This is a genomic window from Rathayibacter sp. VKM Ac-2804 (assembly GCF_009866655.1).
Lineage (GTDB): Bacteria > Actinomycetota > Actinomycetes > Actinomycetales > Microbacteriaceae > Rathayibacter.
In genome coordinates, this window is sequence record NZ_CP047420.1 from 168,511 (window position 1) to 225,518 (window position 57,008).

The following is a 57,008-nucleotide window of genomic DNA, read 5'->3' on the forward strand; positions in this document are numbered from 1 at the left end:
GTGCCGAGCTTGGCGGGATCGCGGACGCCGCTCGCCCGCGCGGACTTCAGCAGCGAGTTGCGCTGGCGCAGCACGCGCTCGTAGTCGGCCTGCACGGCGCTCATCCGGGGGGACCGGAGGACGATCAGCTGGTCGAGGAAGCGGCGCCGAGCGGACGGGTCGCCGCGGATCAGGAGGAGGTCCTCCGGTGCGAAGAGGACGCTCGAGAAGAAGCGGGGCAGCTCGCGCGGCTTGATGCCGCCCCGGTTGATCTGCGCGCGGTTGGCGGAGGAGCGGTTGATCTGCACCTCGGCGAGCAGATCGCGGTCGCCGTTGCGGAGGCGGGCCCGGATCACCGCGCTGTCCTGACCCGCGCGGATCAGCGCCTGATCGGTGGACACCCGGTGCGAGCCGAGGGTGGAGAGGTAGCCGAGCGACTCGACCAGGTTCGTCTTGCCCTGGCCGTTGCGGCCCACGAACAGGTTCGGGCCGGGAGCGAGCGCGACGTCGACGGAGGCGTAGTTGCGGAAGTCGCTCAACGCCAGCTGCGTCACCTGCACGCGGTCACCTCCTCCGTCTCCACTCTGCCCTTTGCGGCACCTGCCGACGCGGGGTCTCGATACGCCGCTGCGCGGCTACTCGACCGGCATGGAACGGGGGCCGGCTGCCGAACCATGTTGATCGAGTAGCCCGCGCAGCGGGCGTATCGAGATCCACCCGCGTCGGACGACGCGTCTGCAGATCCGCCGTGGTGACGACGGTGGGTCTCGATACGCCCCTCCGGGGCTACTCGACCAGCATGCGGGGGACCGCCTCTGATCGAGACCCCTGCGCCGTCCGAAGGACGCGCCTCTCCCGCCGAGCACAGCAGAAGCGGCCGACTTCTCCGCGCAAGGTGAAGGCGGCCGGAGGCCCGCCGCGGCCATGACAGCATCCCTGCGTCATGGCTGCGGCGGGCCGCAGGTCGCCGTCCGCGACCGGCTCTGCGGAACGCGACTGCTTCGAGAAGCCGACCGCCGTGAGGACTGCCGCAGGCAGTCCGAACCGGTCGACTCAGTCGACCGCTTTGACGGAGTGCCCGCCGAACTGGTTGCGGAGCGCCGCGACCGCCTTCATCGCGGGGGAGTCCTCCTGGCGGGAGACGAAGCGGGCGAAGATCGAGGCGCTGATCGTGGGGACGGGGACGGCGTTGTTGATGGCCTCCTCGATGGTCCAGCGGCCCTCGCCGGAGTCCTGGACGTAGCCCTCGATGTGCTCGAACTCCGGGTCCTGCTCGAGCGCGCGGACGAGCAGCTCGAGGAGCCAGGAGCGGACGACCGTGCCGCGCTGCCACGCCTTGAAGGTGCCGGTGACGTCCTTGATGATGTCCTTGCGGGTGTCGAGGAGCTCGTAGCCCTCGGCGAACGCCTGCATCAGCGCGTACTCGATGCCGTTGTGCACCATCTTCGCGTAGTGGCCGGCGCCGACCTCGCCGACGTGGACGAAGCCCTCCTCGCGGGGGCCCTCGGGGCGGAGCGCGTCGAAGACGGGCATCGCGTAGTCGACGAGCTCCTTCGGGCCGCCGACCATCAGGCCGTAGCCGTTCTCGAGGCCCCAGACGCCGCCGGAGACGCCGGCGTCGATGTAGTGGATGCCCTTGGGCTTGAGGAGCGCATCGTGCTTGAAGTCCTCGGTGAAGCGGGAGTTGCCGCCGTCGATGACCAGGTCGCCCTCGCTGAGCTTCTCGGACAGGTCGGTGACGACCGCGTCCGTGATGGCACCGGCGGGCACCATGACCCAGACGATGCGCGGCGCCGGGAGGGCGGCGATCATCTCGTCGAGCGAGGCGGCGTCCGAGACGTCCGGGTTGCGGTCGTAGCCGGTGACCTCGACGCCCTTCTCCCGCAGGCGGGAGCGCATGTTGTCGCCCATCTTGCCGAGTCCGACGAGTCCGATGTGCATGGTGAACCTTCCTGGGATTCGATGTCCGGCGGGCGGGCGCTCGTCGGCGGAGAGACGGTCGCGGCGCTGCGATCGGGGAGGAGCGGTCAGCGCAGGAGCAGGTTCGGCTGCAGCAGGTAGCGGTAGCTGTCGCTGCCGGGCTGCTCGCGCGAGGTCTGCGCCGTGATCAGGACCGGTCCGGGCTTGTTGGGGTTCTCGGTCTTCGTGAACGCGATGCGCACGAACTCCGAGTGCACGGCGGCGAGGCCGTCGAGCAGGAACTGCGGCTTGAGCGAGACGACGACGTCGGTGCCGGTGACGATGGCGTCGATGCTCTCGGAGGCCTGCGCCTGCTCCGAGCCGATGGCCTCGAGGGTGAGCCCGTCGCTGCTGAAGCTGAAGCGCAGGGCGGCCTCGCGCTCGAGGACGAGCGAGACGCGGCGGGTGGCCTCGATGAGGTCGCTGGTCGCCATCACGGCGTAGTTCTCGACGGAGGCGGGGAAGAGGCGCTTCACGGGCGGGAAGTTGCCCTTGATCAGGAGCGAGGTGACCGTCTTGCGGTCGGCGGTGAAGGCGATCAGCTCGCGCTCGTCGCGCTGCGTGATCGCGACGGAGACGGTGCCGGAGTGGCTGAAGGTCTTGCCGACCTCCTGCAGGGTGCGCGCGGGCACGAGCGCGGTGAGCGGCTGGCTGGGAGCGGCGTTGTCGCCGTTGTCCCAATCGATCTCGCGGACGGCGACGCGGTAGCGGTCGGTGGCGACGAGGCCGATGGTGTTCTCGGTGATCTCGAGCTGGACTCCCGTGATGACGGGGGTGACGTCGTCGCGGGAGGCGGCGACGGCGACCTGCGAGATCGCGGCGGAGAAGGCGTCCGCGGGGACGAGGCCCGTGGAGGCGTCGATCTCGGGGATGCTCGGGTACTCCTCCACGGGCATCTGCAGCAGCGTGAAGTGCGCCGAGCCGGCCGAGACCGAGACGCGCGACTCCTCCGTCGCGACGCGCACGGGGGCGTTGGGCAGGCGGTTGGCGATGTCGGCGAGCAGTCGGCCCGAGACGAGGACCGTGCCGGTCTCCTCCACGTCGGCGGCGATCTGCGTCTGCGCGGAGACCTCGTAGTCGAACGAGGAGAGCGTGAGGCCCTCGGCGGTCGCCTCGATGAGGATGCCCGAGAGGATCGGCAGGGTCGTGCGCTGCGGCAGCAGCTTGACCGCGAACGACACCGCCTCGCTGAAGACATCGCGGTTGGCTTGGAACCTCACGAGAACACCCCTGACGAGTCGTGGACGAAGACCGACGCCCATCGTACTCGTCAGCTTCGGCGTGCCCGGAAGCACGACGCCCTCCCGGCGCAGCCGAGCCCTGTGGAGAGGTTGCCGGTCCGCCCCTGAATAAAGAGAGAACTGCGTTAACAGTGTTAACACGTGTGGAAACTGTGGAAAACGTCCGGGACCCTTACTGACGACTGCGATGCGGAGGGGGTCGAGCTGTGGACGGAGTGTGAGCGCGGTCGTGGACGGCCTGTGGAGGGATCCGCCCGGGTGGTCGCGAGTGCACAGGCGGGTGCTCGGAGCGCACAGATCGAGGGCGGTTGTCCACAGTTATCCACAGGTTGCTCACACGTGTGGAAATCGACCGGAATCGTTCGATGTGGCGAACGCGGGTGGGCGTGGCGGGGTGGCGGCGGGGCGCTGCGGGGGAGACGGGGGCACCGGGAGGGTGGGTCTCGATACGCCGCTGCGCGGCTACTCGACCAGCATGCAGGGGGCCGCTGCGCAATCGGCGCAGAAGAGGGGAGCGGTGGCCGTCTCATGCTGATCGAGTAGCGGCCGGAGGGCGCGTATCGAGATCCGGGGGCACCGGGAGGGTGGGTCTCGATACGCCGCTGCGGGGCTGCTCGACCGGCATGCAGGGGGCCGCTGTGCGGCTACTCGACCGGCATGCAGGGGGCCGCTGTGCGGCTGCTCGACCGGGGGGAGGGAGCAGCCGGCGGCCGGGCGTCAGCGGTTGGTCTTGATGCGGGTGGTCAGCTCGGTGACCTGGTTGTAGATGCTGCGGCGCTCCTTCATGAGCTCCGAGATCTTCTTGTTGGCGTACATGACGGTGGTGTGGTCGCGGTTGCCGAACAGCTGGCCGATCTTGGGCAGGGAGAGGTTCGTCAGCTCGCGGCAGAGGTACATCGCGATCTGGCGCGCCGTGGCCACCGCCTGGGAGCGCGATGAGCCGTAGAGGTCGTCGACCGTCAGCTTGAAGTAGTCCGCGGTGTGATTGATGATGTCGACCGGCGAGATGACGTTGTCCTCGTCCAGCGTGATCAGGTCCTTCAGGACCGTCTGCACCAGCGCCATGTCGACCGGCGTGCGGTTGAGGCTCGCGAACGCGGTGACGCGGATCAGCGTCCCCTCCAGCTCTCGGATGTTGCTGGACACCTTCGACGCCATGAACTCGAGGATGTCGTCGGGCACGAGCAGCTTCTCGCTGACGGCCTTCTTGCGGAGGATCGCGATGCGGGTCTCGAGGTCGGGCGCCTGCACGTCGGTGATCAGGCCCCACTCGAACCGCGACCGCATGCGGTCCTCGAAGCCGGTCAGCGCCTTGGGCGGCAGGTCCGAGGTGATGACGACCTGCTTGTTGTGGTCGTGCAGCTGGTTGAAGGTGTGGAAGAACGCCTCCTGCGTCTCCGCCTTGCCCTGCAGGAACTGGATGTCGTCGATGAGGAGGATGTCGACGTTGCGATACCGGCCGTGGAACGCGTTGCCCCGGTTGTTCGCGATCGAGTTGATGAAGTCGTTGGTGAACTCCTCGCTCGACACGTAGCGCACGCGGATCCCCGGGTAGAGGCTCATCGCGTAGTGGCCGATGGCGTGCAGGAGGTGGGTCTTGCCGAGGCCCGAGTCGCCGTAGACGAAGAGCGGGTTGTACGCCTTCGCCGGCGCCTCGGCCACGGCGACCGCGGCGGCGTGCGCGAAGCGGTTCGAACCGCCGATGACGAAGTTGTCGAAGCTGTACTTGGGGTTCAGCCGGGTGTCGGTGGCCGGCACCGTCCGCAGCTCCTCGACAACCCGGACCGGCGGCGCGACCGTGGCGGAGGATCCGGTGACGGGCTCGAACGGGTTGAGCGACTCCGAGGACGGCGAGCTCATCGGCTCGTGCTCGATGTCGGGGTTCACCACGAAGGCGAAGGTCGAGACGCCGAAGGAGTCGTCGAGGGCGCCGATCGCACTCAGCAGCGGCACGCGCACGCGGTGCTCGAGCATCCCGCGGGTGAACTCGTTCGGGACCTCCAGGTAGAAGGTGCCCGCCATGATGCCCTTGGGTTCCACCAGGGAGACGAAGCCGTACATCGGCGCGGTGATGCGCTCGTCCCGCGACAGCTCGCCGCGGATCACGTTCCACGCGTCGATCATCGACGTGTCGTCAGGCATCTGTCTCCGGTCCTCGGTCGCTCTCGAAATCCTGGCCGCCGCCCTGGGCTGTCGTCCGTGTCGGCGGGCCCTCGGTTCCAGCGGAGATCCGGGGCCCGATCCCTGCACAGGCGTGTCCACAGGTCTCGGCCGATCCCGGCGATGACGCGGGACGGGACGGTTCGCGCCTGTGGATAACTGCGGCTCAACACCGTAACGAACGGAGCCGATGGGAGACAAATCCACCACAGCGACACCCGCGTGTCAATGCGCGGAACACGCGGTCCCGTGTGCAGAATCGAGGTTTCGCTCGGTGCACATTTGACCGGTGGCGGCGGAGGACGTAGTTTAAGTCAGTTGACGCCTGCCCGGCGTCGGGAGCACGGTCCTCGCGGATCGGGCCGATCGGCACCCGGGCACCCCCTCTTCCCGGACGATCCGGAGCCCTCGCCACCGGCGTGGCGCCCCGCTCGCACCGCGGAACACGTACGTGGAGATCTGACTATGAGCAAGCGAACCTTCCAGCCGAACAACCGTCGTCGCGCCAAGGTGCACGGCTTCCGTCTGCGCATGCGCACGCGCGCCGGTCGCGGCATCCTGAGCGCACGCCGCGCCAAGGGCCGCACCGAGCTCTCGGCGTAGCGCCAAGCGATTCCGTCCAGCGGTGCTGGCCAGAGCCCATCGCATCGTCCTCGGTGGCGAGTACCGGGCAGTCGTCCGTCGCGGTGTGCGGTCCACGGGACCGCACACCGTCACGTATGTCCGGAGGTCCTCCGGTGACGCTCCGGTGCGGTTCGGCTTCATCGTGGCCAAGACCGTCGGGACGGCCGTGAAGCGGAACACCGTGCGGCGCCGGCTCAAGGCCGTCGCCTTCGAGCTCGTGCCGCAGATCGAGTCCGGGACCGACGTGGTCGTCCGGGCGCTGCCCGGCAGCGCCGACGCTCCGTGGTCCGCGCTGCGGCAGGACGTCGTGGCCGCGGTGACGCGTGCGCGCGTCGTCCGCGCGGGCGAGGCGCTCCGGTGACGGCCGCTCCTATCGCCACCGCTCCGGCGGCGACACCCGCGGCCTCCTGGGCCGTCCGGCTGGGCTGGTTCCTCCTCCTGCTGCCGCGCAACATCGGCATCCTGCTGCTCGTCGTGTACCGGGCGGTGATCTCGCCGCTGTACGGCGACGTCTGCCGCTACTACCCGTCGTGCTCCTCCTACGCACTCCAGGCGGTCCAGCTCCACGGGCTCGTCCTCGGGTCCGTCCTCGGCGCCCGCCGACTCCTCCGCTGCCACCCGTGGGCGGCCGGCGGGGTCGACGACGTGCCGACCTCGATCCCCCTGCACCGACCGGCTCCCGGCCGGACCCGCTTCGCCGTGACGCGATCCGGGTTCGTCGCGGGCCCTCGAAAGGACTGACCCCCTCCCATGGACCTCCTCGGCACGATCCTCTGGCCCCTCAAGTGGGTGGTCGAGCTGCTCCTCGTCGCCTTCCATCAGCTGCTGACCTTCACCGGCCTCGATGCGGCGGCCGGCATCACCTGGGTGCTGTCGATCGTGGGCCTGGTCCTCGTCATCCGCGCCGCGCTGATCCCGATCTTCGTCAAGCAGATCAAGAGCCAGCGCCGCATGATGGAGGTGGCACCGCAGCTCAAGAAGATCCAGGACAAGTACAAGGGCAAGCGCGACCAGCTGTCGCGCGAGGCGATGTCCCGCGAGACCATGGAGCTCTACAAGAAGACCGGCACCAACCCGCTGGCCTCCTGCCTCCCGCTGCTCATCCAGATGCCGATCTTCTTCAGCCTGTTCTCGGTGCTGAACTCGGCGCAGCACAGCCAGCGCGGCGTAGGCCCGCTCGACGACGTCCTCGCCCGCCAGTTCGGCGAGGCCAACCTCTTCGGCATCGCCCCGCTGCACCAGTCGATCCAGGGTGCGCTCGCGGAGGGCGGCCAGGAGCTCGTCGTCGTCATCGCCGTCGTCATGGTCGTCCTGATGACCGCCTCGCAGTTCATCACTCAGCTGCAGATCGTCTCGAAGAACATGTCGCCCGAGGCCAAGGCCTCGCCGACGTTCAAGCAGCAGCGGATCCTGCTCTACATCCTCCCGCTCGTCTTCGCCTTCTCCGGCTTCGCCTTCCCGCTCGGCGTGATGTTCTACTGGCTGACCTCGAACATCTGGACGATGGTCCAGCAGTTCATCGTCATCCGGAACATGCCGACCCCCGGCAGCGAGGCTGCCAAGGCCCGCGAGGAGCGCCTGCGCCGCAAGGGCAAGCTCGTCGAGGAGACGACCGAGGCCGGCACCGTGACGCTCGTCGAGAAGAAGGCCGTCCAGCGCGCGCAGCCTGTCAGCAAGAACCGCTCCAAGAAGCAAGCCGGAAAGAAGTAGGCCCCGCCATGACCGATTCGACGCAGATCTTCGCCGGCGCCCCGGTGCCCTCGGACGGAGCGGCCCCCGCGGAGGAGGAGCTCGCTCAGCGCTCCCCGTCGGCGGACGACGGCGCCGCGCCGACGCTGTCGCAGCTCGAGGAGGAGGGCGACGTCGCCGCGGACTACATCGAGGAGTTCCTCGACATCTGCGACCTCGACGGCGACATCGACATCGAGGTCCGCAACGGCCGCGCCTACCTGTCGGTCACCGCGTCGGGCGACACCAACCTGCGCGTGCTCTCGCGCCCGGATGCGGTGCAGGCCCTGCAGGAGCTGACGCGCCTCGCGGTGCAGACGAAGACGGGTGCCTTCTCGCGCCTCATCCTCGACATCGGCGGCTCCCGCGACGCCCGTGAGGCCGAGCTGGCCCAGCTGGTCGACCGCGCGATCGAGCGCATCGAGGAGGGCGCGACGTCCGCGTCGCTGCCCCCGATGTCCTCCTACGAGCGCAAGCTCGTGCACGACATGGTCGGCGAGCGCGGGTTCGTGTCGGAGTCCCGCGGCGAGGCCCGCGAGCGCCACACCGTCATCACCCGCGGCTGAGCGCCGTGGAGCCGACCCTCGAGCCGGAACCCGCTGCCGCCGTCGCGATCGCGGGGGAGCGGCTGCCGCTCCTCCGGCGCTTCACCGAAGCACTCGCCCGGGAGGGTGAGGAGCGCGGTCTGATCGGACCGCTCGAGCTGCCGCGCCTCTGGACGAGGCACGTGCTCAACAGCGCCCTGGTGGCCCCTCTGCTGCGTCCGGGGCTCGTGGGTGATGTCGGCAGTGGTGCCGGCCTTCCGGGCGTCGTCCTGGGCATCGTGCGGCCGGACGTGCGGTTCGTGCTGATCGAGCCGATGGAGCGCCGCGCGCTGTGGCTGCAGGAGCAGGTCGAGGAGCTCAGACTCGAGAATGTCTCGGTTCTTCGGGCTCGCGCGGAGGAGGTCCGGCTCGACGAGCCGCTCGATCAGGTGACGGCCCGGGCGGTGAGTGCGCTGTCGAAGCTCATCCCGCTGACGGCGCCGCTGCTGCGTCGGGGCGGCGAGCTCGTCCTGCTCAAGGGCATCAATGCCGAGAAGGAGATCGAGGCGGCGTCGAAGCAGATCCGCCGGTTCCGACTGTCTCCGCCCGAGGTCGTCGTGCTCGGCGACGGCGTGCTCTCCGAGGTGACGCGGGTCGTCCGAGCTACAGTGGGATGATCGCCACGACGTCGCACGTGATCCCCTGAATCCTCGATCGTCGGTCCCTCGGTGCTGCCCCACTTCCACCCGCTGAGCGAAGGTTTCACGTGAAACGATCCGACCCCGCCGGACTGACCGGAGGATTCGATTCCTCGACTCCCCTCGCCCGCGAGATCGCGGACATGACGCGTCGGCGGGCGCTGCTGAACGCGCAGCCGCTGCCGAAGCCGGAGACGACCCGCGTCATCACCATCTCGAACCAGAAGGGCGGCGTCGGCAAGACGACCACGACCGTCAACCTCGCGGCCGGCCTGGCACGCGGCGACGCGAAGGTCCTCGTCATCGACCTCGACCCGCAGGGGAATGCGTCGACGGCGCTCGGGATCGAGCACCGCGCCGAGACGGCGAGCGTCTACGACGTCATCGTGAACGACACCCCGCTGGCGGACGTCGTGCAGAAGAGCCCGGAGTTCGCCTCGCTGTACGGCGTGCCCGCGACGATCCACCTCGCCGGCGCCGAGATCGAGCTGGTCTCGCTCGTGGCGCGGGAGCAGCGTCTGCGTCGAGCACTGGACCGGATGCTGAAGGGGATGGCGGAGCCGTTCGACTACGTCTTCATCGACTGCCCGCCCTCGCTCGGTCTCCTCACGATCAATGCGTTCGTCGCCGCGCGTGAGGTGCTGATCCCGATCCAGTGCGAGTACTACGCACTCGAGGGGCTCAGCCAGCTGCTGAAGAACATCGACCTCATCGAGCGGCACCTGAATCCGAACCTGGCGGTGTCGACGATCCTGCTGACGATGTTCGACGGCCGGACGAACCTGTCCAACCAGGTGGCGGCCGATGTGCGCGAGCATTTCCCGAAGGAGGTGCTGCGTGCGGTGATCCCGCGCAACGTGCGGATCTCGGAGGCACCGTCGTACGGCCAGAGCGTGATTAGCTACGACCCGCAGTCCTCCGGCTCGCTCGCCTACCTCGAGGCGGCCGCGGAGATCGCGCGCCGAGGCGTTCCCAAGACCGCTGCTGCACCCACCGATGGAGAGGACCGCTGATGGCGACCAAGCGCACAGGACTCGGCCGGGGCATCGGCGCCCTGATCCCGGTCAGCGACGACACCCGCTCGCGGCCCGTCGACGTGTTCTTCCCCGACCAGATCGGTGCGAACGACTCGGACGACGATCTCGTGCAGGTTCCTGGAGCGCGGCTGGCTCAGCTGTCGCTCTCGGAGATCGTGCCGAACGCGGCACAGCCCCGGTCGGTGTTCGATCAGGACGAGCTGGCGGAGCTCGTGCACAGCATCCGCGAGTTCGGCGTGCTGCAGCCGATCGTCGTTCGGCCGGTGTCCGGTCGCAAGGGTGCGAAGTACGAGCTGGTGATGGGGGAGCGGCGGTTCCGGGCCTCGAAGGCGGCGGGGCTGAAGACGATCCCCGCGGTGGTCAAGGACACGGCCGACGAGAACATGCTCCGGGACGCGCTCCTGGAGAACCTGCACCGGGCTGAGCTCAACCCGCTGGAGGAGGCGTCGGCGTACCAGCAGCTGCTGAGCGACTTCGGCATCACGCAGGAGGCGCTGGCGACCCGGCTCGGGCGGTCGCGGCCGCAGATCTCGAACACGCTCCGGCTGCTGCGTCTGCCGGCCGATGTGCAGGCGCGCGTCGCGGCGGGCGTGCTCAGTGCAGGGCACGCGCGTGCGGTGCTGTCGGTGGAGACGCCGGAGCTGATGCGGCGCCTGGCCGACAAGATCGTGAACGAGGACCTGTCGGTCCGTGCGGCCGAGGCTGCCGCGACGCAGATGAAGGCTCCGAAGGCGGCTCCGCGCGAGCCGGAGGAGGAGCAGGGCGGCCACGCCGGGCACCTCACGACGGTGGCGGACCACCTCGGCGACCGCCTGAACACGCGGGTGAAGGTGACGCTGGGGGCTCGCAAGGGCCAGGTCGTCATCGACTTCGCCACGATCCAGGACCTGAACCGGATCCTCGCCGAGATCGGCGAGCCGACCGAGGTGTCGCTGGCGCCGTAGCGGTGTGAGCCGTTTGACGTGAAACGGCAGGGACTGTACGGGGTCTCGATACGCCGCCCACGGCGGCTACTCGACCAACAAGGTGCGGGGCGCCGATCATCTAGTCGTGCGCGTCCTCCTTGCTGCGCGAGTAGGCGCGGAGCGCCGTATCGAGATCGACGCTGTCCGAGGTAGGGCGGTGGGTGGGTCTCGATACGCCGCCGGTAGCGGCTACTCGACCAGCACGGTGTTGTGCCGGCCACAGAAGCGGACATCTCATTCATGCTGGTCGAGTAGGCGCGAAGTGCCGTATCGAGACCGACGCTGTCGGGCGTGGGCTGTCCGAGGGGTCTCGATACGCCGCTGGGGGCGGCTACTCGACCAGCATGATCGCGGACGCGATTGCTGGCGGCGTCGGCGTGGGCCGCGCTCTCGGTGGTCAAGTAGGCGCGGAGCGCCGTATCGAGACCGACGCTCGTGGCGGGTGGGTCTCGATACGCCGCCGGAGGCGGCTACTCGACCAGCGTGTGGGGATGGACGAGTCTCGAAGGCCGGGAACTCGCTCTTGTTGGTCGAGTAGGTGCGGGGCGCCGTTTCGAGACTGGCGCTGGTGGCGGATGGGTCTCGATACGCCGCCGGGGGCGGCTACTCGACCAGCATGAGTCGGGTGGGAAACGGTGATGTTTCACGTGAAACGAAGGCGGGTGGGGCGTCGCAGATGTTTCACGTGAAACGCGATGGGGATCTGTCGGGCCGTTTCACGTGAAACGGCGTCAGGGGAGGAGGGCTCGGCGGGCGAGGGTGGAGTAGACGTCGCCGAGGTAGCGGCCGGAGGCCTCGATGGCCTGGGGAATTAGGGAGGTCTCGGTCATGCCGGGGAGGACGTTCGCGTCGAAGAACCAGGGGAGGCCGTCGGGATCGACGATGACGTCGATGCGGGAGAGGTGGCGGAGGCCGAGCAGTTCGTGGATGGCGACCGCGACGCGGGAGACCTCGGCGAGCGTCTCCTCCGGCAGCCGCGCGGGCGTGTAGAAGCGGGTCTCACCCGCGGTGTAGCGGGCCTCGAAGGTGTAGCGGCCGGCAACCGGCGCGATCTCCACCGGGGGGAGTGCGAAGGGGCCGTCGCCGAGGTCGAGGACACCGACCGAGACCTCTGTGCCGAGGACCTGCTGCTCGATCAGTGCGACCTCGCCGTAGGTGTAGGCATCGACCATCGCCCGGGACAGCAGACCGGGCTCGGTGACGATGCTGACACCCTGTGCGGACCCGCCCTGCGCGGGCTTCACCACGAGCGGTCCGGGGAGGTGCGACTGCACCTGCTCCAGGATGCCCGCGGCGCCGAGCTCGCGGAACGTCTCGCGGGGGAGGGTGATCGAGCGGGGCGTCGAGAAGCCGGCCCGCGCGACCAGTGTCTTCGCCGTCGGCTTGAACCAGGCGAGTCGCGCCGCCTCGGTCTGCGAGCCGACGTACGCGAAGCCCGCCGCCTCGAGCAGCCCGAGCAGCGCGCCGTCCTCACCGCTCGCGCCGTGCACGGCCGGCCACACGACGTCCGGGCGCTGCTTCAGCAGCGCTGCGAGCAGACCGGCGTCCGGCTCGCGGTGCGTGACCCGGTGCCCCATCGCGGACAGGCGGTCGGCGACGCGGCGGCCGGAGCGCAGGGAGACGTCGCGCTCGTGACTGATGCCGCCGCTGATGACGACGATGTCCAGGGGCTCCTCGGAGCTCGAGAGATCGGCGCTGGAGATAGAGGTCATGACCTGGCCTTTTGTGCTCGTGGTTCGTACCGTCAGAGGATCTGCGGCGGCAGGGCGGCGTCACGCTGCTCGACCGGGTCGCTCGTGCGCGCACCCGTGCCGGCGAAGGTGGACAGGAGGTCGAGCTCGCCGTTGATGACGGTCGCGAGGCGCCGGATGCCGTCGCCGATCCGCTCCGGAGTCGGGTAGCAGAACGACAGCCGGATGTTCCGGCGGCCGTCGCCGTTGCCGAAGAACGCCGTCCCGGGCGTGTAGGCGACCAGCTCCTTCACGGCCCGGGGAAGCATCGCCTTCGACTCGAGCTCCTCGGGGAGGGTGACCCAGACGTAGAAGCCGCCGTTCGGATTCGTCCAGGTGAGACCCGGCAGGTGGGTCTCCAGGCCGCGGATCATCGCCTCCTTGCGCTCGCGGTAGACGGCGCGGAAGGTGTCGATCTGACCGCGCCAGTCGGCCGTCGCCAGGTACTGCGAGATGACGAGCTGGCTGAAGGACGACGGGCTCAGAACGGCCGCCTCGTTCGCCAGGATCAGGCGCTCCCGGATGGCGTGGGGTGCGAGCGCCCAGCCGATGCGGAACCCGGGCGCGAGGGTCTTGGAGAAGGTGCCGAGGTAGATCACGCCGTCCTCCTCGAGGGAGCGCATCGCCTTCGGCGGCACGTCCTCGAAGTAGAGCAGGCCGTACGGGTTGTCCTCGAGGACGAGGATTCCCTCGCTCTTGCAGATCTCGAGGATCTCGACGCGGCGCTCCCAGCTCAGCGTGACGCCGGCCGGGTTGTGGAAGGTCGGGATCGTGTAAAGGAACTTGATCCGCTTCCCTGCGGCCCGCACGTGCGCGATGTGCTCGCGCAGCGCCTCGGGGATCAGGCCGTGCTCGTCCATCGCGACGTGCTCGATCTCGGCCTGGTAGGAGCGGAAGATGACCATCGCGGTGACGTAGCTCGGGCCCTCGGACAGGACCACGTCGCCCGGATCGAGGAACAGCTTCGAGACCAGCTCGAGGGCGTGCTGCGAGCCGGTGGTGACGACGACGTCGTCGGCGCTGGCCGAGATGCCCTCGAGCGCCATCACCTCGAGGATCTGCTCGCGCAGCACCGGGACGCCCTGACCGGAGCCGTACTGCAGCGCGACCGGGCCCTGCTCGCGCATGACGGTGGCCATGGCGTCGGTCACGAGGTCCTGGGGGAGGGCGGAGACGAACGGCATGCCACCGGCGAGCGAGACCACCTCGGGGCGGGAGGCGACGGCGAACAGGGCTCGGACCTCGCTGGCCGCGAGGCCGGCCGTGCGCTCCGCGTAGGAGTCGTACCAGGGGTCGAGATTGGTGCCGGCGTTGATCACGGTGGTGTCGCTCCGCTCGATGGACAGGGGCCTCCGGCCGTCGACCGGATCGATCCAGACTACTCGGCGGGATTCCGGCGGACCGGGGGAGGGGAACGCCACTGCGCTGCCCGTGGACTGCCTCCTGCGCCCGTTTCACGTGAAACGGGAGGAGCGACCCAGAACGACGAAGCCCCCGCGCCACAGGGGCGCAGGGGCTTCGTCAGACGGTCGAACCGCCGGAGGTCGAACTCAGAGGAACGCGGCCAGGTCTGCCTCGAGAGCGGGCTTCGGCTTGGCTCCGATGACGGTCTTGACGACCTCGCCCTTCTGGTAGACCTTCATCGCCGGGATCGAGGTGATCTGGTACTTCGCGGCGATCTGCGGGTTCTCGTCGACGTTCAGCTTGACGATCTCGATCTTGTCGCCGTGCTCGGCCGAGATCTGGTCGAGGATCGGGGCGACCATGCGGCAGGGACCGCACCACTCGGCCCAGAAGTCGACCAGGACGGTCTTCTCGGAGTCGAGGACATCGGCCTGGAACGATGCGTCGGTGACGCTCTTCGCGGTGGACATGATGATTTTCTCCTTCGTGAGCCGGCGGCGCCGACTCGAGTGCGAGTGTGGTGGGGAGGACTAGAGGGTGAGGAGCTCGGCCGCCGGGGTTCCCTCGGTGCTGGCGATGCCATCGGTGAGGGCGGCGAGGTAGTGCTCGGCGTCGAGGGCGGCGACGGTGCCCGACGCTGCGGCGGTGACGGCCTGACGGTAGGTCGGGTCGATCACGTCGCCGGCGGCGAACACGCCCGCCACAGAGGTCTGCGACGAGCGGCCGGTGACGGCGATCGTGCCGTCGGTCGTCAGGTCGAGCTTGCCGTGGACGATGTGGGTGCGCGGGTCGTTGCCGATCGCGATGAAGAGGCCGTCGAGCTCGAGCGTCGACTCGGTGCCGTCGACCGTGTCGCGCAGCTTGACGCCGTTCACGTGGTTCTCACCGGTGATGCCGGTGACCTCGGTGTTCCAGACGAACTCGATCTTCTCGTTGTCGCGGGCGCGCTTCTGCATGACCTTGGACGCGCGGAGCGAGTCCTTGCGGTGGATGACGTAGACCTTCTCCGCGAACTTGGTGAGGAAGGTCGCCTCCTCCATCGCGGAGTCGCCGCCGCCGACGACGGCGATGGTCTTGCCCTTGAAGAAGAAGCCGTCGCAGGTGGCGCACCATGAGACACCGTGTCCCGAGAGTCGGTCCTCGTCGTGCAGGCCGAGCTTGCGGTAGGCCGAGCCGGTGGCGATGACGACGGTCTTCGCCTCGATGCTCTCGCCGGAGCCGAGGTGGATCGTCTTGGTCTCGCCCTCGAGGTCGAGCGACAGGACGTCGTCGTAGAACGTCTCCGCACCGAACTTCTCGGCCTGCTTCTGCATCGCCGTCATCAGCTCGGGGCCGAGGACGCCGTCGGGGAAGCCGGGGAAGTTCTCGACGTCGGTGGTGTTCATCAGGTCGCCGCCGATCTCGACGGACGAGGCGACCACGACGGGGTGCAGATCGGCGCGCGCCGCGTAGATGGCGGCCGTCCAGCCTGCAGGGCCGGATCCGATGATGACGATGTCGCGCACGGCAACTCCTCGAGGTCTGTGCTGAGCGGGGGGTGGTTTCACTGGTCTGCGGTGTTCCGCGGAGCCGGACCCGCTCGCTCGATCGTTCCGGGCTCCAGGGGCTACAACACATCCTAGGCGGGGCCTATTCCGCGGCGCCGGGAGCACTCGGCCCGCGGTCAGGGTCGTGGCGCGGACCGGCGAGAAGGGGTTGAGAAAGAGGCGCTGACCGGCTCTTTCGCTCTCGAGCTCTCGAGGTCGCTGCGCTGCCCGATCGACCGGCGCGAGATCAGGACCGTCAGCCAGCCGGCCGAGGCGAAGACCGCGGTCATGGCGGCGACGTAGAAGACCACCGCGATCATCCCGCCGGGGACGATCGGCGGGTCGGCCAGGCGCGGATCGAGGAACGGGTACGGGTACCAGACCTGCTCGTGCTTCATCTGGTCGTAGACGAGCGGTGCCCGGACGCTCGTGTAGACGAACCAGGCGACGGGGAAGGCGAGCAGCGCCGGGACGACGGCCCACGAGAGGCGGCGCCGTCCGGGCGCGAACAGCCAGTCCAGGATCAGCGCGAGCGGCGCCATGACGTGCATGACCTCGTTGGTCCACTCCTGCCCCGCCCCGGCCCCGGTGACCACCGTGCCGCGCAGGAGCAGGTTGTAGACCACTCCGATCACGACCATGTAGGTGACGACCCCGGCGCGCAGCCACGCGAACCAGCGCGGTTCGGGCAGGGCGCCGCGGGCGAGGACCACGGCGCCGATCAGCAGGACGACCACCGCGAGCAGGCAGATCTCGACGGTGATGTAGCTGAAGAAGTTGGCGGTGAGGGTCGCACGGTCGCGGAAGCGGGCCTCGACCCAGAACGCGTGGGAGTCGAGGAAGCTCACCGTGGTCGCGGTGAGGACGGCGGCCGCGACGAGCACGCGGAGCAGGACGAACGTGGAGCGCATCGCGCCTTCCGGGTCGGCGGGAGGGAGGAGGGGGAGGCGGCTCTGCCGGAGGACGCCCCCACCCTTCCACGTCGCGCCCGCCGGCGCACCACCGCTTCGGTGACGTCCCAGTGTCGGGACGGGGGCTCTCAGGGACGCCGTGGGGCCTCAGCCGGTCCCAGCGGGTCTCATCGACGCACAGGGCCCGTCAGTGTGCGTCAGCGGTCGTCAGCGCCCGAGGCGGCGGAGGAACGGCGCGGCCATCGCCCGCAGCTCGGGGACGCGCAGGACCCAGAGGACGCCGAAGTAGACGACCGCCATCACGACGCCGGTGATCACCATCGAGATCAGGGCCTCCAGCACACCCGCGGACGGATAGCCGTCCGCGCGGGAGAGGGCGAGCATCACCAGGACGCCGGCGCCCATGGCCGGCAGGGTGGTGACGGCGTAGATCGCGAACCGGCGGACCACGCGCCTCCCACCCGAGCCGCCCAGTCTCCGGCGGAGCATGACGCAGGCCATCAGCGCCTGCACGGCGACGCCGACCGAGATCGACAGCGCGACGAAGACCGCCGTCGACGAGTTCGGCAGGAGGAAGGCGATCCCGCAGCCGACGACGATGATCGCCGTCTGCACCAGCGTGTACAGGAACGGCGAGCGGCCGTCGTTCAGGGCGTAGAACCCGCGCTGGACGATCGCGAGTGTCGAGAACAGCGGCAGCACGATCACGTAGGCGGTGATGATGAAGGCCATCTGCGCAGCGGCTTCGGGATCCGAGGGGGCGAAGATCGTCGCGAACGACCGGGCGCAGACGACGAGCGCCGCCGCGGCGAAGAAGAGGAACAGCCCCACGACCCGGACGGAGGTCGAGATGTCGCTCCGGAAGTCCTTCATCTCGTTGCGCGAGGCGTGGCCGCTCATCTTCGTGTAGTACGCGGTCGCGATCGAGACGGCGATCACCGAGTGCGGGAGCATGAAGACGAGCCACGCCTTCTGCAGCGCCGTCGCCGACGCGTCCTCGCCGGAGGGGCCGCTGACCGTGTTGTTCTCGATGAAGCCGGCGGCGACGGTCAGGAGCAGGGTCGCGAAGGTCCAGATCGCGATACGCCCGGCGCGACCGAGGCCGACCCCGCGGACGCTGAAGTCGGGACGGTAGCGCAGGCCGACCCGCTTCCAGAAGAAGACGAGCAGGCTCGCCTGCAGTGCCACTCCGAGGGTCGCCGAGCCCGCCAGCACCGCGATCATCTCGGGCGTCCACTGCGTCGCGAGGCGCTCCCCGCGGCCGTCCGAGCCGAAGAGGTTCTGGAAGGCGAGGAGCCCGCCGATGGCGACGACGTTGTTGACGACCGGCGTCCAGGTGAACGGCCCGAAGGAGCCGCGCGCATTGAGCACCTCGCCGAGGATCGTGTACAGCCCGTAGAAGAACACCTGCGGCAGGCACCAGTAGGCGAAGGTGACGGCGAGGCGGGTCTGCTCCGGCCCGTACTGCGAGGCGTTCAGCTGGATCAGCAGGGGTGCGGCGAGCGTCGCGATCACCGCGGCGCCGAGGAGGACGAGCAGCGCGAGGGTCAGCAGCTTGTTGATGTAGCGCTGGCCGCCGTCGGCCTGGAGCCCGGCCCGCACGATCTGCGGCACCAGGACCGCGTTCAGGGCGCCGCCCGCGATGATCGCGTAGATCGTGTTCGGCAGGCCGTTGGCGACCGTGAAGGCGTCGGCGCCCTGGCCGACGAGGCCGATGGTCTGCGTGAAGACCAGGGACATCACGAAGCCGAGGACCCGCGAGACCATCGTGCCGGAGGCGAGGACGGCGCTCGCGCGACCGAGGGAGAAGCTAGCCACGGGGATCCGTTCGGTCGTCGTCGAGGCCCGGCTGGACGGCGAGCGGGGCGTTCGGGTCCTCCTCGTCCTCCTCGGGGGTGTCGCCGCGGCGGCGCCGGCGGATGTTGCGGAGGATGCCCGCGCCGAAGACGAGGACCAGGAGGATGCCGACGCCGAGGGTGCCGACGGTCTCCCAGTCGGCGCGGACGTTGGTGACGATGCCGGTAGGAGCGCCGATGGGCGTGCCGTCCTGGGCCGTCAGCTGCATGCGGAGCTCGGTCTCGCCGTTGCCGACGCGGGCCTTCACCGGGATGAGGACGCGGCCCTGCGAGCGGGCGTCGATCGCCGTGGGCTCGACCGAGGACTCGTCGATGTCGAGGACCGCGTTGGAGGTCGAGGCCTGGATCCGGACCGTCACGGGCCAGGGCAGGTCGTTGCGGACGTAGACCGGGATGCTCGAGTCGCGGGAGAGCTGCGTGACGCTGTCGGAGCTCTCGATCGCGACGGAGGAGAGCGTGGTGTCGGCCTGCTCGCGGCTCGCGGCGACCGCTCCCTGCCAGCCGGTCGGGTCCTCGCGCCAGGTGACGGCGAGCAGGGCGAGGAGGTCGTTGCGGCGCTTGCCGCTGAGCAGCTGCGGGTCGGTGAGGACGGCGGAGAAGGACTCGACGCGGGCGGCCGCGGTGAGGAGGTCCGAGACGCCCTCGAGGCGCTGCTCCGACTCCGGGCTGTCGACGACGGTCGCGTCCTCGGTCGGCGCCGCGGTGAGGGCGGCGGCGAGCGAGGTCCCTTCCGCCCACGGCAGCGCGTCGACGGCCTGAAGGGTCTGCGAGAGCCGGACGCCGTCGATGGCGGCGCCGCGGTCGAGCGCCAGGATCACGGACGGCGACTCGTCCTCGCGCTGGACCTGCGCGAGGTCGGCGGTGAGGTCGGCCATGCGCGCGCGCCACTCGGAGTCGGTGCCGGAGCTGACGGCCGCGTCGAAGGCGGTCGAGAGGGCGCTGTCGGCGACGATCAGGTCGTGGCCGTCGACGGCGGCCCGGGTGGTCGTCGTGACGTCCTCCGGCAGTGCGAGGTTGGCGGAGGACACGACGGTGCGGTTCATGCCGGTCGTGGCATAGACGCCGAGATCCGCGGCGCGGACGGTGCCGTCGTCGGGCCAGGCGATGCTGCCGACCGTCGGCGACCAGTCGAACGCGAGGAGCGACTCGGCCGTCGGGCGGTCGGGGAGGGCGGTCGTGTCGTCGGGAACGGCCGTCGGCGTCGGCGTCGCCGTGCTCGTCGGTGCGAAGAGAGCAGGATCGAGCGCGTACTCGAACGAGGTCGGCGCCAGGAGGGTGGACAGGCCGGACTGGGCCTGGGCGGCCACGTCCGCGTCGGCGTAGGGGAGGGCGAAGACCTCGTTGGGCACCGCCTCGAGGCGCTCGAGCCAGGCGGTCGCCGACTCCGGTGCCGAGTCGCCGAGGACGCGGATCGACGCGAGGATGCGCGGATCCACACCGATGGTCACGGCGCGGCCGTCGACGCTGTCGAGCTGGCGCGAGAGCGTGCCGGTGGTCTGGGTGTAGTCCTGCAGCGTCTCGGCCGAGAGCAGGCCGTCGGCGGTGTCGGGCACGGTGAGCGGCACGAGGACGCTGACACCGGTCTCCTGCTCGCTCGGGAAGCCGGTCGAGAGCTCGACGACGCCGCGGGCCGTCGCGACCGTTCCGCCGGGGCTGGTGACGGTCACCGAGACGGTGTGCGTGCCGAAGGCCTCGGGATCGCGGATCGAGTCGGTCGAGAAGGGGAGGTCGGCCGCGGGCACGGTCACGCCGACCTGGGCCGAGCTGGAGGGCAGCAGTCGCACGTCGGCGCCGTCGCCGGTGCTCGTGCCCTCGTCCTCCGCCTCGCCGTCGAGCCACTCGGCGAGCTCGGCCCGCGAGTCGAGGGTGTCCTCGTCGATCGCGACCTCGACCCGCGCGCCGTCGATGGACTCGGTGGTGCCGTTGCGCACGGAGACCGCCAACTGGAGGTCCTCGCCGGGGAGGAGGACGCCGTCGTTCGCCGCGCCCACCGTGGCGGTGACGGTGGCCTGCCCGGACTCGAGAGCCGTGGGCTCAGCGGCGCTCGCCGCGACGGGGAGCGCACCGCCGAGGAGCGCGATCGAGAGCACAGCTGCACCGGCGGAGCGGAGCAGCTGCGGGACCGCGCGCCGGGGGCGGGGACGATCGGAGGGGGTGAGGTCGCGCCGACGCATCGAACTCACTCGGCCTCCATGCGGGTGATTCTACGGGCAGGCCTCCGGGCGGCCGGCTGCCGGGCCGCGGGATGCACTGCGGAGTCGCTCAGGAGCCGTAACCGGTCGAGGCGGTTGCAGGCCGGCGCTCACCCTGGCGCGCACCCCGCCCCGGCCGCACCTCCCCGGTAGGATCTGCCGGATGCACAGCGTCCAGACCGCACTCGAGACCCTCCGCGCTCTCGCGGCGACGCCGACGGTGGCCCGGCTCGCGGAGGCGTTCGCGGCCCAGGGCCACGAGCTCGCGCTGGTCGGCGGCCCGGTCCGCGACGCCTTCCTCGGGCACGGCGTGCACGACCTCGACTTCACGACCTCGGCGCGGCCGGACGACATCGTGCGGATCGTCGCTCCGATCGCGGAGGCGCACTGGGACATCGGCCGGGCGTTCGGCACGATCGGCGCGCGCATCGCGGGCGAGACGGTCGAGATCACGACCTACCGCAGCGACAGCTACGACGGCGTCAGCCGGAAGCCGGAGGTCGAGTTCGGCAACAGCCTCGAGGGCGACCTCGTGCGCCGCGACTTCACCGTCAACGCGATGGCGCTGCGGCTCCCCGAGATCGTGCTGGTCGACCCCGCCGGGGGAGTGGAGGACCTGCTCGCGGGCCGGCTGCGCACGCCGGCTGCGGCCGATCTCTCCTTCGGCGACGATCCGCTGCGGATGCTGCGCGCCGCGCGGTTCACCTCGCAGCTGGGCTTCCGCACGACCGACGAGGTCGAGTGGGCGATGGCCGAGCTGGCCCCCCGCATCGACGACGTCTCGGCGGAGCGGGTGCAGGAGGAGCTGCGGAAGCTCCTCGCGACCGCCTCGCCGCGGGCGGGACTCGAGCTCCTCGTCGACACCGGTCTGGCGGGTTACTTCCTCCCCGAGCTGCCGGCGCTGCGCCTGGAGCAGGACGAGCACCATCACCACAAGGACGTCTACGTGCACAGCCTCACCGTGCTGGAGCAGGCGATCGCCCTCGAGGGGCAGCGGAACCCCGGCGCGGCACCCGACGTCACCCTCCGCATCGCCGCGCTGCTGCACGACATCGGCAAGCCGGCCACGCGGCGTCTGGAGCCGGGCGGAGCGGTCAGCTTCTACCACCACGACCTCGTCGGCTCGAAGCTCGCGATCAAGCGGCTGCGCTCGCTGAAGTTCGACAAGCAGACGATCAGCGACGTCGCCCGGCTGATCGAGCTGCACCTGCGCTTCTTCGGCTACACCGAGGGCGCCTGGACCGACTCGGCCGTCCGCCGCTACGTGACCGACGCCGGCCCGCTGCTGGAGCGGCTGCACATCCTGACCCGGGCCGACGTGACCACCCGCAACACCCGCAAGGCCGACCGCCTGGCGCACGCCTACGACGACCTGGAGCAGCGGATCGCGGAGCTCGCCGAGAAGGAGGAGCTCGCGTCGAAGCGGCCCGACCTGGACGGCACGCAGATCATGGCGATCCTCGAGCTGCCGCCGGGGCGCGAGGTGGGGCTGGCGTACAGGTTCCTGCTGGAGCTGCGGCTCGAGGAGGGGCCGCTCGGCGAGGAGGAGGCCGCCCGGCGGCTGAAGGAGTGGTGGGCGGCGCGCTGAGGAGCCTCTGGTGGTGCCGGCACTGAGATCGGCCCTGGGCGCGGAGCCGCGCGGATGGTAAGGTCGTCAGGTTGTCCATGACCAGACGCACTCGCGTCCGCGGGAGTGGACAGATGCTACATACCCTCCTGTCACGGAAATACCGTGGCCGTTCAGTCCGAAGGAGGTGGGTTAGTGACGCATCAGTACGAACTCATGGTGATCCTGGATCCCGAGATCGATGAGCGCACCGTCGCTCCGAGTCTCGACAAGTTCCTCAACGTCATCCGCACCGATGGTGGATCCATCGACAAGGTCGACGTCTGGGGCCGCCGTCGTCTGGCGTACGAGATCAACAAGAAGTCCGAGGGCATCTACGCCGTCGTCGACTTCACGTCGACCTCGGCCGCCGCGAACGAGCTCGACCGTCAGCTGAAGCTGTCGGAGGCCGTCATGCGCACCAAGGTGCTCCGCGCCGAAGAGGGCATCGCCCAGGTCGCCGCCGCCAAGAAGCTCGCCGACGAGAAGGCCGCCCGCAAGGCTGCCAAGGCTCCGGCCGCTCCCAAGGCGTAACGCTGATGGCCGGCGAGACGATCATCACCGTGGTGGGGAACCTCACCGCCGACCCCGAGCTGCGCTACACGCAGGGCGGGCTCGCGGTCGCGAACTTCACCATCGCCTCCACGCCGCGCACCTTCGACCGTCAGGCGAACGACTGGAAGGACGGCGAAGCGCTGTTCCTCCGGGCCTCCGTCTGGCGCGAGTTCGCCGAGAACGTCGCGGGGACGCTGACCAAGGGAAGCCGTGTCGTCGCGACCGGCCGCCTGAAGCAGCGCTCCTACGAGACGAAGGAAGGCGAGAAGCGCACCAGCATCGAGCTCGAGATCGACGAGATCGGCCCCTCGCTGCGCTACGCGACCGCTCAGGTCACGCGCGCAGCAGGTGGCGGCGGTGGACGCGGTCAGGTCGGCGGCGGCGGAGGCAACCAGGGCGCGAGCCAGGGCGGCTTCGGCGGCGGCAACGGCGGCAACCAGGGGGGCTCCGGCGGAAACGGCGGCGGCAACCGCGGTGGCGGCCAGGCCGAGGAGCCGTGGGCGCCCAGCGCTCCGGCCGGTGGCGACGTGTGGAGCACGCCGGGCAGCTACAACGACGAGACGCCGTTCTGAGCCTCGGGCTCGAGCGCGCCCTCACCTGAATCACGCGTCCCCGTCCCGAGAGGGGTGCCGACGGACGCGAACCAGAATCTAAGGAAACCACTATGGCTGGAAAGAGCAGCGGCGACCGCCGCAAGCCGATCCGCGGCAAGGGCGCGAAGAACGCGGCCCCCGCGAAGTCGGTCCGCGTGGGCGTCATCGACTACAAGGACGTCCCGACCCTTCGCAAGTTCATCTCGGAGCGCGGGAAGATCCGCGCCCGTCGCATCACCGGCGTCTCCGTCCAGGAGCAGCGCCTCATCGCCCGCGCCGTCAAGAACGCCCGCGAGATGGCACTCCTGCCCTACGCCGGCAGCGGAAGGTAGGTAGAAGATGTCCAAGGTCATCCTGACCCACGAGGTCGACGGTCTCGGCTCCGCCGGTGACGTCGTCGACGTCAAGAACGGGTACGCCCGCAACTACCTCATCCCGCAGGGCTTCGGCGTCGCGTGGACCCGCGGTGGCGAGAAGCAGGTCGAGCAGATCAAGTCGGCGCGAGCCGCTCGTGAGCACAAGACCATCGAAGAGGCTCAGCACACGAAGCAGGTCCTCGAGGCCAACCGCGTGAAGCTGACCGTCAAGGCCGGCAAGGACGGGCGCCTCTTCGGCTCCGTCAAGACCTCCGACATCGCGACCGCGGTGGCGGCGGCCGGCTACGGCGAGCTCGACAAGCGCAAGATCGTGATCTCGAACGCGATCAAGAACATCGGCGAGCACGAGGCCGTGGTGCGTCTGCGCGACGACATCCAGGCCACCGTGAAGCTGCAGGTGGTCGCGGCCAAGTAAGGCCGCGAGAACGCCGCGGAGGGCGGTGCGACGGGACTTCACGGTCCCCTCGCACCGCCCTTCGTCGTTGCGGTTGTCCACAGCTCCATCCACATACACCCTCCCGGAGGGACAACCTTCAATGCGGTCTGGAGACTCTTTTCCCCACACAGCTGTGGAAACAGGGGAAGACCTGGTCAGGCCGCTGAAAAAACTTGCCCGGCAGTCGAGTTCCCACAGGGTTGTCCACACGTTGCCCACAGAGGGCGCGGCGTTTCCCGCTCGTTCTCCACAGTTCTCTCCACAGGGTGGTTTGACCCCGGCGGCGGCCGGTCCGTAGTGTGGCGCAGCGCCCCGCGAGGGGAGCGGGGCAGGCGCCGAGCGTCCGCTGTCGGAGGTCGGGCGTAGACCTGTGTCCGGCACTCGCGACAGACGGCTCGACCGTGTCGCCACCCGTTCCGCGAGGCACCCGACAGGAGGAGGCGAAGGCATGACGATCGCGCACCTGGCGGTTCCCGGCTCGGACGGACGAGACGGACGGGACTCCCGAGGGGACTCCCCGCGCAGCAACGAGCGCACTCCCCCGCACGACCTGCTCGCGGAGCAGTCGGCACTGGGCGGCATGCTGCTCTCCAAGGACGCCGTCGCCGACGTCGTCGAGAGCGTCAAGGCGACCGACTTCTACATCCCCAAGCACGAGATCGTCTTCGAGGCGATCCTCGCGCTCTACTCGCACGGCGAGCCGACCGACGTCATCGCCGTCACCGACGAGCTGACCAAGCAGGGCGAGCTGCAGCGCGCCGGCGGCGCCGACTACCTGCACTCGCTCACCGCGATGGTGCCGACCGCGGCGAACGCGGGCTACTACGCGTCGATCGTGGCCGAGCGCGCGCTGCTGCGCCGGCTGGTCGAGGCGGGCACCCGGATCGCGCAGATGGGCTACCAGGGCGAGGGCGAGGTGCTCGACCTCGTCAACACGGCGCAGGCCGAGATCTACAACGTCACCGGGTCCGAGACGGCGGAGGACTACGTCCCGCTGACGGACGCGGTGACCGTCGCCATCGACGAGATCGAGGCGGCCGCGCACAAGGACGGCGCCTTCACCGGCGTGCCGACCGGCTTCGCCGACCTGGACGACCTCACCAACGGCTTCCACCCGGGCCAGATGATCATCGTCGCCGCGCGACCGGCGCTCGGAAAGTCGACGCTCGCGCTCGACTTCGCCCGCGCCGCCGCGATCAAGCACAACATGGCCACGATCTTCTTCTCGCTCGAGATGGGGCGCAGCGAGATCGCGATGCGCCTGCTCTCGGCCGAGGCGTCGGTGCCGCTGCAGCACATGCGCAAGGGCACGGTCGACCAGCGCGACTGGACGACCATCGCCTCCACCCGCGGCCGCATCAACGACGCGCCGCTCTACATCGACGACTCGCCGAACCTCACCCTCGTCGAGATCCGCGCGAAGTGCCGCCGGCTCAAGCAGCGCATCGGCCTGAAGATGGTCGTCATCGACTACCTCCAGCTGATGACCTCGGGCAAGAAGGTCGAGAGCCGCCAGCAGGAGGTCTCCGAGTTCTCCCGCGCGCTCAAGCTGCTCGCGAAGGAGCTGCAGGTGCCGGTCATCGCGCTGTCGCAGCTGAACCGCGGACCGGAGCAGCGCGCCGACAAGCTGCCCGCGATCTCCGACCTCCGCGAGTCCGGCTCGATCGAGCAGGACGCCGACATGGTGATCCTCCTCCACCGCGAGAGCGCCTACGAGAAGGACAACCCGCGCGCGGGCGAGGCCGACCTCATCGTCGCCAAGCACCGCAATGGCCCGACCCGTACAGTCACCGTCGGCTTCCACGGCCACTTCTCCCGCTTCGCGGACATCCCGGCGGTCTGACGCTCGTGGCTGCACAGGATCCGGTCGAGGAGGTCGCGCTCGACGGGGAGAGCATCCGGCTCGGGCAGTTTCTCAAGTTCGCGGGGATCCTCGAATCCGGGGGCGAGGTGAAGGAGGCCGTCGCGGACGGCTTCGTCAGCGTGAACGGCGAGGTGGACCGGCGGCGCGGGCGGCAGCTCGTGGTCGGCGACGTCGTGGAGTTCGGCGGGCGACGGTTCCGCGTCGGGGCGTAGGACTCGTCCGGACGTCTCCTCTTCCGGGCGCCGCGGGCGCGTGGCTAGCATCGGGGCGTGCGACGCCGGAGTCGCGCAGGTCAGGAGGCTCCGATGGGGTTCGTCAGCTACGGGATGCTCGTGTCGATCGACGGGTTCGTCGCGGCGGTGGACGGCGACATCTCCGGGTTCCCAGCACCTGGGCCGGCGCTGCACCGGGTCTTCAACGACGGGCAGCGGGCCGCCGCCCTGTCGGTCTACGGCAGCCGGATGTGGCGGATGATGGCGTACTGGGGCCGGCCGGATCCGGAGTGGGACGAGGTCTCCGAGGACTTCGCGCGGGCGTGGGTCGAGACTCCGAAGGTCGTCTTCTCGTCGACGGTGACCGAGGTGCCCGAGGGCGTGACGCTGATCGCCTCCGATGCGGTCGACGCCTTCCGCCGGATCCGGGCCGAGACCGACGGCACGATCGAGGTGAGCGGGCCGGCGCTGGCCGCCTCGCTCGGCGCGGCCGGACTGATCGACGAGTACCGGCTCCACACGCAGCCGTTCGTCCTAGGCAGCGGAACGCCGTACTTCGCCGCCGGGTTCCGACCGGAGCTGCGCTTCGTCGGCAGCGAGCCGCTGCCGGAGGGCGCGGTGCTGACGCGGTATGCGCCGCGGTGACGGGCGCCGGCAGCATCTTGCTGCGTCGGACGCCAAGGACTCGATGTTCCGCGCCGGTACCGGTCCGACAGTCCGCGCCGCGTGGGCACCTGGTAAAGTCGAACCAATCGACCCCCTCCCAAGCCTCTCCTTGAAGCTCAAATGGGAGGGGCCTTTTTTATGGGTATCGGGGTACTGCAGTGGCTCTGAAGCCGAGCCTTTCGTGGGCGCAGCAGGTTCAGCTGCTCCGCCAGCGCGGCCTCGCCGTCGGTGACCCGGCGGCCTGCGAAGAATTCCTAGCGGCGCAGAACTACTACCGGTTCTCCGGCTATGCCAGGTATTTTCGGCGCGCCCCGCAGGACGGCGACGACATGTTCGTCCAGGACACCTCCTTCGAAGGGATCCGGAGGATCTACGACGCAGACGAAGAGCTGAGGCAGTCGCTCAGCGCACAGCTCGCGCACGCCGAGATCCTCCTCCGCAGCCACACCGCTCATGTCATCGCCGATCGACACGGCCCCTACAGGTCGTATCTCTCGGCCGCCTTCTACTCGAATGCTCCCTCTGCGGAGCCGACCGTGGAGGCGTGCCTCCGAGACATCGAACGCAGTCGGGAGAGGCACATTCTGCGGTTCACAGCGAACACTCGCGAGGTGGGTACCGCACGCTTCGATGCGCTGCCGATCTGGTCTGCAGTCGACGCTTGGTCGTTCGGCACGCTGTCGAAGTGCATCGAACGCGGTGATTCCGGGTCGCTGGCCGGCGCGGTCGCCTCGAGCCTCGGTATCGCTCAGGCGGGATTCGCATACCGAGTTCGGGCGCTCGTGTATCTGCGCAACAGGTGTGCTCACCACAGTCGGCTGTGGAACCACTCGATCATCGACGCCGGACCGACGCCGAACAACGTCCGGACGAAGGCGAAGCGTCTGGCCGGGCAGTTCGATCCGAGATCCGTGCTCGACGTCGTCGCGTCGCTTGATGACATCCTCCTTCGAGGTGCAGGCGCCGTAGCCATCCTTCCGTCGCTCATCATCGAGCACTCACCACACGAGCCCTTCTGGCGGGGACTCCGCGCGCCGCAGACCACTCACGATCAGCACGACCACATCCCCTGAGGAGCAGTCGTCATCGCCGGCTGGCGCGTTCCGACCACTGCGTGGATGGGAGTCCGCGGAGTGCGGGCCGGACCGGCGGCGGCGCGTGGGAGGCTCGGATCGAGTCATCAGCAGGGGAGCGGGCGTGGAGACGGCGGAGTCCCGCCGGACGCCATCCGCCTCCGAGGAGTCAGGAGCGCAGCCATGCAGGTAGGCATTCATTTCATGAACTTCACGCTGCCGGGGGGCAGCGCCGGGATCGCGCCGATCCTCGGGGCGACGGCGCGGACGGCGGAGGACGTCGGCTGCGAGTGGTTCACGCTGATGGACCACTACTTCCAGATGGAGCAGTTCGCAACGAGCGAGGATCCGATGCTCGAGGGGTACACCTCGCTGGGGTTCGTCGCGGGGCGGACGGAGCGGCTGCGGCTGGGGCTGCTGGTGACCGGAGTGACCTACCGGCACCCGGGGCTGCTGGCGAAGATCGTGACGACGCTCGACGTGCTGTCGGGCGGGCGGGCGATGCTCGGGATCGGCGCGGCCTGGTACGAGCGGGAGCACCTCGGGCTCGGCGTGCCGTATCCGGCGCTGAAGGAGCGGTTCGAGCGGCTCGAGGAGACGCTGCAGATCTGCAAGCAGATGTGGAGCGAGGACGACGGGCCGTACACGGGGAAGCACTTCCAGCTGGCCGAGACGCTGAACCACCCGGAGCCGATCCAGCGGCCGGGTCCGCCGATCCTGATCGGCGGCAGCGGCGAGAAGAAGACGCTGCGGCTGGTCGCGGAGTACGGCGACGCCTGCAACCTGTTCGCGATCGGGGCGGAGGGAATCGCCCACAAGCTCGATGTGCTGCGCCGGCACTGCGACGAGCTGGGGCGCGACTACGACGCGATCACGAAGACGATCATCGGCGGCGGGGATCCGGTCGGCGACCCCGACGGGTTCGTGCGGGCGATGGAGGAGTACGCGGCGCTCGGGATCTCGCTGGTCGAGCTCGCGCCGCAGGGGCCGGACCCGGAGGGGTACGTGGCGCGGCTGGGCGAGGGCGTCGTGGGGCGGCTGGCGGCGATCGGCTGAGGGGGCTGGGCGGGCGGGTCTCGATACGCCGCTGGCGCGGCTACTCGACCAGCAAGCAGGGGCCGATACGGAGCTACTCGACCAGCATCAAGGGGCCGTACGGGGCTGCTCGACCAGCATGGAGGGGCCGTACGGGGCTGCTCGACCAGCATGGAGGGGCCGTACGGGGCTGCTCGACCAGCATGTCTGCGGGCGTCTCTTCCAGGGAGACCCGGCGTCAGGGGGTGGGGGTGCAGCCGCAGGTCTCGCCGAGGACGAGGGTCGTCGGCAGGCGGACGTGGCGGACGGGGTCGTCGGCCAGAGTCTCGTCGAGGAGCTCGAAGGCGATGCGGGCCATCTCGCGGACGGGGACGGCGACGGTGGTGACGCGGACGCCGCCGAGGAGCGCCTCGCGGATGCCGTCGAAGCCGACTATCGCGAGCTCGGACGGGACGCGGATCCCCTCCTGCGACGCGGCTCGGAGGAGGGCGAGGGCGTGCTCGTCGGTGGTGGCGAAGACGGCGCGCGGGCGCTCGGTGCGCAGGATGGTGCGAAGGGCGGCCTCGGCCGAGACGCGGTCCATCGGCACGCGGTGCAGTCGGCCGGCGGCGCCTCCGATCGCCTCGGCCCAGAAGCGGGCGCGGAGGCCGGAGGGGCCGAAGTCGTCGGGGCCGGTGACGCAGTGCACGTCGTCGTGGCCGTGGGCGAGCAGGTGCTCGACGGCGGCCCGGACGCCCTGCTCGTCGTCGAAGACGACGCTCGGCTCGGCGTCGGTGGGGGCGGCGGAGTGCAGGAAGACGCGCGGGGCGGTGTCGGCGGTGCTGGCGGGGTCGATGGTGATCAGGAGGATGCCGGCGGTGCGGAGGTCGGCGAAGGTGCGCTCGTAGCCGCGCTCCACCTCCGGGTCGTACTCGGTGTTGCCGAGGAGCGTCAGCAGCGAGCGGCGACGGGCCTCGTGCTCGATCTCGCGCGCCAGCTCGCCGAAGAAGGCGTTGGAGGAGTCGGGGACGAGGAGGCCGACGAGATTGGAGCGGCCGACGCTGAGCGCCTCGGCGAGGGAGTTGCGGCGGTAGCCGAGCTCGGTGATGGCGGTCTCGACGCGGGCGCGGAGCTCGGGGGAGACGGGGCGCGGGCCGTTGTTGACGACGTAGCTGACGACCGTCGCGGAGGTGCCGGCCGAGCGCGCCACGTCGGCGAGGGTGGGGCGCCGGGGGCGGGCTGACATCCGGTCAGCTTATGGGAGGGGGGTGGGGGGATCTCGATACGCCCGCTGTGCGGGCTACTCGATCAGCATGGAGGGGGCGCCCGCAGGTGGGAGCGTGATCGGCGAGGGGGAGGGGGGCCCGCCACGCAGGTGCTCGATGGCGGAGAGGCGCGGGCGGCGCGGAATGTTTCACATGGGCGTAATAAACGAGCGGGTGGGGGAAACGAGGCGCGACTATGGTCGCGCTAACCGCTTAGAACCGCCGACTCCCCTGGAGCGTCATGCACGCCACCCTCACCCCGCTGCGCCGCGCCGCGCTGGCCGCGACGGCGGCCGACGCGTCCGGTGACTCCCGGGTCGTCAGAGCGCTGACTTGCACCGCCTGGGCGCAGGCGGTGCTCCGCGCGGTCGCCGCGGCGTCCAACCTCTCCTTCGCGCACACCCGCGTCGCCGTGCTCGGCAGCGGACCGCTCGCCGCCGAGCTGGCGACCAGGACCGCCGCCATCGGCGCCCGCGTGGTCGTCGTCGGCGACGATCCGGTCGCGCTGGTCGAGATCACCCAGCTCGGAATCACGGTGCAGACGGCGGACTCCGCCGATCTGGGGGATGCGACGATCGCCTTCGCGACGGGAGAGCTGACGGGCCCGGTCACCGCGGCGCTGCTCGGAGGCGGCGGTCCGCTGCTCCTCGTCGACGCGGCGGAGGAGCGCCCGGCCGTGGCCGCGGTCACCGACCCCTCCTCCGGCCGCCCCGGGATCGACCGGATCGTGGACGCCGAGCGCGAGCTCTTCCTCCTGGTGGCGCGCGACGTCGCCGACGGCTCGGCCCGCCGCACCCGCGAGGAGCTGTCCGCGCGCTTCGCGGCGGCGGTCGAGGCCGCCCGGGAACAGGATCCCTCCCCCGACGACCTGCGCGAGCGTGCCGACCGCGCCCTCGCGCTGGAGCTGCTCCGATGACCGCGCCGATCCGGGACGCCTCGCTGTGGCGGCAGGGGCAGGACAAGATCGACTGGGCCGCGCGCTTCATGCCGGTGACCCGCGGGATCGCCGGGCAGCTGCGCGAGAGCGGCAGTGTGCGGGGGCTGCGGATCGGGCTGGTGCTCGTGCTCGAGCCCAAGACGGCGACCCTGGCGCTCGAGCTGGCGGCGGCCGGCGCCGACGTCAGCGTGATGTGCGGCGCCTCCAACACCCACGACGACACCGCGGCCGCCCTGCAGCACGCGGGGATCGCGGTCTTCGCCCGCTCGGACGCGAGCGCCGCCGATGACCGGGCGTTCGCGCTGGGGCTGCTCGACCGGCGCCCGGACATCCTGGTCGACGACGGCTCGTCGGTGACCCGGCTCGCGCACACCGACCGGCCCGCGGTCTTCGAGACCCTGCGCGGGGCGACCGAGGAGACCACCAGCGGCCTCCGCCCGCTGCGGGTGATGGAGCGCCAGGGCGCGCTGCGGATCCCGGTGCTGGCGGTCAACGACGCGCGCTGCAAGACGCTCTTCGACAACCGGCACGGCACGGGGCAGTCGACGCTGCTGACCATGCTCGACCTGCTCGCGACTCCGCTCGATCGCGCGCACGTCGTCGTCGCGGGCTTCGGGCCGGTCGGCCGCGGGGTCGCCCAGCACGCCCGCGCACTCGGCGCCCGCGTGACGATCGCGGAGGTCGACCCGGTCCGCGCGCTCGAGGCGGTCTTCGCCGGCTACGACGTCGACGCCCTGGAGTCGGCGGCCGGCAGCGCCGACCTGCTGATCTCGGCGACCGGCATCGCGCACACCGTCGACGTCGAGCACCTGCTCGCCCTGCCGGAGGGGGCGGCCGTGGCCGTCTCAGGCGGAGTGGCGCAGGAGATCGCGATCGACGCGGCGCTCGCCGCGGGCGCGACCCGGCAGAGCATCGGGCACGCGCTGGAGAGCTTCACGCTGCCCAACGGCCGCTCGATCGTCGTGCTCGACGACGGCGGCTGCATCAACTGCACCGCCGGTGAGGGGAACCCGATCGAGATCATGGACCTGTCCTTCGGCGTCCAGGTGGCCGCCGTCGACCTGCTCGCGCGGGAGGCGGGGAGCCTCGCTCCGGCCGTGCACCTGCTCCCGCCCGAGGTCGACGACCGGGTCGCGCGCGCCAAGCTCGACGCGCTCGGCCTGCGGATCGACGCGCCGAGCAGCGCCCAGCGCGACTTCCTCGGCAGCTGGACCTCGACCGGCCGCCGTGCCGCGCCGCAGCGGGACGGAGCGCGCTCGTGACCGAGCTGCTGCGCCTCGAGGGCGTCGGAGTGACCTACCGCAACGCTGAGCAGCCGTCGCTGGTGGACGCGAGCTTCTCGGTGTCGAGCGGCGAGGTCGTGCTGGTCGCGGGCCCGTCCGGCTGCGGCAAGAGCACGCTGCTGCGGGTGCTGAACGGCCTGGTGCCGCGCTCCTACCGCGCCGAGGTGACCGGGCGGATCGAGGTCGAGGGGCGGGACGCGGTTCCGCTCGCCCTGCGCGACATCTCGGAGGTCGTCGGCACGCTGCTGCAGGACCCGGGCAAGCAGGTCGTCGGGCACAGCGTGCTCGCCGAGATCGCGTTCGGGCTGGAGAACCGCGGGACGCCGCCCGCCGAGATCCGCGAGCGCGCGCACCGGGTCGCCGAGCGGCTCGGGCTGACCGCGCTGCTCTCGACACCGCCGCACGAGCTCTCCGGCGGGCAGCTGCAGCTCGTCGCCTTCGCCGGGATCCTCGTGCTCGACCCGCGGGTGATCGTCATCGACGAGCCGCTGGCCAACCTCGACCCCGACGCGGCCGACGTGCTGCTGCGGGCGGTGCGCGCCTACGTCGACGGCGGCGGGGCGGCCGTGATCGTGGAGCACCGCGTCGACGAGGTGCTCGCGCTGCAGCCGGACCGCGTCGTCTACCTGGAGGAGGGGCGGGTGGTCTACTCGGGCGGTGTCGCCGGGTTCCTCGAGGTCGCGTCGCCGGAGTCGGTGAAGCTGCCGTTCGAAGCGCTGCTCGCCGGCGCCGCGGGGGAGGAGTCGCCCGAGGAGGAGGCGCGGCCGGCTCCGGCCGGTGCCGCTCGCCTGCACTTCGACGGCGCTGAGCTCGGCTACGGCGCGCGGACGATCGTGGCGGCCGTCGACCGCCGCTTCCACGCGGGGGAGCGGGTCGCGATCCTCGGCCGCAACGGCGCCGGCAAGTCGACGCTGATGCGTGCGGCCGTGGGCCTGGTCGCGCCGACGCGCGGCCGGGTGCTGCTCGACGGCCGGCCGGTGCACGAGCTGACCGCGGCCGAGCTCGTCTCGACCTGCGGCTACCTCTTCCAGAACCCGGGCCAGGCGCTGTTCAGCGAGACGGTTGAAGCCGAGCTGGCCTTCGGGCCGCGCAATCTCGGCGTGGCGGCGGAGGAGATCCCCGCGATCGCCGACGCCGCGCTGCGCGCCGTCTCGCTCGACGACGTGCCCGGGATCCTGCAGCGCCCGCCTCGCACGCTCTCCTTCGGGCAGCAGCGCCGGCTGGCCGTCGCGCTCGCCCTGACCCTGCGGCCGCGGACGCTGATCCTCGACGAGCCGACGGCCGGGCAGGACGAGCGCTCCTCCCGCCACTTCCTCGACGCGGTCTGGGGGATCGACGGGATCGACAGCGTCTACTTCATCACCCACGACGTCGACATGGCCCTCGCCCGCGCCGACCGAGTGGTCGTCGTCGACGGCGGCGGGATCGTCGCCGACGCGACCCCCGCCGAGGTCGTGCACGACACGGCGCTCTGGCACGGTCCGGGCGTCGACCCCGGCCACTCCCGCGCGGTGCTGCGCGAGACCGACTTCGTGCGCGCCGCTCGGCGCCACGGACCCGCGAGCGGCCGCCTCCCGCGCCCGCTCGACCTCGCCCGGCGCCTCCGCCGTGCGCAGCAGGACCCCGGCAGCACCCCCGACGCCGGACGCACCGCCGATCCCCGCAGCTCCTCTCCCTCCCTCGAAAGGACACACCCGTGACCGCCACCACCTCCACCGCCGCGAAGACCGGCCCCTGGGCCGTCTCCTCCCGCACGATCGTCTTCGGCGCCGTCGGCGCCGCGCTCTACGGGGCGCTCGGGGCGCTCAGCTTCGTGATCCCCGGGACGATGATCTCGATCCGCCCCGCGATCGCGATCATCCCCTTCGTGGGTCTGCGCTTCGGCCCGGTCGCCGGCTTCTTCACCGGCGCCGTCGGCAACGCGATCGTCGACCAGATCATGGGCTACGGCTTCCTCACCTACTGGAACTGGAGCATCGCCAACGGCCTGGTCGGCCTGCTCGCCGGACTGATCGGCTACTACGCCAAGGAGCCGCGCACCACCGGCCGCCAGCTCGTCTGGGCCGCCGCGATCGCGGTCGCCGCGGTCGTCGTCGGACTGCTCTTCACCGCCACCGACTTCTTGTTCCTCGGCCAGACCTTCCAGTACTGGTTCTTCGGCTCCTACCTCCTGGCGATCCTCGCCACCGGCATCACCGCGGTGATCCTGGTGCCCGTGCTCGACCGGGTCTGGAAGCCGCTGCAGAACCTCGCCGGACGCTGACGGGCGCCCGGGATGGAGGTCTCGCCTCGATACCTCGGCGGTGACTCCTTCCTCGGCCGCCGGGATCCGCGCGTGCTGATCCTGGTGCCGGTGATGTTCGTCGTCGCCGCCAGCCAGGTGCGCGATCTGCGCTGGATGGCGGCGCTCGCCGTCGTGGCGTTCGCGTACTACGCCAGCGCGCAGATCCCGTTCCGCGAGGTGCGCGCGAACTGGGCCGTGGTGGCCGTGTTCGTCGTCGTCTTCGCGGGGATCAACGGCCTCATCGTCGGCGCGACGAGCAGCGGTGAGCCCGAGTCCGGGGCGACGCTGTTCACGGTGCCGGTCGTCGGCCTGGCGATCACGGAGGGGGCGGTCTCGTACGCGGTCAACCTGCTGCTGCGCTTCCTCACGCTGGTCGCGGTCGGCTTCCCGCTGGCCTTCGCGATCCGTCCGGGCGACCTCGCCGTCGCGTTCGCGCGCCTCGGCCTGCCCGCCCGTTTCGCCTACGGGATCGACCTGACCTTCAAGTTCCTGCCCAGCGCGGCCTCGAACCTGCAGGAGACCGCGGCGGCGCAGCGCCTGCGCGGCTACGAGCGCTCGGCGACCCGCAACCCGATCCGCCGGCTCCGCGAGATCGCGCCGCTGATGGTGCCCGTCACCATCACGTCGTTCGTGGACGCGGAGGACACCGTCGACGCGCTCGATCTGCGCGGCTTCGGGACGCACAAGCGGACCTGGCTGCGCGAGATCCGGTACACGCCGGTCGACTGGGCGGTGACGGGCGTCGCGGTGCTGCTGGCGGTCGCGGCGAGCACGGCGAGTCTCGCGGGACTGATGCCGTCGGCGTGGATCCCGTGAGCGGCGCGGTGTCGCTCGGGCGCGAGAGCGCCGGGAGCTCGACGTCGGTACTCACCGTGCACAGCGCGCCGTGGATGCTGCCGGTGGCGGGTGAGCCGGTGCGCGACGGGGCGGTCGCCGTGCGCGGCGAGCGGATCGTCGCGGTCGGCCCGCGCGACGCGGTGCTCGCCTCGCTCCGGGACGAGTCGCCCGCGGTGCGGGAGTGGCCGGGCGCGATCGTCCCGGGGCTCGTCAACGCGCACTCGCACCTGCAGTACACCTGCATGGCCGCGGTCGGACTCGGCCGGTACGCCGGCTTCGAGGACTGGTCGCGCGCCTTCCAGGAGGTCTACGAGCAGCCGCACGACTGGGGTGCGTCCGCCGCGGCGGGCCTCGAGATCGCGGTCTCGACCGGGACGACGGCGATCGCGGACATCGTGACCGACCTCGACGCGCTGCGCGTGCTCGAGGACGGCCGTGTGCACGGGATCGCCTACTGGGAGCTGATGAGCCTCCTCGAGGACGACTGGCGCGGCAGCGGGCGCGCGATCACCGCGGAGCTGGTGCGCACCTCCGGGGTGACGCGGATCGGGCTCTCGCCGCACGCCCCGTACTCGCTGGACACCCCGGTGCTGAGCGATCTGACCGGGCTCTCGCAGGAGCTCGGCGTGCGCCGGCACCTGCACCTGGCCGAGTCGGCCTGGGAGGCGGAGTACACGATGCACGGCCGCGGCGACCTCGCGGAGCAGTGGCGCCGCTGGGGCTACGACGGCTTCCACCTGCTGCGCAACGGCGGCAGCGCGCTGCGCCCGGTGGCGTACGCCGAGACGATCGGCGCGCTCGGCGAGGACGTGCACATCGCGCACGGGATCTACGTCGATGCGGACGATCGCGAGACGCTGCGCCGCACGGGCACCTCCGTGGCCCTCTGCCCGCGCTCGAACGCGGTGATCGGGCTCGACGAGGCGCCGGTCGCGGACTATCTGCGCGAGGGGAACGCGATCGCGGTGGGGACGGACTCGCTGTCGTCGACGCCGTCGCTGGACCTGCTCGGGGACGTCGCCGAGCTGTGCCGGATCGCGCGGGCGCAGGGGTACGCGGGGCGGGATCTGCACGCGCGGCTGCTGGCGGCGGCGACGCTCGGCGGTGCGGTGGCGATGGGGGCGGCGGGGTCGTTCGGCACGCTCGTGCCCGGGGCCCTCGCCGATCTCGCGGTGCTGGGCGTGTCCGGTTCTTCGTCCGACGACGTGGTCGCTGCGGTCGTGGAAGACGGCGAGGGGACGGCCCTCGCCACGATCATCTCCGGGGAGGTCCGATGGCAGGCGCGGAGGTGAGCGGGTTCGTGGACCGGCTCAGCGTGGACGGGCGGGTGCTCGAGCGGGTGCGGCGGCCGGCGCTCGCCGAGTCGCTGGGGCTGGAGCCGCATCCCGAGGGCGGCTGGTACCGGCGGACGTGGGAGTCGCCGGAGCGGCTGACGCTCGTGGGCGCCGACGGCTCGGTGCGGGAGCGGCCGGCGGCGACGCTGATCGTGTTCCTGCTGCCGGCGGGCGAGGCGTCGGCCTGGCACCGGGTGTCGTCGGCGGAGACGTGGATCTGGAACGGGCCCGGCCGGGTGGCCCTGCAGTACGGCGGACTCGGCGAGGAGCCGGAGGACGGGGAGACGGTGGTGCTCGGCTCGGCGTTCGAGGAGTTGCCGGTGCAGGCGCTGGTGCCGGCCGACGTCTGGCAGCGGACGCTTCCGGCGGCGGAGGACGCGGTGGTGAGCTGCCTGGTGTCGCCGGGCTTCGACTTCGCGGACTTCTCGATGCCGGAGTAGGGGTGCGGCTGTTGTGAGGGCTTGGTGGAGGCATGACGGCTCGTCGCCAGAGCGGTGCCCGGCAGGACATCGAGACGCTCGCAGATCGCTTTATCGAGACTGGTCGTCTCAATCGTTGCCTCCTAACGCGCTTCTCCTGTTCACTCGCAGAGTGCAGGTCGACGTCACTCTCATGGGATCACTCGGCTCTGTCGGCGACCCCCTGACGAGAGGACGAGGCCGATGACCGGAGAAGCCCCGAAGCTTGGCCCCCTGCAGGTCGCGCGGCTTATCGCCGAAGCCGGCATCGTCGCGCTGTCGACGCCCAGCGTTCCTGGCGCTCTCGCGTCTGCTGTCGGAGCAGACCGGCCCACCGTCGAGTACGTGCAGCAGCTAGGCGACGCAGTCCGTGAAATGGCAGAGGAGCACGGCGACGCGCTCAAGATGAGGCAGGACGAGGACGACGAGCGGAGGGAGGAATTCGAGTCCCTCGACGATCCGCCTGAAGCCCCCGATGACCAGGACGATTCTGCGGACCAGAGAGGGTCCGAGGACCAGGAAGGCTCCGAGGACTTGGAGGGCTCCGAGGGTTCGAAGGACGCTGAGGACTCGAAGGACTCCGAGGAGCCGGAGGAGGTCGCCGTCGATTCACAGGACACCGATGGAGAGGGCGACAGCGCTCCGGATCTCGACCGCACCGCCGTCGAGGTGAACCCGGGCGACGACGACGTCGAGGTGGTGACCGCGGACGCCGAACCCGACCACGAAGACGAATCGGAGGCCCTCGTATCGGAGGAAGGCCCTTCCGAGCAGTCGCAGGATGAGGCACTGGTCTCGTGGGAGGACGACGGACACGCCACGGAGAGCGGCCGTCCTGGCACCGAGGACGGCCTGTCCTCCGCGCCGGCCGAGAACCCTCCGGACGCAGAGCTGTCGACGGACCATACGACAGCTCCCGCATTTCGAGAGTTGAGTGACGAAACAGAAGATCAGGCGGAGATTGCTGAGCCGGATGCGGAGTCGGGCGATAGCGAGACGCTGAACGACGATGATGACGACGGGTGGAGCGTGTTCTGGGAGGACAACGACACGGCCGTCACCGCTCCGGATGCCGAGATGACCCAGGAGGGGTCAGCGGATCGAGAGGTGCAGGACGTCGAGTCGACCGACACCGAGGACGTCGAAATGAATCAGGTCGATGCGGTGGACGCTGGGACGGAGAAATCCACCTCCGGTCCAGAGGAGGGAATTGAGCCGAGTGCGGAGCCGAGTGGATCGGTGGAAGGGGGCGACCCGCTGGACACCGAGCCGGGTGCCTCGGAGGACCGAGCCGGTCCCTCGGACACGGACACCGACACGGACACGGACACCGACACGGACTCGGACTCGGACACGGACACCGACACCGACTCGGACTCGGACTCGACGAGCGAGTCGGACACCGACTCCGACGCCTCCGGTGACAGCGACGCCGATTCCGAAGGATCTGGCGCGTGGTAGCGCCGACAGGACGACGAGGAGAGAAGACTCATGGGTAAATTCGTGGCCGCGATGCAGGACTACGCCGGTCGGACGCACCCCAATCCCGGTGGGCTTTTCGTCGTCTACAGGAACGGTGAATACCTCCGGACGGCGGTTCCGGGGACGGTCGTTCGACGGCTCTTCGGTGCGGCGCCGTGGACGGGCAAAGTGCAGCTGCTCCCGGTGCGGATCGAGGGAGTGGAGATCAAGCGGACCCTCGTCGACGTCCGAACGGCGGACGGCCGCGTCCTGCCGTCCGTGAGCGTCCTCGCCAGCGTGGTCATCGATCCCACCGACTCCTACGCCTCCTTCGTCGCCTTCGCCGCGGGCAACCGAGTGGACTTCGAGAAGGAGTTGATCGCCCTCGCCACTGCCGCCATCGAGGACATGATGCGGTCCGTTGTCGCGACGAGGACTCACGACGATTTGACCGAGAAGTCGTTCATGACCGTCATCGATCAGTGGCGCGCCGAGCAGCTACCAGTCGCGTCAGTCCTTAAGGTCAGCGGCATTCTCGAGGCGACTTTCACTCCCTCCGCGGTCGTGACCTCGGCGGTGACGGCTGCGCAAGTGGTCCAGCTGGCCGCGGTGACAGCGGAGCAGGACGTCGATCTGGCCGCGGTCGCTCTCGATCGCGATCGAAAGCTCGGACGGATCGCACTCCGTCGGGAGAAAAAGCTCGGCGGGATCGATCTGCAGCTGGAGCTAGCGAAGAAGGCGCGCCAGCTTCGGCTCGATACGGTGGAGGCGCAGAACCTCGGGGCTCTGGAAGCCACACGGCTCGGGCAGCAGCGCGCGCAGGCCCTGGAGCAGATCCTGGCCGATGCAGAGCAGGAGGAGCTCCGCTCGCTCGGTGAGATCGCGCTGAAAAAGAAGTTGTCGGTCGAGTGGGCCGAGCTCGGAGTGCTGCTGGGCGTGCCGACGCTCTGGCTCATGTACCCGGAGCGTTACGAGAAGCAGGCTGCCGAGGCGAATACCGCTCTGCTCGCACTCATCACCGGCGACCCGAAGGAGTTCATGCGCCGCTTCCCGGCTGTGGCGGCCCAACTCCGTGCCGATTCCGCAGCCCGCCTGCCACAGTCAAGCCTGACCGGCCGGGGTGAGCCGGTGATCGAACGGGACGCGATCCGTGACTCCGTCGCTGCCGAGGAGGGTGCTCTAGTCCGGGACCAGAAGCTCGAGAACGCCTGGCGAGGCGTGTTCGGCAGTCGGCCGGAGGGGATTGCGGGCTTCTCCCGAGGAAGAGAGGCGACTGTGATTGTGGTGAGCCTGGACGCCGTTGACGCCGGGCAGATCCCGCAGGAGCGCTTCGCGTCGCTTCTGCAGTGCTCGACGGTGTCCGTCCGGGTGCTGCGACCGGGCACGGTGCAGGAGATCGTGGCGGAGTGGTTCGCCTCGTCTGGTGCGGACGCGGCTCTCGAAGTGGACTCACTTCTTCGCGACGGTGTCCTCGAGATCCGTATCCGAGGGCCTCTCCTGGCGGCCAAGAACGCCATGGACGAGCTCGACGATCCGAACGAGACGGCGACGACCGCCCTGAACGCGCTCTTCGTCCACGTCGACCGTGTAGACGTCGACCTCGACGATGGACCGGTGGGATGACGAGACCCTCGCGCCAGGCGCGGTCGTTCGAGGTCAAGCGTGGCCGGTGGATCTGGATGCACCGCGTGCCGTACATCCCCGACGTCGGCGCCGATGTTGACCGTGTCGATGTCGTCAACCTTTTGCACGGATTCCATGCTCTAGCCGAATCGATCGCCCGCGAGTCCATCGGGGACTGTGTCGTCCAGATCAGGCTTCTCGCCGCCGAAGGTGAGATCGGTGCTCCAACGGCAGTGGTGCCGGTGATCGTCGGTCGAGGAGAGTCGTTGGCCGTCGCCGAGCGAATCGAGCGCCTGGTTCGCGCGACGTTACCCGCCGAGGTGCCGCTGGATCCCGTCTCTTCCTCGGTGGAGCTGCGAGTTCTGCTCCGGCACGGACTCGCGGACGAGGCGACGACGGGCCAGGTCGTGGAGATCAGGAGACGAGTTGATGAAGCCGGCGCCGAGCCGGCGATCATCCTCGAGGACGAACCCGCACTCCCGGCTGTGCTGCGATGGTCGGCTGATGACGGCGGGCTGCGTCATGCCGCGTCGGTGCTCGCTCAGCAGGGCTCTGAGGCGGCGATCTTGCTCCACATGGAGCCGGCGGAGCCCACGGCGGAGCTTCTCGACCACCTCCAGAGCATTCTCCGAGATGTAGCACGCGACGGCGACGCCGGCACGAACCCTCTCCGCTTCGCCATCGCCAAGGAGTACCGGCAGCGTCTTCGGGACCTGCCCCGCGCGAGCCTGCGCCTCCGGGTGGCCATCGCCTCCCACCGCGAGATCGCACCCGGCCTCGCCGAGGCTGTGGGCATGGCCCTCACCGCGCAGGAAGGGTACGCCATTGCCACCCCGAGCGGTCCCCGGGAGCGTATTCGTGCTGAGGAGCTCTTCCTCGATCTGCGGGCTCCGGAGTGGGACCCGCACGAGGTCCCGGAGATCGCGGAACTGCAGTCAATCGCCGATACGTACGAAGCGGCGACAGTGGTCAGACTGCCCTCGCCTCTCCGCGGAGGCACAATCGGCCTTCCGAGCCGACCAGTGTCGACACTTCCCCGTGCTGCGGAGCCCGCGCGGAGGAGGGAGGAGCTGGGAGTGACCGTCGGTGATGCTCACGGCGGGGGCCGGGCACGACTCTCCCTGGACGAGTTGAACCGGCACTTGCTCGTCGCCGGACTGCCAGGGTTCGGGAAGACGGTGACCACGCAATCGATCCTCGCCCGGCTGTGGCACGAGCATCGAGTCCCGTTCCTTGTGATCGACCCGGCGAAGAGCGATTACGACCGCCTGGTGGCGCACCTGCGGGCAGGAACGGAGCACGGTACGGGGGCGGGTCGCGGTGAAAACGAGCCACTGATCCGTCGGATCTCGCTCGGACCCGATGCGGTCGCATTCAACCCCTTCGGAGTGCCGCCGGGTGTCTCGACCAGCGCCCACGCTTCTCGGGTCATCGCGGCCTTCGATGCGGCCTTCTCCTTCAGCGTCCACTGGCCTCTCGCCTACATCACTCTGGGGAGAGCGGTCTTCCTTGCTTATGAGAACTCGGAGGAAGGACCGCCGACACTGCGGGTCGTCGAGTCCACCCTTCGTGAACTCATCGGCGGCTCTGACTTCCGCGGCGACGCGAAGGCGAACCTGCTGGCGTCGCTCCTCGGTCGCCTCGAGTACCTGCGCCGCGGTCCGCTAGGGACAGCGCTAGACGGTGATGCACATGAGGTACTCGACTACGAAGAGCTCCTACGGTCTCCTGCCGTGATCGAGCTGCGAGGGTTCAGTGGCTCGCTGGAGCGGTCACTGGTCTTCGCCCTCCTCCTAGCGGGCGCGATCTCGTACCGAGAGGCGCATCCCGTTCACGGTCGTCTAGGGCACGTCATCGTGCTGGAGGAAGCGCATCGAGTGCTCTCCACTTCGGGTACGGGTGCCTCGGAGGGGGTGCGCCTCTTCGTCGAGGCAATTGCGGAGCTCAGGGGCAGCGGCCAAGGGTTCATGGTCGTCGACCAGGCCCCGACTCAGCTCGATCCAGGAGTGTTGAAACTCTCCGGCTCCATCCTGACCCACCGCCTGGTCGAGCTCGACGAGCGGACCGTCATCGGATCCGCACTCCTGCTCGACCAGCGGCAGTCGGAGGACCTCGCACGTCTGGATCGAGGTGAGGTCGTTCTGCACAGTAGCTCCCGGTCCGTCGGCGTCGTGGTCGATGTGCAGCCTGTACCGGAGCTCGTCGACGGAGTCGATCTGCGGGTGGCTCTCAACCCTCCGCCGTGGATGCCCGTGCGCGACTCGCCGGGACGAGTGACGTGGACATCCGCGGACGAGGTCTTCGAGCAGCTGCTCGCGCGAGGTGATGATCCGACGACCATGGTCGCGGAGGGCTTGCGAGCGCTCCTGCTTCGAAGGAACGACGACATCGCCGCCGCCGTGGAGGACTACGCAGCATTCCACCTCCTGATCAGAGAGCACCGCCGCGGACGGCGGACGAGCAGTACGGAGACGACCTGATGGCGAAAGACTCGACCGAGATCATCAGCACCGACTTCGATCCGATCATCGTCGTGGACGCGCCGAGTCGCAGCGCGGCCGAGGTTCGGGCGCTCTCGCTGGCAGGTCTCCTGATAATCGTTCTGACGAACGCGGTCCTCGTCACGACTGCGTGGATTCCCGAGCTCGCCGTCGTGCCGGGGTACCAGCAGCTGGTCTCTCAGCTGTCGCCCCTCGCCGCCTTCGACCCCGCCGTGCCCTGGTGGCCCGAGACCGCGACATCAGCGGCACTGCCCGGAGCCGTGCTCCTCCTCGGTGCGAGCATCGTCCATCTGTTGATGCGACACACCGGGCCGGTCTTCCGACCTGTCCTGATCGGCGCGGCGGCGGCCGTCGCCATCGCCGCGATCGTGATGGTGATTGTTACGCTCGTCAGCGGCGACGCTACAGCGAACATCACGGGTTTGCTGCTGATCGCCACGACGACTGTGCTCGTCGTCCTCGTCGCCGTCCGGCAGGCGCACGTGGCGAGCGACTCGCTGCCGTCGCCGCCTCGTGGGGCGAGATGGCTGATCGTCTACCTCGCCGTCCTGCCCCTGCCTCTCGCGGTTGGTCGCGCACTGCAAGGGCAGGCTCTCGCGGGAGCCGGGTACTCGGTCAGCGGAGCGAACAGCGGCGTAGAGTTCGCTGCACTCCTCACGCCAGCATCCTTGCTGCTTTACCTCGTCGGCGCGACAGCCGGAGTCGTCGTTTGGGCCACGGTCCTCCTCCTACCTCCCTGGCAGGGTCGTTCACTGGTTGCTCCCGCCGTGCTCGGGGGGTTGGCCATCGGCGCGACGGTCGGGGTCGTCGGGCCCTACGCCTCGTCCGCCGCCGCCGGGCGAGCTCAAGAGATAGCGGTCGGCGCGCCTGATGCCGCCGTCTGGGACGCTTGCAGCATCCGTCACTGGCCCGCAGACCCGGCTCAGACCTTCACGCTGACTGGGGAGGGCTGTACCGAGATCACCTCCTACTCAGGATTCATCAGGATCGGCGGCGGCAACTTGAACGCTGTCTTCGAGAACGACGGAGTGATGACCGACGCTGATGGGAACTCGCTGAGCGCACGAGTCGTCTCTGCGGTCTGGGGTTACACGGTGGTGGCAGTGGCGGCTTCGCCGTACCAGTTCGAGCCGAACAGCTTGTATTCCTTCGATGGACGGGACGGCCGCCTCCTCTGGAGCTTCCAATGCCCAGGAGGCGGCCATATTGCTACGCGATTTGTCGCCGCCGAAAGCGGGGACGATCCCGCGACCGGTGCGGTGACCGCAGCGGGAGAAGCTCCAGGAGTCATTGCCCGGTGCGGCGAGGATATGGTGCGCCTGGATCCGGCAACGGGCGCCCTCCTTTGATCCACGCTTCAGGACAAAATGGCGGATTCGGCGCGCGGTTTCACGGTCGCGACCACTGGGAGGTCTTTCCCGGGGGAGAGGACCCAGGCGTCTCCGTCTTCACAGCGGGCGGACGCGCGGTTGTCCGGTTGCTGACAGTCGTCTTCGCTTGAGGCCGCGGGCAGCGAGAGGTCTCGAGATGCCTGACTCGGCGTCGCACGCATCGGGCGGGGCTATTGAGTCGCTTAGCAGATTCGCTGCTCGAGACGTCGGGAGGCATCGATTCCGTCAGCAGTGACGTGAACGCGTCATCGTTGTGCTTGAAGCGCCCGGAATTTGCCTGGTGCGGTGCGAGGGTCCCACCCTGGTGTGCATCTACGCCGATACGATTCCGCGTCCTATGCCGGGGTCGCCCTGGAGGTGCGGTGGACTGCCACGCTGCCGGTCGTCGTGGGGACCTCCTACACCTTCCTCTATCGGGCCGGGGGCAAGTGGGGGCAGACCCTCAGTGCCGCCACTTGGGGCGCGCAGTACGCCCGGCTCGAGATCGACGGGGCTGTCGTCTCACGCGTGTACAGCACCGACACGAGCCAGGTCGCCGGCGAGCAGCTGACCAAGGATTTCTCCTTCATCGACTACTCCACCCTGTGGGTGGCGAAGACCACGGGATCGGCTCAGCTCGTCTGGCACTTCACGGTTCCCGGGCGACGAGGAGTGAAGACCGAGGCGAACGACGACATCCGCATCACGCTGCCGCTCATCGTTTGCTCCTCGTAGGGCGCCGAGCAGCCCGTGGGGCGGGCCTGTGCATGCTGATCGAGGAGCCCAGGGGGCGGGCCCCTCCATGCTGATCGAGTAGCCCGCGCAGCGGGCGTATCGAGATCCACCACCGTCAGAACACGAGTCTGCAGACCCGCCCTGCTGGTGATGGCGGGGTCTCGATACGCCCCTGCAGGGCTACTCGACCACCATGACGCGGCGCCGCCGCGTCCTTTCCCTCACCACCGAGACGCGAAGCGGCTTCGCCGCTCGATACGCCGCGGCGGGGCTACTCGACCAGCATGGTCGCCGCTGATCGCCTGCTCGTAGGAGCGCCGGTCCGAGCGGCTCTCGTTCCGCTTCCCGCAGGTGGGCGGCGGGTCCGGTGCCGACGAGGTGCTGTCAGGAGCGAAGCCGCGGTCGGTGGTCATCGGGACGGAGGGTGACGCGAAAGCGCCATCGCTGTGCTTCGGCCGCCAGGAGATCGCCTGACGCGGTGCGAGGGCTGCACGCTCGTCGACAGGCGTGCCGATGCGGATTCGATCTCGACCCGGACGGGCGCCGAGACGAGCCGCGACAGCGGACGCACCTCGACCCTGGGAGACGCATTCATGACGCACGACGACCTAACTGCAACGACCTCGGCGGACGACCGCGCGGTCAGACGGCGCTCGCTCGTCGCCACCGGGGTCTGGACGCTGCCCGTCGTCGCCATGGCGACGGCGGCGCCGTCCGCAGCAGCATCTCTCTCTCGTGCGGTGTGCCCGAGCATCGCCGAGGCCTACCAGTGGGGACGCCTGGACAACGGCAACGGCACTCAGGGGCCGTCCGGCTTCGAGGAGGAGGACGGCGTCGTCTTCTTCCGCCAGGGGTCGGACAATGCGAAGTGGTTCTTGGGAGTCGACTTGGACGTCACACTGGGGGCCTACATGGCGGTCACCACGGGTACCACGTACACCTTCGCGTTCCGGGCCGGTGGAAACACAGCGAGGGGCATCCCTTCCGTGGCTCGCGGGCCGCAGTCCGTTCGCTTCGAAATCGAGGGGGCTGTCGTCTCACCCGTGTACAGCACCGATACGAGCCAGATCAGCGGCGTGCAGCTGAGCAAGGAATTCTCCTGGGGCGACTACTCCTTCGAGTGGGTGGCGAAGACCACGGGAGCGGTCAACGTCCGCTGGCACTTCACCGTGCCCGGAAAACGGAGCTCGCAAAGGCTGGGGTTCGACGACATCCGCGTCACGATGCCGGTCATCACCTGCTCGTAGCGGGACCGGTCCGGCTGTGGAGCTCCTCGCAGTGGATCCGCCGTCGCGCGGACTCGTGCCGCCGGTAGCGTGAGCCGCACGATGCCCGTCGACTCCGCCCTCGAGGCCGCCGGCTCCGGGACCCGTCTCCAGCGCCGCGTGGCCGAGGGGCTCGGGCGCGAGATCGCGTCGGGGGTCCGACCGGCGGACTCCCGGATCGTGCCCGAGGAGATCGGCCTCCGCTGCGACGTGTCGCGAACCGCGGTGCGCGAGGCCTTCCGCGCTCTCGAGGCCCGCGGGATGATCCGCGCTCGCCCGCGCGCGGGGACGCAGGTCCAGCCGGAGAAGGCGCCGACGGCTCGGTGCGGGAGCGGCCGGCGGCGACGCTGATCGTGTTCCTGCTGCCGGCGGCGGAGGACGCGGTGGTGAGCTGCCTGGTGTCGCCGGGGTTCGACTTCTCGATGCCGGAGTAGGGGTGGCGGGTCTCGATACGCCGCCGGAGGCGGCTACTCGACCAGCATGAACGTGCGCAGCGGCGGCTGGACTGCTCGAGACGTCGGGAGGCACGGATCCCGTCAGCAGTGACGTGAACGCGTCATCGTTGTGCTTCAGCTGCCCGGAATTCGCCTGGTGCGGTGCGAGGGCACCACCTTGGTGTGCAGGTACGCCGACGTCAGCCGCGACAGCGGTCGTACCTCGACACCTCGGGAGACCCACTCATGACGCACGACGACGAACACCCGACGACCTCCGACGGTCACGGCGCAGTGGAACGGCGCACGCTCGTCGCCGGGGCGGTCTGGACGCTGCCCGTCGTCGCCCTGGCGACGGCGGCTCCGGCTGCAGCGGCGTCTCCCGCTGCGTGCCCCGTCCTCACCGACCCCTCGCAGTGGCGGCGCTACAGCAGCGGCTACGGCGACCACGGTGCGTCCACCATCAGGGAGGAAGGCGGCCGCTACTTGTACTACCAGGAAGAAGACGACTCGAGGTCCTTCGAAGGGCTCAACCTGGACGTCTGGTGGGTGGCGCAGCTGCCGGTCGTCGCGGGCACCACCTACACCTTCCTCTATCGAGCCGGTGGCAGGTACGCGGACAGCCTCACCCCGGCGACCCGCGGCCCTCAGTACGCCCGACTCGAGATCGACGGCGCTGCCGTCTCGCCCGACTACAGCACCGATACGAGCCAGTACGGCAAGGTGCAGCTGACCACGGACTTCTCCTTGGTCGACTACTCCTCGCTGTGGGTGGCGAAGACCACCGGGACCGTGCAGCTCATCTGGCACTTCGTCGTTCCGGGGCGGAAAGGCGTGACGACCGACGCGAACGACGACATCCGCATCACGCTGCCGATCATCACCTGCTCTCCGTAGCACCGGGTCGAGCGACGGGATCGCTCGGTCGGCGGGGGGCGCTGCACGGTGATCGAGGAGGCTGCGGCGGGCCAGGGGTGCGTGGACCGGGCGGGTATCGTGAGCCGCATCATGCCCGTCGACTCCGCCCTCGAGGCCTCCGGCTCCGGCAGACGCCTGCAGCGCCGGGTCGCCGAGGGGCTCGGGCGGGAGATCGCGTCGGGGGTCCGACCGGCGGACTCGCAGATCGTGCCCGAGGAGATCGGCCGCCGCTACGACGTGTCGCGGACGGTGGTGCGCGAGGCCTTCCGTGCTCTCGAGGCGCGGGGGATGATCCGAGCGAGGCCGCGCGCGGGGACGCAGGTCCAGCCGGAGAGCTCGTGGAACCTTCTCGATCCCGACGTGATCCAGTGGCGGGCCACAGGGCCGGCCGGGGAGACGCAGCTGCAGGAGCTCCTCCTGCTGCGCGAGGCGGTCGAGCCGGCCGCGGCCCGGCTCTTCGCGTCGCGGGGCGGGACGGTTCGGCGCGAGGAGCTGTCGGCCGCGGCGGCGGAGCTCGCTCTCGCGGCCGAGGCGCGATCGCTGCCCCGGTTCACGAGCGCCGATCAGAGCTTCCACCGGATCCTGGTCGAGGGGTCGGGCAACGCTGTGCTCGCCCAGCTGCTCGGCACCATCGCGGCCGCGCTCGACAGCAGGTACGGCAGCGGCGTGCCGACCTTCACCGCCGCCACCGATCGTGCGGTCGACCAGCATCGGCGGCTCGCGGAGGCGATCGCCGCCGGCGACGCAGATCGTGCGGAGGCCGAGGCACGCACGCTCGTCCGAGACACCGCTGAGGAGATCCGGGCGACGCCGACCGGCTGAGGGTCACCGGAGATCGGCGCCGGACTCGATCACTCCGGGGGCGCGAGGCCCTCGTAGGCGCGGCTGGGGATCTGCGTGGCGAGCTTCCCGCCGCTGATGTCGACGAGGGTGCCGGTGATGTAGTCCGCCGCGTCGCTCGACAGGAAGCAGAGCAGATCGGCGATGTCGTCGGGCGTGCCCCAGCGGCGCAGGCTCAGCGTGTCGAGGAGCCGCGCCTTCGCCGCCTCGGGCATGTCCGCGAAGCCGTTCATCGCGGTGGGGATCATCCCCGGTGCGTAGGCGTTGACGGTGATGCCCCACGGCCCGAGCTCGCCGGCGAGGACCCGGGTGAACTGCACGACGGCCGCCTTCGACGCTCCGTAGGCGGCGGCGCCGATGCTCGGCACGATCGCCGCGAACGAGGCGGCGCTGATGATGCGACCCCGGCCGCGCGCCTTCATCACCGGGATGACGGCCTGCGACACGAGGAAGGTGCCGCGGACGTTCACGTCGAACGCAGCGTCCCAGCGCGACGGGTCGAGGGTCTCGATGCTGCCCTCGACGTTGATGCCGGCGTTGTTCACCAGGACGTCGACGTGACCGAAGCGCTCCACCACCGCGTCGATCGCCGTCCGCACCGAGGCGGGATCCGTGACGTCGCAGACCAGCTGCTGCACCTCGTCCGCGGCGGGGGAGGGGAAGGCCAGATCGAGTGCGGCGACCCGCGCGCCCTCCGCCGTGAAGCGGTCGACGATCGCGCGGCCGATGCCGCGTCCGCCTCCGGTGACCACGACGACCAGGCCGGTGAGATCGATGAGCACGGGAAACCTCCATTAGTATGATTATTCTTTCGTCACCGTAGCACCGAGGGAGTACCGGATGGACGCCGAGGACCCGCGCAAGGTCGTCTGGATCACGGGCGCCGGCTCCGGGATCGGAGCGGCGTCGGCCGAGCGCGCGGCGGCCCGCGGCTGGACGGTGGTGCTCAGCGGCAGGTCCCGCGAGCGCCTCGACGCGGTCGCCGAGCGGATCGGGAGTGCCGGCGGGGACGCTGTCGTCGTCCCTCTCGACGTGAGCGACGGGGAGGCGGTGCCCGCCGCCCGGGACGCGGTGCTGGCGGCGGCCGGCCGCATCGACGCGCTGGTCCTGTCCGCCGGGCTCAACTCCCCGCGGCGGACCTGGGGGGACCAGCGGATGAGCGAGCTCGAGGAGATCGTGCGCACCAACCTGCTGGGGCCGGTGGGCGTCATCGACGCGGCCCTGCCGGAGCTGCGGGCGCACGCCGGCGCGGTGGTGCTCGTCTCCTCCTACTCGGCCTGGGCCTTCAGCCCCGTCGCGGGAGTCGCGTACAGCGCGAGCAAGAAGGCGCTGGCCGAGATCGCCCGCACCCTGAACGCACAGGAGTCCGCCTCGGGGATCCGCGCCTGCCACCTCTGCCCCGGCGACGTCGCGACGGACTTCCTCCGCCACCGGCCCCAGGTCCCGGACGATCGGGCGCGCGCCCGGATGCTCGCGCCGGACGACGTCGCCCGTGCGGTCGAGTTCGTCCTGGAGTCGCCGGCCCACGTCCGCATCGACGAGCTGGTGATCTCGCCGGTGTCGCAGCGCTGACGGCCGCTCGCCGCGGGACGCGGCGTATCGAGACCCGCCCGCCGGACCATCGCCCGCGGAACCCCCGGCGTCAGCCGGAGGACTCGCGGGGGACGAGGCGCACGGGCATGGAGCGGACGCCCGGCGTCGCGCGGCCGTGGATGGCGTGGGAGAGCTCCTCGGCGGCGGCGCGGCCGAGGGCCTCGAGCTGCATGTCGATACTGGTGAGCGGGGGGCGGGCGGCCTCGACGAGGAGGTCCCAGTTGTCGAAGCCGACGACGGCGACGTCGCGCGGCACGGGGTGCCCGCTCTCGCGCAGGTGGTCGAGGGCGCCGCGGGCGATCTGGTCGCTCGCGCAGATGATGGCGTCGAGATCGGGGTGCGCGGCGAGCAGCGACTCGGCGCACTGGCGGCCCCAGCTCTCCGACCACTGGCCGTAGAGGACGTCGCCGCCGACCAGCGGGAGGCCCGCCTCCGTCAGTGCCCGCTCGACGCCGCGGGCCCGGTCGTGGGCGGCGGTGTAGCTGGGCTCGCCGTTGATCAGCGCGATGCGGGTGCGCCCGCGCTCGATCAGGTGGCGGGCGGCGAGCACGCCGGCGAGCGTGTTGTCGGGAGTGAAGGACGAGTCGCGCTCGTCCTCGGAGGGCGCGTAGGCGTAGACCACGGGGACGGGGATCGTCGCGGTGATCGACGGCCGCGGGTTGGTCGTCCGGCCGAGCACGACGATGCCGTCGACGCGCTTGGCCAGCAGGTTCTTGATGTGGTGCTGCTCGCGGATCGAGTCGCCGCGGGCGTCGCAGAGGAAGACCGAGGTGGAGCCGGCGCCGAACGCGTCCTCGGCGCCGAGGAGCACCGGCAGCACGAAGCGGTTGTCGAGATCGTTGGTGAGCATGCCGATCGTGCCGGTGCGCCGCGAGTTGAGGGCCTGCGCGAACGGGTTCGGCGTGAAGGAGAGCGCGGCGGCGGCGTCGAGCACCTTCTGGCGGGTCTCGGCGCGGACCTGATCGCGGCCGTTGAGCGCCTTGGAGGCGGTGGCGATCGAGACGCCGGCCTCGCGGGCGACGTCGGTCAGCGTGATGGTGCCCGTGGGCTTGCGCGGCGCGATGACGTCCTCCTCCCGCGGGACGCCGGTGCGCCCTGGACGATCCTCGCACAGGATCCCGCGAACCGAAAACACCGAAAACACGCCATCTCTTGACGCCGCCTCCCCGCCGTGTCTACTTTGAACCCGCAGAAAGTAGTTTCGGTCCGGCGCACCGTCCGGCCCCCACGCACCACCACCCGTCAACGACGAAGGGAACATCCGCGATGAAGAGGAAGCACACTCGGGGCCTCGCCGCCGCCGTCCTGCTCGGGACCGCAGCGGCAGCACTGACCGGCTGCGCGGGAGGCTCGGGAGGCGACTCCACCTCCGCCGCCGGCGGCACCTACACGTTCTGGGACCCGTATCCCCAGTTCGACGAGTCGTCCGACTGGGCGAAGCTCATCGACTCGTGCGGCACCGAGGCCGGCGTCACCGTCGAGCGCACCGGCTACGACACCACCGACCTGACCAACAAGGCGCTCCTCGCCGGGCAGCAGGGCAGCTCGCCCGACATCCTGCTCGTCGACAACCCGGTCGTCTCCACGCTCGCCGAGTCGGGCATCCTGACCACCACCGCCGAGAACGGCCTGGAGACCGGCGACATCGACGCCAACATCCTGGCCGCGGGCGAGGCCGGCGGCGACACCTTCGGCGTCCCGATCGGGGCGAACACCCTCGCGCTCTACTACAACAAGACCGTGCTGGCGACGGCCGGCGTCGACGTCTCGTCGATCACCGACTGGGCGAGCCTCACCGCCGCGCTCGAGAAGGTCACCGCCTCGGGCGGCAAGGGCATCACATTCTCCGGCATCGGCACCGAGGAGGGCACCTTCCAGTTCCTGCCCTGGTTCTGGGGCTCCGGCGCCGAGCTGACCGAGCTCGACTCGGACGCCGCCGTGGACGCGGTCTCGCTCTGGACCGACTGGCTGGAGAAGGGCTACGCGCCCAACTCCGTGATCGGCAACACCCAGACCACCAGCTGGCAGGAGTTCGAGACCGGCGAGTACGCCTTCGGCGAGAACGGCACCTGGCAGCTCGCGAACGCCAAGGCCTCCGGCATCGACTACGGCATCCTCACCATCCCCGCGAAGGACGGCGGCTCGGCCCCCGCGCCGACCGGCGGCGAGTTCCTCACCCTGCCCGTGCAGAAGGACGAGGCGCGCTACGAGACGTCGACGGCGATCGCCGAGTGCCTCACCTCGACGGACAACCTGGTGACGACCGATGACACGCTGTCGTACATCGCGCCGACGGCCGCCGCGCAGGAGGCGCAGGTCGCCGGGAACGCCGACCTCGAGCCCTGGGTCGAGGCCGTCCAGGCCGCGAAGGGGCGCACCTCGGACGACCTCGGGACGAAGTACCCGAAGATCTCCGAGCAGCTCTGGTCCGCGGTGCAGACCGCGCTGAGCGGCTCGCAGTCGCCGGCCGACGCGCTGAAGGCGGCGCAGTCGGCGGCCGAGTCCGCGACGCAGTGATGAGTGTCGTGGAGCCCCTTGCTGATCGAGGAGCCCGCTCTGCGGGCGTCTCGAGATCCGCCGGCGTCAGAGGGGTGGTCTGCAGACCAGACGGTCTTGCGGTGGTGGGTCTCGATACGCCCCTGCGGGGCTACTCGACCAGCAGGTGGGGCGCCCCCGGGGCGCTCCAGACTCGGGAGGAACGATGACGACGGCCACGGAGACGGCGCGGTTGCTGCGGCGGGACGCCGAGCCCGGGGTCGCGCCCGTCGCAGCCCCGGCGCCGAGGCGGCGGCGGCCGGGCGGGCAGCTCGCAGCGTGGGCGTTCCTCGCTCCGCTCGTCGTCTACCTGCTCGTCTTCTACGCCTTCCCGCTCTACCGCAACCTCGAGCTGAGCCTGAAGGACTACACGGTCCGCTCCTTCGTGCAGGGCAACGCGCCGTTCGTCTGGTTCGACAACTACGTGCAGGTCTTCCGCGACCCGACCTTCGGCCCCGCGCTGCTGCACACCGCGGTGTTCACGGGGGTGTCGCTGGTCTTCCAGTTCACGCTGGGGCTGGCGCTGGCGGTCTTCTTCTACCGGCGCTTCCCGCTGGCGAGCACGCTCCGGGCGCTGTTCCTCGTGCCGTGGCTGCTGCCGCTGATCGTGTCGGCGTCGACCTGGTCGTGGATGCTGAACAGCGACTCCGGGATCGTGAACGCGTTCCTCGAGTCGTTCAGGATCGGGCAGATCAACTGGCTGACCTCGCCGTCGACCTCGCTGATCGCGGTGCTGATCGCCAACATCTGGATCGGCATCCCGTTCAACCTGGTGATCCTCTACTCCGGGCTGCAGAACATCTCGCAGGACCTCTACGAGGCGGCCTCGCTCGACGGCGCGACCGGCGCCCAGCAGTTCTGGCGGATCACCTTGCCGCTGCTGCGCCCGGTCTCGGCGATCACGATCCTGCTCGGCCTCGTCTACACGCTGAAGGTGTTCGACATCATCTGGATCATGACCAAGGGCGGGCCGGCCGACGCGTCGACGACCCTGGCGACCTGGACCTACCAGCTCGGCTTCGGCTCGATGCTGCCCGACTTCGGCCCGGCGGCAGCGGTCGGCAACCTGCTGATCATCCTCGCGCTGGTCTTCGGCCTGATCTACATCCGGGTCCAGCGGAAGCAGGCCGACGCATGAGCGCCCGGCGCCCCTGGTGGCTGACCCTCGTGGGCGTCCTGCTCACCGCGATCATGCTGTTCCCGGTCTACTGGATGATCAACGTCTCGCTCACCCAGACCGGCTCGATGCGGAAGGATCCGCCGGACTGGTTCCCGTTCGCGCCCACCTTCTCCGGCTACCAGGCCGTGCTGAGCGAGCAGCTGCCCTACCTCGGCACCAGCCTGATCGTGGGCCTGGGCACGGTGCTGCTGACCGTGGCGATCGCCGCTCCGGCGGCGTACTCGCTCGCGAAGCTGCGGCCGCGCGGCGGGCAGGGGCTCTCGTTCGTCCTGCTGATCGCGCAGATGATCCCGGCGATCATCATGGCGATGGGCTTCTACGCCATCTACCTCAACCTGGGGCTGCTGAACTCGGTCCCCGGCCTGATCGTGGCCGACTCGACCATCGCGGTGCCGTTCGGCGTGCTGATCTTCACCGCGTTCATGTCGGGCATCCCGGACGAGCTGACCCAGGCCGCGCGGATGGACGGCGCGAGTGCGTGGCGCACCTTCACCTCGGTGATCATGCCGATCAGCCGCAACTCCGTCGTCACGGTGTCGCTCTTCGCGTTCCTCTGGGCCTGGTCGGACTTCATCTTCGCGTCGACCCTCGACAGCGGCGGGAAGCTCCAGCCGATCACCCTCGGCATCTACAAGTACATCGGCAACAACAACCAGGAGTGGAACTCGATCATGGCGACCGCCGTGGTCGCGTCGCTCCCGGCCGCCCTCCTCCTCGTCGTCGCCCAGCGGTACGTCTCGGCGGGTGTCACCGCCGGTGCCGTCAAGGACTGACCCTCTTCCTCCTAGGAGATCCTCGTGACCCTGACCACCACCGTCGCCCTCGGCGGCCCCGTCGCCCCGACCGCCGGCGCGCTCCGGCCGCTGCGCCAGGACGAGATCCGGCTGACCGGCGGCTTCTGGCAGCACTACCAGCGGCTCGGCGCCGAGGCCGTGATCGGCCACTGCCTGAGCTGGATCGAGCGTGTCGGCTGGGCCGGCAACTTCGACCGCGCGGCGAACGGCACGATCTCCTCGGCGGCCGGCGGCGACCTTCACGCGGGCATCGAGTTCGTCGACTCGGAGGTCTACAAGCTGCTCGAGGCGATGGCCTGGGAGCTGGGCCGCTCCGACGATCCGGAGCTCGCCGCGCAGTATGAGGCGCTGGTGCTGCGGGTCGCGGGGGCCCAGGACGAGGACGGCTACCTGCACACGAGCTTCGGCCGACCGGGGCAGCGGGCGCGCTACTCCGATCTGGAGTGGGGGCACGAGCTGTACTGCTTCGGCCACCTGATCCAGGCGGCCGTGGCGCGGCTGCGCACCGGGCACGACGACCTGCTGCCGGCCGTGGCGCGGCGGCTGGCCGACCACGTGATCGACGCCTTCGGGGCGGAGGGGCGCGTCGCGGTCTGCGGGCACCCCGAGATCGAGCCGGCGCTCGCCGAGCTGGCGCGGGCCACCGGCGACGGGCGGTACCTGGAGCAGGCGCGGCTGTTCGTCGAGCGGCGGGGCACGGGGACGCTCGGGGCGATCGCCTTCGGGCCCGAGTACTTCCAGGACGACGTGCCGGTGCGCTCGGCCGAGGTGCTGCGCGGGCATGCGGTGCGGGCGCTGTACCTCTCGGCGGGGGCGCTCGACGTCGCCGTGGAGACGGGCGACGCGGAGCTCGAGGCCGCCGTGGGGCGGCAGTGGGCGGCGACGGTCGCGCGCCGCACCTATCTGACCGGCGGGATGGGCTCGCACCACCAGGACGAGGCGTTCGGCGCCGACTACGAGCTGCCGCCGGACCGCGCCTACGCCGAGACCTGCGCGGCGATCGCGTCGAACATGCTGTCGTGGCGGCTGCTGCTGCGCTCGGACGACGCGGCCTACGCGGATCTGATGGAGCGGACGCTGCTGAACGCGGTGCTGCCCGCGACCCGGGAGGACGGACGCGCCTTCTTCTACACGAACACGCTGCAGCAGCGGGTCGACGGGGTGGCGCCGGACGAGAGCGTCGAGACCGACCGGGCGCAGTCGAGCCTGCGGGCGCCGTGGTTCTGGGTGTCCTGCTGCCCGACGAACACGGCGCGGACGCTCGCGAGCGTCGAGCTGAGCTTCGCGACGGCGACGGACGACGGGGTGCAGCTGCACCAGTACGGCGCCTACCGGGTGACGACGGGCGGGGTGTCGCTCGAGGTGGAGACCGCGTACCCGGAGGACGGGGAGATCGCCGTGCGGATCCTCGCTGACGCGGAGTTCGCGCTGACGCTGCGGGTCCCGCCGTTCGCGCGCGGGGCGGCGGTGCTGGACGGGCAGGTGGTGGACGCGCGGCTGTCGACGGTGACGGTGCGGCGGGCGTTCGCGGCCGGCGATGTGGTGCGGCTGTCGCTGCCGATGCCGGCGCGCTTCGTGACGCCGCACCCGCGGATCGACGCGGTGCGCGGCCAGGTGGCGGTGGAGCGCGGGCCGTTCGTGCTGGCGCTGGAGTCGCTCGAGCTGCCGGACGGCGTCGATACCGAGCACGTCGCGGTGGACGCGGGGGTGGAGCCGGTGGCCCTCGGCGACGGCGCGAGTGTGACGCTCGTGCGCCGCGACGCCGCGTCCTCCGCCTGGCCGTACGACGTGCCGGCGGAGCTCGGCGACCGCTTCACCGCCGAGTTCCACCCCTACTACCGCTGGGCCAACCGCGGCCCCTCCACGATGCGCATCTGGACGCCGACCCTCTGACGCGCCGCCGCGAGATGCCACTTGTGCACGCCTTCTGCGGCGTGTCGCGTGCACAAGTGGCATCTCGCGGCGGGGGTCAGTGCTCGCGGCGGGAGGGGACGTCGGCCGGGGTCTCCAGGGGGGCGTCCTGGACGGTGGCGCGGTCGGACCTGGAGCGGTCGCCGCGGGTCTTCAGGAGGCTGGCGATCGTGGCGACGGCGATCGTCGATCCGATGAAGGTGAGCGAGAACCAGATCGGGATCTCGGGGACCCAGAGCAGGGGCTCGCCGCCGTTGATGAACGGGACCTCGTTGACGTGCAGGGCGTGGAAGACGAGCTTCACGGCGATGAAGCCGAGGATGACGGCCAGGCCCTGGCTGAGGTAGACGAGGCGCTCGAGCAGTCCGCCGATCAGGAAGAACAGCTGTCGCAGACCCATCAGCGCGAAGGCGTTCGCGGTGAAGACGATGTAGGCCTCGTTGGTCAGGCCGTAGATGGCGGGGATCGAGTCGAGCGCGAAGACGAGGTCGATGAAGCCGATGGCGACGATGGTCAGCAG

General features: G+C 70.2%; 54 protein-coding genes (2 of these 54 only partly in view). 39 read left to right on the forward strand and 15 right to left on the reverse strand.

The window, feature by feature from the left end; translation table 11 throughout:
- The 4 genes from recF to dnaA all read right to left on the reverse strand — a co-directional run.
- A protein-coding gene (recF, locus tag GTU73_RS00815) for a DNA replication/repair protein RecF (protein WP_160086135.1) crosses the window boundary here: on the reverse strand, window positions 1-539 show its 5' end (the start). The gene continues 790 nt to the left of window position 1, outside the view; 539 of the gene's 1,329 nt are visible here — the first part of the coding sequence; it begins with the start codon at window positions 537-539; its stop codon lies off the left edge, out of view.
- Between the two features lie 493 nt (window positions 540-1,032).
- Window positions 1,033-1,920 (reverse strand): phosphogluconate dehydrogenase (NAD(+)-dependent, decarboxylating), encoded by an 888-nt coding sequence (gene gnd, locus GTU73_RS00820; protein WP_159982639.1) that lies wholly within the window; start codon window positions 1,918-1,920, stop codon window positions 1,033-1,035.
- Window positions 1,921-2,006: 86 nt separating this feature from the next.
- Window positions 2,007-3,158, reverse strand: a complete 1,152-nt coding sequence (gene dnaN / locus GTU73_RS00825) for a DNA polymerase III subunit beta (RefSeq protein ID WP_160086137.1) — start codon at window positions 3,156-3,158, stop codon at window positions 2,007-2,009.
- Window positions 3,159-3,896: 738 nt separating this feature from the next.
- Window positions 3,897-5,321 carry a chromosomal replication initiator protein DnaA gene (gene dnaA / locus GTU73_RS00830; RefSeq protein ID WP_160086139.1) on the reverse strand — a complete coding sequence of 475 codons (1,425 nt, stop codon included), beginning with the start codon at window positions 5,319-5,321 and terminating at the stop codon, window positions 3,897-3,899.
- A 483-nt stretch (window positions 5,322-5,804) separates the two neighbouring features.
- On the opposite strand from dnaA, the gene rpmH reads away from it, so the two are divergent.
- From rpmH to GTU73_RS00870, 8 genes are all read left to right on the forward strand, one after another.
- Complete coding sequence (gene rpmH, locus GTU73_RS00835) at window positions 5,805-5,942, forward strand: 50S ribosomal protein L34 (protein ID WP_055784512.1); 138 nt, start codon at window positions 5,805-5,807, stop codon at window positions 5,940-5,942.
- A 22-nt stretch (window positions 5,943-5,964) separates the two neighbouring features.
- Window positions 5,965-6,324: a ribonuclease P protein component gene (gene rnpA, locus GTU73_RS00840; protein ID WP_160086141.1), complete on the forward strand. Its 360-nt coding sequence runs from the start codon at window positions 5,965-5,967 to the stop codon at window positions 6,322-6,324.
- A gap of 59 nt (window positions 6,325-6,383) precedes the next feature.
- Window positions 6,384-6,704 carry a membrane protein insertion efficiency factor YidD gene (yidD, locus tag GTU73_RS00845; protein WP_160091151.1) on the forward strand — a complete coding sequence of 107 codons (321 nt, stop codon included), beginning with the start codon at window positions 6,384-6,386 and terminating at the stop codon, window positions 6,702-6,704.
- Between the two features lie 9 nt (window positions 6,705-6,713).
- A complete protein-coding gene (gene yidC, locus GTU73_RS00850) occupies window positions 6,714-7,673 on the forward strand; it encodes a membrane protein insertase YidC (protein ID WP_160086143.1) in 960 nt (319 codons plus the stop codon).
- Between the two features lie 8 nt (window positions 7,674-7,681).
- On the forward strand, window positions 7,682-8,257 hold the full coding sequence (locus tag GTU73_RS00855) for a R3H domain-containing nucleic acid-binding protein (RefSeq protein WP_160086145.1): 576 nt from the start codon (window positions 7,682-7,684) through the stop codon (window positions 8,255-8,257).
- A 5-nt stretch (window positions 8,258-8,262) separates the two neighbouring features.
- Window positions 8,263-8,892 carry a 16S rRNA (guanine(527)-N(7))-methyltransferase RsmG gene (gene rsmG, locus GTU73_RS00860; protein ID WP_160086147.1) on the forward strand — a complete coding sequence of 210 codons (630 nt, stop codon included), beginning with the start codon at window positions 8,263-8,265 and terminating at the stop codon, window positions 8,890-8,892.
- Window positions 8,893-9,056: 164 nt separating this feature from the next.
- Window positions 9,057-9,926 (forward strand): ParA family protein, encoded by an 870-nt coding sequence (locus GTU73_RS00865; RefSeq protein WP_160091152.1) that lies wholly within the window; start codon window positions 9,057-9,059, stop codon window positions 9,924-9,926.
- Window positions 9,926-10,894, forward strand: coding sequence for a ParB/RepB/Spo0J family partition protein (locus GTU73_RS00870; RefSeq protein WP_160086149.1), 969 nt, complete (start codon window positions 9,926-9,928; stop codon window positions 10,892-10,894). The genes GTU73_RS00865 and GTU73_RS00870 overlap by 1 nt, the downstream gene beginning before the upstream one ends.
- A gap of 752 nt (window positions 10,895-11,646) precedes the next feature.
- Here the strand turns inward: GTU73_RS00870 and GTU73_RS00875 are convergent.
- From GTU73_RS00875 to GTU73_RS00905, 7 genes are all read right to left on the reverse strand, one after another.
- Window positions 11,647-12,627, reverse strand: coding sequence for a D-alanine--D-alanine ligase (locus GTU73_RS00875; RefSeq protein ID WP_160086151.1), 981 nt, complete (start codon window positions 12,625-12,627; stop codon window positions 11,647-11,649).
- Window positions 12,628-12,659: 32 nt separating this feature from the next.
- A complete protein-coding gene (locus GTU73_RS00880; RefSeq protein ID WP_160091153.1) occupies window positions 12,660-13,961 on the reverse strand; it encodes a PLP-dependent aminotransferase family protein in 1,302 nt (433 codons plus the stop codon).
- A gap of 234 nt (window positions 13,962-14,195) precedes the next feature.
- The gene (trxA, locus tag GTU73_RS00885; protein WP_123447267.1) at window positions 14,196-14,519 is read right to left on the reverse strand and encodes a thioredoxin; all 324 of its coding nucleotides are present in this window, start codon (window positions 14,517-14,519) and stop codon (window positions 14,196-14,198) included.
- Between the two features lie 60 nt (window positions 14,520-14,579).
- Window positions 14,580-15,554 (reverse strand): thioredoxin-disulfide reductase, encoded by a 975-nt coding sequence (gene trxB / locus GTU73_RS00890; RefSeq protein WP_160086153.1) that lies wholly within the window; start codon window positions 15,552-15,554, stop codon window positions 14,580-14,582.
- A 158-nt stretch (window positions 15,555-15,712) separates the two neighbouring features.
- Window positions 15,713-16,486 carry a Pr6Pr family membrane protein gene (locus GTU73_RS00895; protein WP_160086155.1) on the reverse strand — a complete coding sequence of 258 codons (774 nt, stop codon included), beginning with the start codon at window positions 16,484-16,486 and terminating at the stop codon, window positions 15,713-15,715.
- Window positions 16,487-16,693: 207 nt separating this feature from the next.
- A complete protein-coding gene (murJ, locus tag GTU73_RS00900) occupies window positions 16,694-18,304 on the reverse strand; it encodes a murein biosynthesis integral membrane protein MurJ (RefSeq protein ID WP_244231718.1) in 1,611 nt (536 codons plus the stop codon).
- Entirely contained in the window at window positions 18,297-20,516 is a 2,220-nt protein-coding gene (locus GTU73_RS00905) for a DUF6049 family protein (RefSeq protein ID WP_244231883.1), read from the reverse strand. Before GTU73_RS00905 ends, murJ begins: the two co-directional genes overlap by 8 nt.
- 181 nt (window positions 20,517-20,697) lie before the next feature.
- Here GTU73_RS00905 and GTU73_RS00910 point away from each other — a divergent pair, with 181 nt between their 5' ends.
- From GTU73_RS00910 to GTU73_RS00955, 10 genes are all read left to right on the forward strand, one after another.
- Entirely contained in the window at window positions 20,698-22,122 is a 1,425-nt protein-coding gene (locus tag GTU73_RS00910; protein ID WP_160086159.1) for a CCA tRNA nucleotidyltransferase, read from the forward strand.
- A 174-nt stretch (window positions 22,123-22,296) separates the two neighbouring features.
- Window positions 22,297-22,674, forward strand: coding sequence for a 30S ribosomal protein S6 (gene rpsF, locus GTU73_RS00915; protein WP_056039816.1), 378 nt, complete (start codon window positions 22,297-22,299; stop codon window positions 22,672-22,674).
- Between the two features lie 5 nt (window positions 22,675-22,679).
- Window positions 22,680-23,267 carry a single-stranded DNA-binding protein gene (locus GTU73_RS00920; protein WP_123706126.1) on the forward strand — a complete coding sequence of 196 codons (588 nt, stop codon included), beginning with the start codon at window positions 22,680-22,682 and terminating at the stop codon, window positions 23,265-23,267.
- A 92-nt stretch (window positions 23,268-23,359) separates the two neighbouring features.
- A complete protein-coding gene (gene rpsR / locus GTU73_RS00925; protein ID WP_056039813.1) occupies window positions 23,360-23,620 on the forward strand; it encodes a 30S ribosomal protein S18 in 261 nt (86 codons plus the stop codon).
- 7 nt (window positions 23,621-23,627) lie between these two features.
- A complete protein-coding gene (rplI, locus tag GTU73_RS00930; RefSeq protein WP_160086161.1) occupies window positions 23,628-24,080 on the forward strand; it encodes a 50S ribosomal protein L9 in 453 nt (150 codons plus the stop codon).
- A 469-nt stretch (window positions 24,081-24,549) separates the two neighbouring features.
- The gene (gene dnaB, locus GTU73_RS00935) at window positions 24,550-25,944 is read left to right on the forward strand and encodes a replicative DNA helicase (RefSeq protein WP_123447283.1); all 1,395 of its coding nucleotides are present in this window, start codon (window positions 24,550-24,552) and stop codon (window positions 25,942-25,944) included.
- Window positions 25,945-25,949: 5 nt separating this feature from the next.
- The gene (locus GTU73_RS00940) at window positions 25,950-26,177 is read left to right on the forward strand and encodes an RNA-binding S4 domain-containing protein (RefSeq protein WP_160086163.1); all 228 of its coding nucleotides are present in this window, start codon (window positions 25,950-25,952) and stop codon (window positions 26,175-26,177) included.
- Window positions 26,178-26,270: 93 nt separating this feature from the next.
- A complete protein-coding gene (locus tag GTU73_RS00945) occupies window positions 26,271-26,822 on the forward strand; it encodes a dihydrofolate reductase family protein (protein ID WP_160086165.1) in 552 nt (183 codons plus the stop codon).
- Between the two features lie 179 nt (window positions 26,823-27,001).
- Window positions 27,002-27,916, forward strand: coding sequence for an Abi family protein (locus GTU73_RS00950; RefSeq protein WP_244231719.1), 915 nt, complete (start codon window positions 27,002-27,004; stop codon window positions 27,914-27,916).
- 204 nt (window positions 27,917-28,120) lie between these two features.
- Complete coding sequence (locus GTU73_RS00955; RefSeq protein WP_244231720.1) at window positions 28,121-28,972, forward strand: LLM class F420-dependent oxidoreductase; 852 nt, start codon at window positions 28,121-28,123, stop codon at window positions 28,970-28,972.
- A gap of 217 nt (window positions 28,973-29,189) precedes the next feature.
- On the opposite strand, the gene GTU73_RS00960 is transcribed toward GTU73_RS00955, so the two are convergent.
- On the reverse strand, window positions 29,190-30,176 hold the full coding sequence (locus tag GTU73_RS00960; RefSeq protein ID WP_160086169.1) for a LacI family DNA-binding transcriptional regulator: 987 nt from the start codon (window positions 30,174-30,176) through the stop codon (window positions 29,190-29,192).
- Between the two features lie 260 nt (window positions 30,177-30,436).
- On the opposite strand from GTU73_RS00960, the gene GTU73_RS00965 reads away from it, so the two are divergent.
- From GTU73_RS00965 to GTU73_RS01040, 16 genes are all read left to right on the forward strand, one after another.
- Entirely contained in the window at window positions 30,437-31,111 is a 675-nt protein-coding gene (locus GTU73_RS00965; protein ID WP_160086171.1) for a hypothetical protein, read from the forward strand.
- A complete protein-coding gene (locus tag GTU73_RS00970; protein WP_160086173.1) occupies window positions 31,108-32,394 on the forward strand; it encodes an adenosylhomocysteinase in 1,287 nt (428 codons plus the stop codon). Before GTU73_RS00965 ends, GTU73_RS00970 begins: the two co-directional genes overlap by 4 nt.
- On the forward strand, window positions 32,391-34,115 hold the full coding sequence (locus GTU73_RS00975) for an ABC transporter ATP-binding protein (protein WP_160086175.1): 1,725 nt from the start codon (window positions 32,391-32,393) through the stop codon (window positions 34,113-34,115). Before GTU73_RS00970 ends, GTU73_RS00975 begins: the two co-directional genes overlap by 4 nt.
- Entirely contained in the window at window positions 34,112-34,678 is a 567-nt protein-coding gene (locus GTU73_RS00980) for an ECF transporter S component (protein ID WP_123447291.1), read from the forward strand. Before GTU73_RS00975 ends, GTU73_RS00980 begins: the two co-directional genes overlap by 4 nt.
- Before the next feature lie 12 nt (window positions 34,679-34,690).
- Window positions 34,691-35,515: an energy-coupling factor transporter transmembrane component T gene (locus GTU73_RS00985; RefSeq protein WP_160086177.1), complete on the forward strand. Its 825-nt coding sequence runs from the start codon at window positions 34,691-34,693 to the stop codon at window positions 35,513-35,515.
- On the forward strand, window positions 35,503-36,828 hold the full coding sequence (locus GTU73_RS00990; RefSeq protein WP_244231721.1) for an amidohydrolase family protein: 1,326 nt from the start codon (window positions 35,503-35,505) through the stop codon (window positions 36,826-36,828). Before GTU73_RS00985 ends, GTU73_RS00990 begins: the two co-directional genes overlap by 13 nt.
- Window positions 36,825-37,310, forward strand: coding sequence for a cupin domain-containing protein (locus GTU73_RS00995; protein ID WP_244231722.1), 486 nt, complete (start codon window positions 36,825-36,827; stop codon window positions 37,308-37,310). The genes GTU73_RS00990 and GTU73_RS00995 overlap by 4 nt, the downstream gene beginning before the upstream one ends.
- 222 nt (window positions 37,311-37,532) lie before the next feature.
- Window positions 37,533-38,789: a hypothetical protein gene (locus tag GTU73_RS01000; protein WP_160086181.1), complete on the forward strand. Its 1,257-nt coding sequence runs from the start codon at window positions 37,533-37,535 to the stop codon at window positions 38,787-38,789.
- A 30-nt stretch (window positions 38,790-38,819) separates the two neighbouring features.
- Entirely contained in the window at window positions 38,820-40,412 is a 1,593-nt protein-coding gene (locus tag GTU73_RS01005) for a hypothetical protein (RefSeq protein WP_160086183.1), read from the forward strand.
- Window positions 40,409-42,892 carry a DUF87 domain-containing protein gene (locus GTU73_RS01010; RefSeq protein WP_160086185.1) on the forward strand — a complete coding sequence of 828 codons (2,484 nt, stop codon included), beginning with the start codon at window positions 40,409-40,411 and terminating at the stop codon, window positions 42,890-42,892. The genes GTU73_RS01005 and GTU73_RS01010 overlap by 4 nt, the downstream gene beginning before the upstream one ends.
- Window positions 42,892-44,262 (forward strand): hypothetical protein, encoded by a 1,371-nt coding sequence (locus tag GTU73_RS01015; protein ID WP_160086187.1) that lies wholly within the window; start codon window positions 42,892-42,894, stop codon window positions 44,260-44,262. Before GTU73_RS01010 ends, GTU73_RS01015 begins: the two co-directional genes overlap by 1 nt.
- A 429-nt stretch (window positions 44,263-44,691) precedes the next feature.
- Window positions 44,692-45,018: a hypothetical protein gene (locus GTU73_RS01020; protein ID WP_160086189.1), complete on the forward strand. Its 327-nt coding sequence runs from the start codon at window positions 44,692-44,694 to the stop codon at window positions 45,016-45,018.
- Between the two features lie 593 nt (window positions 45,019-45,611).
- Window positions 45,612-46,265: a hypothetical protein gene (locus GTU73_RS01025; RefSeq protein ID WP_160086191.1), complete on the forward strand. Its 654-nt coding sequence runs from the start codon at window positions 45,612-45,614 to the stop codon at window positions 46,263-46,265.
- A gap of 341 nt (window positions 46,266-46,606) precedes the next feature.
- Window positions 46,607-46,717 carry a cupin domain-containing protein gene (locus tag GTU73_RS19155; RefSeq protein ID WP_217274799.1) on the forward strand — a complete coding sequence of 37 codons (111 nt, stop codon included), beginning with the start codon at window positions 46,607-46,609 and terminating at the stop codon, window positions 46,715-46,717.
- 246 nt (window positions 46,718-46,963) lie between these two features.
- Entirely contained in the window at window positions 46,964-47,614 is a 651-nt protein-coding gene (locus GTU73_RS01035; RefSeq protein ID WP_160086195.1) for a hypothetical protein, read from the forward strand.
- Between the two features lie 111 nt (window positions 47,615-47,725).
- Window positions 47,726-48,457, forward strand: coding sequence for an FCD domain-containing protein (locus GTU73_RS01040; RefSeq protein ID WP_160086197.1), 732 nt, complete (start codon window positions 47,726-47,728; stop codon window positions 48,455-48,457).
- 29 nt (window positions 48,458-48,486) lie between these two features.
- Here the strand turns inward: GTU73_RS01040 and GTU73_RS01045 are convergent, their stop codons facing one another.
- Complete coding sequence (locus GTU73_RS01045) at window positions 48,487-49,257, reverse strand: SDR family NAD(P)-dependent oxidoreductase (RefSeq protein WP_160086199.1); 771 nt, start codon at window positions 49,255-49,257, stop codon at window positions 48,487-48,489.
- Window positions 49,258-49,315: 58 nt separating this feature from the next.
- Here GTU73_RS01045 and GTU73_RS01050 point away from each other — a divergent pair, with 58 nt between their 5' ends.
- Window positions 49,316-50,047 (forward strand): SDR family NAD(P)-dependent oxidoreductase, encoded by a 732-nt coding sequence (locus GTU73_RS01050; RefSeq protein WP_160086201.1) that lies wholly within the window; start codon window positions 49,316-49,318, stop codon window positions 50,045-50,047.
- Between the two features lie 70 nt (window positions 50,048-50,117).
- Here GTU73_RS01050 and GTU73_RS01055 read toward each other — a convergent pair whose 3' ends face one another.
- Window positions 50,118-51,203, reverse strand: coding sequence for a LacI family DNA-binding transcriptional regulator (locus GTU73_RS01055; RefSeq protein WP_347877743.1), 1,086 nt, complete (start codon window positions 51,201-51,203; stop codon window positions 50,118-50,120).
- 131 nt (window positions 51,204-51,334) lie between these two features.
- Here GTU73_RS01055 and GTU73_RS01060 point away from each other — a divergent pair, with 131 nt between their 5' ends.
- The 4 genes from GTU73_RS01060 (at window position 51,335) to GTU73_RS01075 (ending at window position 56,470) form a co-directional block, all read left to right on the forward strand.
- Window positions 51,335-52,585, forward strand: coding sequence for an extracellular solute-binding protein (locus GTU73_RS01060; RefSeq protein ID WP_160086205.1), 1,251 nt, complete (start codon window positions 51,335-51,337; stop codon window positions 52,583-52,585).
- A 184-nt stretch (window positions 52,586-52,769) separates the two neighbouring features.
- On the forward strand, window positions 52,770-53,741 hold the full coding sequence (locus GTU73_RS01065; RefSeq protein WP_160086207.1) for a sugar ABC transporter permease: 972 nt from the start codon (window positions 52,770-52,772) through the stop codon (window positions 53,739-53,741).
- On the forward strand, window positions 53,738-54,556 hold the full coding sequence (locus tag GTU73_RS01070; protein ID WP_160086209.1) for a carbohydrate ABC transporter permease: 819 nt from the start codon (window positions 53,738-53,740) through the stop codon (window positions 54,554-54,556). The genes GTU73_RS01065 and GTU73_RS01070 overlap by 4 nt, the downstream gene beginning before the upstream one ends.
- Window positions 54,557-54,580: 24 nt before the next feature.
- Complete coding sequence (locus GTU73_RS01075) at window positions 54,581-56,470, forward strand: beta-L-arabinofuranosidase domain-containing protein (protein ID WP_160086211.1); 1,890 nt, start codon at window positions 54,581-54,583, stop codon at window positions 56,468-56,470.
- A 76-nt stretch (window positions 56,471-56,546) separates the two neighbouring features.
- Here GTU73_RS01075 and GTU73_RS01080 read toward each other — a convergent pair whose 3' ends face one another.
- Window positions 56,547-57,008: the 3' portion of a TerC family protein gene (locus GTU73_RS01080; RefSeq protein WP_160086213.1), read on the reverse strand. Its footprint extends 576 nt past the window's final position; the window shows 462 of its 1,038 coding nt (coding positions 577-1,038); the start codon falls outside the window, past its right edge — the gene reads right to left on this strand; the stop codon is at window positions 56,547-56,549.

Coding starts and splice junctions, on each gene's coding strand:
- gnd (WP_159982639.1), bottom strand. CDS start 1,920: ATGCACATCGGACTCGTCGGACTCGGCAAGATGGGCGACAACATGCGC.
- dnaA (WP_160086139.1), bottom strand. CDS start 5,321: ATGCCTGACGACACGTCGATGATCGACGCGTGGAACGTGATCCGCGGC.
- rpmH (WP_055784512.1), top strand. CDS start 5,805: ATGAGCAAGCGAACCTTCCAGCCGAACAACCGTCGTCGCGCCAAGGTG.
- yidC (WP_160086143.1), top strand. CDS start 6,714: ATGGACCTCCTCGGCACGATCCTCTGGCCCCTCAAGTGGGTGGTCGAG.
- GTU73_RS00855 (WP_160086145.1), top strand. CDS start 7,682: ATGACCGATTCGACGCAGATCTTCGCCGGCGCCCCGGTGCCCTCGGAC.
- GTU73_RS00865 (WP_160091152.1), top strand. CDS start 9,057: ATGACGCGTCGGCGGGCGCTGCTGAACGCGCAGCCGCTGCCGAAGCCG.
- GTU73_RS00870 (WP_160086149.1), top strand. CDS start 9,926: ATGGCGACCAAGCGCACAGGACTCGGCCGGGGCATCGGCGCCCTGATC.
- GTU73_RS00875 (WP_160086151.1), bottom strand. CDS start 12,627: ATGACCTCTATCTCCAGCGCCGATCTCTCGAGCTCCGAGGAGCCCCTG.
- trxA (WP_123447267.1), bottom strand. CDS start 14,519: ATGTCCACCGCGAAGAGCGTCACCGACGCATCGTTCCAGGCCGATGTC.
- GTU73_RS00895 (WP_160086155.1), bottom strand. CDS start 16,486: ATGCGCTCCACGTTCGTCCTGCTCCGCGTGCTCGTCGCGGCCGCCGTC.
- GTU73_RS00905 (WP_244231883.1), bottom strand. CDS start 20,516: ATGCGTCGGCGCGACCTCACCCCCTCCGATCGTCCCCGCCCCCGGCGC.
- GTU73_RS00910 (WP_160086159.1), top strand. CDS start 20,698: ATGCACAGCGTCCAGACCGCACTCGAGACCCTCCGCGCTCTCGCGGCG.
- GTU73_RS00920 (WP_123706126.1), top strand. CDS start 22,680: ATGGCCGGCGAGACGATCATCACCGTGGTGGGGAACCTCACCGCCGAC.
- rpsR (WP_056039813.1), top strand. CDS start 23,360: ATGGCTGGAAAGAGCAGCGGCGACCGCCGCAAGCCGATCCGCGGCAAG.
- rplI (WP_160086161.1), top strand. CDS start 23,628: ATGTCCAAGGTCATCCTGACCCACGAGGTCGACGGTCTCGGCTCCGCC.
- dnaB (WP_123447283.1), top strand. CDS start 24,550: ATGACGATCGCGCACCTGGCGGTTCCCGGCTCGGACGGACGAGACGGA.
- GTU73_RS00945 (WP_160086165.1), top strand. CDS start 26,271: ATGGGGTTCGTCAGCTACGGGATGCTCGTGTCGATCGACGGGTTCGTC.
- GTU73_RS00955 (WP_244231720.1), top strand. CDS start 28,121: ATGAACTTCACGCTGCCGGGGGGCAGCGCCGGGATCGCGCCGATCCTC.
- GTU73_RS00960 (WP_160086169.1), bottom strand. CDS start 30,176: ATGTCAGCCCGCCCCCGGCGCCCCACCCTCGCCGACGTGGCGCGCTCG.
- GTU73_RS00965 (WP_160086171.1), top strand. CDS start 30,437: ATGCACGCCACCCTCACCCCGCTGCGCCGCGCCGCGCTGGCCGCGACG.
- GTU73_RS00970 (WP_160086173.1), top strand. CDS start 31,108: ATGACCGCGCCGATCCGGGACGCCTCGCTGTGGCGGCAGGGGCAGGAC.
- GTU73_RS00985 (WP_160086177.1), top strand. CDS start 34,691: ATGGAGGTCTCGCCTCGATACCTCGGCGGTGACTCCTTCCTCGGCCGC.
- GTU73_RS01000 (WP_160086181.1), top strand. CDS start 37,533: ATGACCGGAGAAGCCCCGAAGCTTGGCCCCCTGCAGGTCGCGCGGCTT.
- GTU73_RS01005 (WP_160086183.1), top strand. CDS start 38,820: ATGGGTAAATTCGTGGCCGCGATGCAGGACTACGCCGGTCGGACGCAC.
- GTU73_RS01010 (WP_160086185.1), top strand. CDS start 40,409: ATGACGAGACCCTCGCGCCAGGCGCGGTCGTTCGAGGTCAAGCGTGGC.
- GTU73_RS01015 (WP_160086187.1), top strand. CDS start 42,892: ATGGCGAAAGACTCGACCGAGATCATCAGCACCGACTTCGATCCGATC.
- GTU73_RS01025 (WP_160086191.1), top strand. CDS start 45,612: ATGACGCACGACGACCTAACTGCAACGACCTCGGCGGACGACCGCGCG.
- GTU73_RS01035 (WP_160086195.1), top strand. CDS start 46,964: ATGACGCACGACGACGAACACCCGACGACCTCCGACGGTCACGGCGCA.
- GTU73_RS01040 (WP_160086197.1), top strand. CDS start 47,726: ATGCCCGTCGACTCCGCCCTCGAGGCCTCCGGCTCCGGCAGACGCCTG.
- GTU73_RS01050 (WP_160086201.1), top strand. CDS start 49,316: ATGGACGCCGAGGACCCGCGCAAGGTCGTCTGGATCACGGGCGCCGGC.
- GTU73_RS01060 (WP_160086205.1), top strand. CDS start 51,335: ATGAAGAGGAAGCACACTCGGGGCCTCGCCGCCGCCGTCCTGCTCGGG.
- GTU73_RS01065 (WP_160086207.1), top strand. CDS start 52,770: ATGACGACGGCCACGGAGACGGCGCGGTTGCTGCGGCGGGACGCCGAG.
- GTU73_RS01070 (WP_160086209.1), top strand. CDS start 53,738: ATGAGCGCCCGGCGCCCCTGGTGGCTGACCCTCGTGGGCGTCCTGCTC.